The following is a 56,598-nucleotide window of genomic DNA, read 5'->3' on the forward strand; positions in this document are numbered from 1 at the left end:
TCTCAAAAGAAAATTCAAACCTGTACATAAAAATAACTTGTATGGACACAATAAGAATATCAATTAAAGATGAAGGTGTAGGTATCTCGAAAGAGGAATTACCTTATATCTTTGAGAAATTTTATAAATCTAAGTTAAGACAGAATGCCAATGGATCGGGTCTTGGATTAGCAATAGCAAAACAAATAGCAATAAAGCATAATGGTAAAATCGATGTAATAAGTGAACTTGGAAAAGGAACAGAATTTATATTTACATTCGACCATATGGAGAATTCATATGAGATAGAATTGGAAGATGAAGTTGCAGCTTCTTTATCGGATGATGACTGTTAATAGTACAAGCTGTTCATATAAATCAGATAATTAGTTAAAATATGAAATTAGTAATATAAATCAATAAATTAGTCTTTTATCTTGAAAAATCAATTCAGTAGAGGTATAATATAAGAAATTAAAGAACAAATACAGGTAACTATTCCTGGAATGTGCGACACTCTTGCTATTTTGAACCTACATTCATGAATAAGGGATACCAATATTTATGAGAATATGCCAGGCCATCGTTTGGAGTGGAAGGCAGACGCTTGTGTGAGGTAACCCACCTAGCTATAGCTAGGAGTCAAAATACAGGAAACGGCATTTTGGGGTAATTACACAAATGATTAAGGCAGCGTAGGCTGCCTTTTCTTGCTGTATAGGATTCTGTTATTAATTCGAATTAAAGATTAGGTTTCTTATAATAAGTAGATCTAATGTTACATAAAATAAATTTCTTGACAATAAATATCAATTGAAATACCATAATATAGCATAATATATGCTGATTATAAATTAATAGAAGGTGCACAAGGATAGTATGGATGAGAAAAGAATATTGTTATTTGATAATTTAAAGGGTTTCTTAATTTTTTTAGTTGTTATTGGTCATGTCATTGATTTAGCGGCATACCCATCAAATCTTACGCGGTTTATTTATTTCTGGATTTTTTATTTTCATATGCCCTTGTTTATATTTATTATGGGATATTTTTCTAAGAATACAATCAAATGCAGACAGCAAGTGTTTGAGCAGTTCTTTTTTCCGTATCTAGCATTAATTGCCTTGACCTTTATACAAGTAAGATTCTTACTTCCAATGGGTGAGAATACTGTTTTACGTGTATTAACACCAAAGGGAAGTAGTTGGTTCTTATTAGCAATGTTGATATGGAAGTTTTTACTTCATGATTTGATTAAGATACGACATGTCCTCATTTTTTCGCTAGCATTAGGGCTATTGGCTGGTTTTAGTCATGAGTTTGGAAATGTGCTGGCAATGGGAAGAATCTGTACCTTTACATTTTTTTATTTAGCTGGATATTATACGAAACAAGAACATATCATAAGAATTAGAAAAATACCTAAAATAGTAGTGTTAGTAGTTGGATTACTTGTAAGTGGAGTGATCTATTATCTTGCTTGCATAAGAGAGATACCTGTAAACAATATACTTTTACGTTATCACTATAATGATAATGATCAGATTCAAGACTTCCTTTATAGAGGAATCTACTATATAATTGCATGCATAATGATTGTAATATGTATCAATTTGATTTCAAATAAGAAATCGATATTAACAACAATTGGTCAAAGAACTTTAGTTATATATTTACTACACATGTTTATTGTGAGATGGATAGAAGCTTACTGTGGTGATATAATGATATTGAAACAGAACGCTTTATTGTATCTATTAGTTGTTATAGTAGCCTCCATAATTATTGTTGGAGTGTTATCTACGAAATGGGTACAAAACCTGTATAATCAATTCTTTGATTGGATAAATAGTGTATTCTTTCGATCAGTAGAATAAATTGGGCTATAATATTGGAGGCGTATTATGAGACATGGATTTGTAAAAGTAGCAGCAGCCACACCAACGGTTAAGGTAGCTGATACAACATTTAATACAGAACAAATTATTGAACTAATTCATAAAGCGGCAAAAGAGGAGGTTCGTGTTCTTGTACTTCCTGAATTATGTATCACAGGATATACATGTGGTGATCTATTCTTGCAGAATGCATTATTAACATCTGCCAAAGAATCACTAGTAAAGATTATACGAGCAACCAAGAATCTGAATATGGTTGTAGTAGTTGGATTACCAGTAATGAAACTTGGTAATTTATATAATGTTGCAGCTGTAATTTTTGAAGATAAACTATTAGGAATAGTTCCAAAGGTAAATGTTCCAAACTATTCAGAATTCTATGAAGCTAGATACTTTGGAGTTGGAAACCAGAAGGTAGAATATGTAGATATTCTTGATGAAAAGCATGTACCATTTGGATCCAATCTTTTGTTCCGCTGTATGGACATGCAAGATTTTGTGTTAGCTGCTGAGATTTGTGAAGATTTATGGGTGCCTATTCCACCTTCTTCAAGACATGCCCTAGCAGGTGCAACAATGATTGCGAATACCTCTGCAAGTAATGAAACAACAGGTAAAGATATGTATCGTAGGGATTTAGTGCGTGTACAATCGGCATCAACGATGAGTACGTATATCTATGCCAGTGCTGGTGAAGGCGAATCTACATCAGATGTGGTTTTCTCGGGCCATAATATTATTGCAGAGAATGGTACTATCTTAAAAGAAGCACCACGTTTTACCAATGATTTAACCATAACAGAAGTAGATATACAGAAGATAGTAAGTGAGAGAAGAAGAATGTCGACATTCTGTACAAGCAGTGATGAAAACTATACTTTTGTAGATTTCACATTCACAGATCATATAAACCAGGGTCCTTTAGAAACCTCTTTAACTCGTAAGTTTGATAAGACACCTTTTGTTCCAAGCAATAAGGATAGTTGTAATAAACGTTGTGAAGAAATCCTTAATATTCAAGCACTAGGTTTGAAGAAGCGCCTTATGCATATCGGTTGTAAGCATGCAGTTCTGGGAATATCGGGAGGACTTGATTCCACATTAGCATTGTTAGTTATAGCGAAAGCATATGATATGATGGGCTTAGAACGAAGTAATATTATAGCGGTAACCATGCCTTGTTTTGGAACCACTGACCGTACGTATAACAATGCAGTTTCATTAACGAATAAATTAGGTGCTACGTTAAAAGAAATACCGATTAAAGAAGCGGTTCTACTACATCTGCGTGATATAGGTCATGATGTGAATGTACATGATATTACGTATGAGAATGCGCAAGCAAGAGAACGTACACAGATATTAATGAATGTTGCTAACCAGGTTGGTGGTATTGTAATAGGAACCGGAGATATGTCAGAACTTGCACTTGGTTGGGCTACATTTAATGGTGATCATATGTCTATGTATGGTGTAAACAGTTCTGTACCTAAGACATTGGTTCGTTATCTTGTGGATTACTATGCAGAGACGTTAGATGATACTGATTTAAAAGACATCTTACTTGATGTACTAGACACTCCGGTAAGTCCAGAATTATTACCTCCTAAAGATGGTGAGATTTCACAAAAGACGGAAGATCTAGTTGGACCATATGAATTACATGATTTCTTCATGTATTATGTATTGAGATTTGGTTTTACACCAAGCAAAATCTTTCGTATCGCTCGCATCGCTTTTTCAGGTGAATATGATGATTCTGTTATCTATAAGTGGTTAAATACGTTCTATCGTAGATTCTTCTCACAACAGTTTAAGAGAAATTGTCTACCTGATGGACCGAAGGTTGGTAGTGTTGCAGTATCACCAAGAGGAGATCTTCGTATGCCAAGTGATGCAAGTAGCGTAGTATGGCTGAAAGACTTAGAACAGATTAAGAGGGATTATGGTATTGCAATCTAATTTGTTTTGGATTATGTTATAAATAGCAGTCTATGAACAATAGTGTATTAACAGAGGAGAATATAAGTATGGAATCATATGATATTGAAGATTTTATAGAAGAAGTGAAGTTTCAGATGACAGAGTACGATGTGCTTGAAGAGAAAACAATCCTTGATTGGGAAAAGAAAGCACGTGCGTATATTATGAGACATGGGAATAATAAAAACATTGCCATTAAGTCGAAAGATGAAATCTACATTAAAGTTTATGATGATGAGTTAATGGCACAAATTGCGCTTGCGTATTACCGCGCATTCCGCGATAATGATTTAGACGGATATTGGAAAACATTCAAGTTATAAAAGAAGGGATATTGTAGCCTAGTTAATTGGATTGAACTAGTTTACAATATCCCAAATCTTTTTATGTAGGTAATACTGTTTCGATACAGGTTATTTTTTTTCTGCCTTTTCTAGGGTTGCTTTTACTGCATCAAGTAAAAGGGTTTGCGTATATTTACTGTTTTCGGATAATTTAACGGAATCAATATCTCCTGTACTACATAGTTGGGATTCAATATCATCAAGAGATGGTTTGAGTAAAGGATACATTGTAGTTACCGTTTCATTAAGATTTGTTATACTAACTGAATTAATGTGGCTTTCATCGACAACAACTTCTATATTTAGCGAAGTCTCCCCTATCGTTAATTCAGATGTCCATACTCCTGCTGTATATTTCGCTGATTCTTGAACATCAGGATCCTTCTTCTTGTCTGGTAGAAACATAAAGATGAGAAGTAATATAAGAAGAATACCGAGGCCAGCAAATATTGCTGTGTAAATTATTTCTTTAAGTTGTATAATTACAATCTTAGTTTTTGACATCTTTTATCCTCCATAAGTTTCGTTATTATAGTATATTGTTTTACAGCTGTATTTATGATAAAAAATGGAACATTTCTTGAATCCTTTTTGATTAGCTTAAGGACAGGAAAAGACTGAGGGTAGACGTTTGATACTATTTGATGTACCATTGTTTGTAGGAAAGTATTTAAGGAGGAGGCTTATATGTCGTTACAACTTATATTAGGAAGTTCGGGAACGGGCAAATCTCATCGATTGTACGAAGAGATTATTAACGACTCAATTCATAATCCAGAGACGAATTATCTGGTCGTAGTTCCTGAGCAGTTTACGATGCAGACACAACGAGATCTGGTTGCAGCACATCCGAACCATGGGATTATGAATATAGATATTCTTAGTTTTATGCGTCTTGCTTACCGCGTGTTTGATGAATTAGGTGGACATGATAAGGTAGTCCTTGAAGACACTGGCAAGAGTATGATTCTAAGAAAAGTGGTAGAGAACAAGAGCGAAGAATTGAATATCTTCCAAAGTAATGTTAGAAAACAAGGCTTTATCGGTGAGTTAAAGTCCATGCTTTCTGAGATTTATCAGTATAGTATCAGTCCGGATCAATTAGAAAAGACAATAGAGCAAGTGGCAAAGCGTCCAATGCTTCAGAATAAATTACAAGATATCCTGACAGTATATCAAGGATTTCGTGAGTATATAGAAGAAAAATACATCACAACAGAAGAGATTCTTGATGTATTATATGAGAAGGTGGAGAACTCTCAGTTTGTACGTGATAGCGTAATCTGCCTAGATGGTTTTACGGGATTTACTCCTTCTCAGACGAAACTTCTTACTAAGCTTATAAGACTATGCAAGAAGGTCTATATTACTGTAACAATCGATGAGAGAGAGCAAACAGTAGCAGACGCGGAATATCAATTGTTTCATCTGAGTAAGAGGACAATTGCTTCTTTACAAGAGATTGCCATAAGTGAGCAGGTTCCTATCGATAAAGCAATTTGGTTGGAAGGCATTGGTGCGAATAAAGTGCCGTATCGTTTTCTAGAGAGTCCGGGATTGGCGGCTCTTGAGAAGAATCTGTTTCGATATCCTCGTGTTTCTTATAAGGAAGAGGTAAAGGATATTAGTATCCATGTTGCGAAGACTCCTGCGGAGGAAGTCGCATTTACAATCGTACAGATTAAGAAGCTTATTAGAGAAGGAGGATACCGTTATAAGGATATTGCGGTTGTTAGTGGTGATATCGGTACGTATGGAAGAATTATAGAGAATGATTACGAACAAGAAGGAATCCCATTCTTCATTGATAACAAGAAAGGGATTATTGGTAATCCTGCTGCCCAGTTGATTCGCAGTGTGCTAGATGTAATACAAAGAGACTTTAGTTATGAAACTATGTTTCGTTATCTTCGATGTGAATTGGTTGATATATCAAAGGAAGAAGTGGATAACTTAGAGAATTATGCGCTAGCAATGGGGATAAGAGGTTTCAATTTATGGAATAAGGATTGGGATCGTTCGTATAAATCTAGAAGTAAGATTGACTTTATTCGTTTGAATGAAGCGAGAAAAAAAGCTATTGCAGGTCTTGAGCAGTTGCGAACAGTTATTAAGAACAAAGAGTCAAATGTAAGAGAAATCAGTACAGCAATCTGTAGCTTCTTACTAGATAAGCAAGTTGCAGCTAAATTAATGGATTATACAGCTAGATTTGAAGCCATAGGTAAATTAAGCCTTGCCAAAGAATATAAGCAAGTATATCGTATGATTCTTGACTTGTTCGATAAGATGGTAGAACTTCTTGGGGATGAGATTGTGCCACTTGATGAATATAGTAAATTACTCGATACTGGTTTTGAGGAAATCAAGGTGGGAATTATTCCGCCGAGCATTGACCAAATTGTTGTGGGTGATATTGAGCGAACCAGATTAAAGGATATCAAAGCATTGTTTTTCTTAGGTGTTAACGATGGATTGATTCCTAAGTCTTCGGATAGCGGTGGACTGATCTCTGATATGGAAAGGGAAGTTCTATTGCAACATGAAGTGGAGTTAGCACCAACCAAACGTCAGAAGACCTTTACGGAACAGTTCTATCTCTATCTGAATCTGACAAAACCTAGGAAGCATCTATATGTAACCTACAGTAAAGTAGGTATGGATGGTAAGGCAAAGAAAGCTTCTTATCTGATTGGTAAGTTAAAGCAAATCTTTCCTAAGTTACAGGTTCAGGATTGTGATAATCAAAAGGACGACCTTGCGTATATCTTAGCTACAAGACAAGGAATTCAATATGTTACCGAACAGATTCGTGAGTTCTGTGATACAAATCAAGCATTACCAGACGGGGAAAGGGACGGTAATGGAGGGGTTTTGAACATTGTAACTGACACATTCAAAGAGCTCTATAGTTGGTATTATAGCGATGAAAAACGGCGCAAAGTATTAGATACAATCATTGAAGGAGCCTTCTATGAAGCAGAGGAGAATTCCTTACCAAAAGCAGTAGCCAGAGCACTATATGGCAATGAATTGTCAGGAAGTGTAACAAGGTTGGAGAAATATGCAGCCTGTGCTTTTGCTCATTTTGTTAGTTATGGACTTGGATTATTAGAACGTCAGGAATATCGTTTGGCGGTACCTGATATCGGAAATATATTTCATAAGGCAATTGACCTCTTCTCTAAGAAGGTGAAGAATAGCCAGTATGAATGGTACTCTATACCAGATGAAGTGAGGGAGCAATTTACCAAGGAGGCTGTTGAAGAAGCAGCGGTTGACTATGGAAATCAAGTTATCTTAAGTAGTAAGCGTAATTCTTATATGTTAGAGCGTGTGATGAGAATCACGAAACGTACCATATGGGCTTTGTGTACCCAAGTAAGAAAGGGGAGATTCGAACCAGAAGCTTTCGAATTACAATTCTCCTTCCTTGATAATCTAGATACGGTAAATGTAGAATTGGCACAAGATGCAAGAATGCAATTACAAGGACGGATTGACCGTGTAGATATATATGAAGAACCAGAGAAGAATCGGTTCTTAGTTAAGGTAATCGACTATAAATCAGGGCATAGCTCGCTTGATATGGGACAAATCTTCTATGGATTACAATTACAGTTGGTGGTTTATCTAAGCGCAAGTATGGAATTGCAACAGAAGAAGAATCCAGACCATAAAATCGAACCAGCTGGTGTATTTTATTACAACATCGATGATCCAATCGTTGATAAGACAAGTGATGTGGAGACTGCAATACTGAAAGAACTTAGAATGAATGGTCTTGTTAATGACGACATGCATGTAAGCAAATACCTAGACACTTCCTTCATGGACGCAGAGGGGAATATTAATGGTTCTGTAAAATCCGATGTTGTACCAATTGAGACAAACAAAGAAGGATATCCAACAAAACGTTCTTCAACCGCATCAAGTAGACAGTTCAAAGAGATGACGGAGTATGTGAATCATAAGATCGTTGAGATCGGAAGAGAAATCTTAGATGGACAGGCAGAGGTAAATCCTTATAAGTTAGGAGATCGTACAGCTTGTGATTACTGTGCTTTCCAAGGAATCTGTGGCTTTGATGTGAAGTTACCAGGCAATCGGTATCATCAATTGAAGAAGTTAGAGAAAGAAGATGTATTTGCTAAGATGGAATGTGTGTTTACAAAGGAGGTGGAATAGATGGCTGAAGTAGCATGGACGAGTGATCAGCAGAAGGTAATTGATCTTAGAGATCGGAATATCTTAGTTTCGGCAGCAGCGGGGTCCGGTAAGACAGCAGTACTTGTTGAGCGTATTATTAAGATGATATCAGAGGGAGAGAATCCTGTTGATGTAGACAAACTGTTAATCGTAACCTTTACCAATGCAGCGGCAGCAGAGATGCGAGAGAGAATCTTGCAGGCAATCGAGAAGAAGTTAGATAGTATGCCGGATAACAAGCATCTACAGAAGCAGATGATGCTAATTCACAGTGCGCAGATTACAACTATTCATAGTTTCTGTTTAAATGTTATCCGTAACCACTTCAATGTCATCGACTTAGACCCTTCCTTCCGTATAGCCGATGAAGCAGAGCTTACACTCCTTCGTGCAGATGTAATTGAAGAGTTATTAGAGGATCGGTATGAGAAAGCAGAAGAAGATTTTACTACGTTTGTAGAATGTTATGCCAGTGGAAAGACAGATACTGCTTTGGAAGAATTGATTCTACAGTTGTATCATTTTTCAATGAGTTATCCATGGCCTATGGATTGGTTAGAATCGCAAAAGAAGTCCTTTCGTTTGGAATCAGTGGATAGTTTACAAGAAACGGAGTGGATGAAGGGATTGCTTAATTATATCAAATCCATGACAGGTGATTTGATGTGTCGCAATGAACAAGCTAGAGAGCTTGCGAATGGTATAGGTGGTCCTTATATGTATGATGAGGCATTGCAGGAAGATCATTTAGTCATTCGTCAGCTTATGGAGGCAGAATCCTATCATCAGTATTCGGAAGTTCTAGAAAGCCTTAAGTGGAAGGCTTTGTCCCGTAAGAAAGATGAGGATGTAGATCCTACGAAGAGAGAACAAGTAAAAGCTATCCGTGATGAAGTGAAGAAAGCGGTTGTTGATATTAAGAAGAATTATTTTTATCAACCGGAAGAAGAAATGTTAACAGACTTACAAAAGGTAGCACCTGTTATGAAAGTACTAATCGATCTAACCGTTGAATTCGCAGAACGTTATGCTGGGGCTAAGGAAGAGAAGAACCTGGTTGATTTTAATGACTTGGAGCATTTCGCGCTTAATATACTTGTGAAGAAGGAAGAGGGAGTAGTTGTTCCATCGAATGTTGCAGATGATTTGAGTGAGTATTACGAGGAAATTTTAATTGATGAATATCAGGATAGTAACTTAGTTCAGGAGACGATTCTAACAAGTATCTCTAAGGAGAGGCTAGGAAGAAACAATCTGTTCATGGTTGGTGATGTTAAGCAGAGCATCTATAAGTTCCGTCTTGCTAGACCAGAGTTGTTCATGGAGAAATTTCATACCTATTCCCTTGAAGAAGGTGCAAAGCAAAGAATTGATTTACATGCAAACTTTAGAAGTAGAGCGGTAGTGCTTGCTTGCACCAATTATATCTTCGAACAGATTATGACGAAGCAATTAGGCAACATCGATTATGATGACGATGCGGCGCTAAATCCCGGAGCTGTGTTTGAACCATGCGATGATAGAATCTCTACTACTACGGAAGTCTTGCTTGTAACGGACGAAGAGTTCGATAAGCAGGAAGAACTTTTAGCTAGCGCGGATAAAAAACAAAGTAGTGAGAGTGAAAGTGGTATAGAGTATAATGATGGGAAAACAGAAGGTAAGAAAGAAACTAAGATAGAGAAGACAGAACTTGATAAAGAGCAAGAAGAATATACAGCTAGGGAGCTTGAGGCAAGGGCAATTGGACTTAGAATTAAAGAATTAATTCAACCAGAAACTGGCCTTAAGGTATGGAATAAAGAGAAGAAATGTTACGAGACTGCTAGATACCGTGACATTGTAATACTACTTAGAACGATGAGTGGTTGGTCTCAGACTTTCGCAGATACACTTATGTCAATGGGAATCCCAGCCTTCTCCGATACCCAATCGGGCTATTTCTCTACAATAGAGATTCGTACAATCCTTAATATGTTACGTGTTATTGATAATCCAAGACAAGATATTCCGTTAACAGCAGTATTGCATTCGAAGATGGTAGGTCTAACCTCAACGGACTTAGCAATTATTCGTGGTGTCAAAGATGATTGTGATATGTATGATGCAGTGAAGCATTATGCGCAGAGGTATCAAGCGGTCGTTGATAATAAGTCTGCTAAAGATTCCGGTAATGATCCTTATAAAGATGTAGATAAAGATGCTAATAAAGAGATAGAAACTGAGTTTATTAATGATAATGAATGTGGTACTACTGAAAAGAACCTGAAAGCAGCAAGTTATATCGTAGAAACGTCAGAGCTTGATAATCAAATCAATGAGGAAATCGGAAGTAAACTTATACTATTCTTTAAACGATTAGAGAATTATAGGGAGTGTCTGGCCTATACACCAATCCATGAATTAATCTGGTTAGTAATTAGGGATACTGGCTATTACAATTATGTATCAGCGATGCCAGCAGGGGATCGTCGTAAAGCGAATATTGATATGTTAATTGAGCGTGCAGTCCAATATGAAGCTACAAGTTATCATGGTCTTTTTCAGTTTGTACGTTATATCGAGAAGCTGCATAAGTATGATATTGACTTCGGAGAGGCTGTAACGGTAGGGGAAGGCGAGAATACAGTTCGTATCATGAGTATTCATAAGAGTAAAGGTCTTGAATTCCCAGTTGTATTCGTAGCGGGCATGAGCAAAGTATTCAACAACCAAGATGCAAGAAGCAAACTAGTTATTCATCCGGACCTGGGAATTGGTCCCGATTATGTGGACCCGGACCTTCGTATCAAGTCACCGACGCTTTTGAAGAAATTCATCCAAAAGAGAATTGTACTTGAAAACCTTGGTGAAGAGCTCCGTGTTCTATATGTTGCATTAACTCGTGCCAAAGAGAAATTAATTCTTACCGGATATGTACCGTCAGTTGGTGATAAACTGAAGAAATGGTCAGATACAAAAGATCAGACCAACCGTTCATTATTGTTTCAAAAATTAGCGGGAGCAGGGAATTATTTTGATTGGGTGATGCCTTCTTTGGTAAGACATAAGGACTGCAACTCCTTACTACAGCAGTATAATATTCTACCCGGAGTGAATCTTGAACCAAATAAGGAACGTGATGTAGAGGCTAATTTTGAAATAAAAACAATCGATGTACTTCGCACTGTTGAAGAGGAAGTGGCGAGACAACTTGTGAATACAGATAAGAAACAGCAGCTATTACAATGGGATGCAGAGCAGGTGTATGATGAGAGCATTAGAGAATCTATTCATGAACACTTAGGTTTTGAATATCCCTTTGCCAATGAAGTGAAATTACATGCCAAGATTACGGTATCTGAATTGAAAAAGTTAGGTCAGATGATTGATGATGAAGAAAGTATGCAACTATTCAATTCTAATGACAGTAAATTAGTTGGTGAACTATCACTGTTGCAAGAAACAAGCCAAATACATGATCGAATGGAAGAGCCAATTCCATTCGAGTACCAAGAAACAGACAAGGAGGAAGTAAATCAGTTAGAAAATCCATTAGAGAATCAAATAGAAGATATAGATAACGAGCTTCTTCCAAGGTTTATGCTTGAGTCAGTACCCGTACAAGGGGCAAGAAGGGGTACCGTATACCATAAAGTATTGGAATGTATCCCGATTCTTGATGAGCCAACGGTTACAAAGATACAGGAGGCTACTAGGCAGTTAGTGGAGAAGACAATACTTACAGAAGAAGAGGCAGAAGTAGTGAATCCGTATCAGATTGTAGCATTCATGAAATCAGATATTGCAAAACGTATGGAACGTGCCGGGAAACAAGGTAAGATACACCGTGAACAGCAATTTGTTTTCTCTATGAAGGCCAAGGAGATCCGTCCAGATTTCATGAGCGAAGAACCTATTCTTGTACAAGGTATCATTGACTGTTTCTTTGAGGAACATGGGCAGATTGTTATCGTCGATTATAAAACGGACCATATTCCGAAGGAGAGCGGAGAGGAGATTCTTCGTTCTAGATATAAAGTACAATTAGATTATTATCAAAGAGCCATAGAACAGACTACTGGGAAGAAAGTTAGTCAAAGAATTCTATATTCTTTTGCACTTCAAAGAGAAGTTGAAGTATAGAAAATATCTATTACTATGGTATTCAAAAGGATAGGTAAGTTATTAAGTCGGTAGTAATCAGGATGGATATATTTATGATTAAAAGGAGGGATTCTGTTAAAGAAGAATTCCCTTCTTTTTTGCTGTTTTGCATATTTTTGACATATAGGGCTATACTCTAGAAAATGTAATTATTAAAATATATTTAATTAAGGAGTATGAAGTATGTCAAAAAAAATAGTAACAATTGATTTAAATAACATAAAGCCAGAGGAGCAACTAAAGTACGAGGTAGCAGAAGAGTTAGGGCTACTTCCTAAAGTATTAGAAACTGGGTGGAAATCCTTATCTGCAAAAGAGTCAGGAAGAATCGGTGGAATCATAACAAGGAAGAAAAAGCAGATGAAAGAGGAAGCAATGAATATGTCTTCAGAACCACGGGAATAGAAAGGTAAAACTTCAAGGAGGTTTACTAACACTTGCGTTCGCTCGCTATTGTGAGTATAATGTCAATAGCAGAAAATCCATGTTTTCTATGATGATACATGGAGAGAAAGAAATGATGGTGACAATATGCAAGCATATACAGGGTTTGCCCAGGTCTATGATATGTTCATGGATAATATTCCATATGATGACTGGTGCGAATATTTAAAGGAATTATTAGGCGAACATGGTGTTAAAGATGGTATAGTATTAGACCTTGGTTGCGGAACTGGTAATATCACATCAAGACTATCGAAGTCTGGATATGATATGATAGGAATTGACAATGCTGAGGACATGCTATCAATCGCCATGGAAAAAGCCATGGATGAAGAGGATTCTATTCTATATCTGTTACAAGATATGAGAGAATTTGAGTTATATGGAACCGTGTCCGCAGTAGTTAGTATCTGTGATAGTATGAATTATATTATGGAAGAGGAAGATTTACTTAAAGTATTCCAGTTGGTTAACAACTATCTTGATTCCAATGGTGTTTTCATCTTTGATATGAACACGGAATATAAATATAAGACAATTCTTGCAAATAATACAATTGCAGAGAATCGTCCGAATGGAAGCTTTATCTGGGATAATTATTATTATCCAGAAGAGAGAATTAACGAGTATGATTTAACGATATATGTGAAAGAAGACTTTGGTGAAGAAGAGGACTTTGATTCGTCTGAGGAGGATTCAGAGTATGATGAATCCTATGAAGAAGAAGGACAAGTATTCTATCGTTTCGACGAGAAGCACTATCAGAAAGCATATTCACTAGAAACGGTGAAAGCATTATTAGAGAAAGCGGGACTAGAGTTTGTGTGCGCATATGATGCATTTACACATAATCCAGTAACAGAAACAAGTGAAAGAATCTATATTGTTGCGAGAGAGACGCATCAAGAGAATAAATTCTATACAAACGAATAAACAGGAGGACACAATGTCAGATTATATAGTTAGAGCAACGGCTGCAAATAGCCAGATTCGTGCATTTGCAGTAACTTCAAGAGATTTAGTAGAGGAAGCAAGATCACGCCATAATCTTAGCCCTGTTGCTACGGCAGCACTAGGAAGATTACTTACTGCTGGTAGTATGATGGGAAGTATGATGAAAAGTGAGAAAGACCTTCTTACATTACAAATCAAATGTAGCGGACCAATTGGTGGACTTACTGTTACAGCTGATGCAAAGGCTAATGTAAAGGGATATGTTGTTAATCCCGATGTTATGTTACCACCAAGTGAAAAAGGTAAATTAGATGTAGGGAAAGCACTTGATTTAGGTGTTATGAATGTAATTAAAGACATGGGATTAAAAGAGCCTTATGTTGGACAAACACACCTTGTATCTGGTGAAATTGCGGAGGACTTAACATATTACTACGCAACAAGTGAACAAGTACCATCTTCTGTTGCACTGGGCGTATTAATGAATAAAGATAATACAGTGAAACGTGCTGGTGGATTCATTATTCAATTAATGCCATTTGCTGATGAAGAAGTTATTGATAAGTTAGAGAAGAAAATCGGAGAGATTACTTCAATTACCTCATTACTTGATCAAGATATGACGCCAGAGATGATTCTAGACTATGTATTGGGAGATTTCGGTGTAGAGATTCTTGACAAGGTGCCTACAAAATTCGATTGTAACTGTTCAAAAGAACGTGTAGAGAAAGCCGTTGTTAGTATAGGAAAGAAAGAAATCCAAGAAATGATTAATGATGGAGAATCGATTGAAGTGAACTGCCATTTCTGTAATACACACTATAATTTCTCAATTGAAGAATTAAAGGATATCATTAAAAGAAGTAAGTAAGATTATATTAGTGATGCGCCTATCGACAAACGTTGATGGGCGTTGTTACTTTTATCTTTATAAAACTACCAATCAAATTAACTAGCATATTAGTTGTTCATAAAAGGTCATATTCTTAGTCTAGGGAAAACGAAGAATAGTAAAAGGAAAAAGGAATAAATTCAAATAAAGAGGAGAATTAATATGAGAGAAAAATATGTTTTTGGTAGAAATGCATTCCGTACCTTTGAAACTGGTATGGAGAAAGAATGGTTATTAACAAATGGAATTGGAGGGTTTGCAAATCAGTCGATTATCGGTGCAAACACCAGAATATATAGTGGATACCTTGTAGCGTCTTTGCATGCTCCTGTGGATAGAATGATGATATTTCCAGGAACTCACGAAGCTGTTACGATTTCAGGTAAAGAATACGATTTAACTGCCCAAGAATACATAAAGGAATGGAAGAGAGGGTATCAATATCTTAACCGATTTGAGTTAGATATCCTACCTACGTATACGTATCAAGTAGCAGATCTATGTATTAAGAAAACAGTTGCCTTAGAATATGGGAAGAACACGAGTGTTGTATGTTATGAGATTGAGAATGGTATGGACCAAGCAACATTTGCAGTTACACCAATGTTTACTTACCGTGGATTCGGCGAGACAAGAGAACAGGCAAGGCTTGTGTTTGAGAAAGAATTAAAAGTACAGGAGTTTATTAATCCAGATACGAAAGACGTTAGGGAGAAGGAACCAAACAGTAATACAATAGAGCTAGAGGCTAAGAATCATGTGCTTCAATTAATACCAGAAGAAAATAAAGAAGTAACAATCAAGTTCTATGCATCGGAAGGAACGTATTATGACCGTGCTTGTAAGTCAGTATCTATGGCAACTCCGAATTATCTTATTGAGGAGAATCAAGTATATCCTATCGATAATCGCACAGGATTTTTAGGGGTAGATAATCATATTACGCCTTATGATGTAATAGTGACCCTTGCACCATATGAGAAGAAACGATTCTATGTGAAATGTACGGTAGAAGAATTAGATGACAAAGATGGATTTGTTATTGCTAAGGAATACCATCAAAGAATGACTAGATTAATGGATTTACTACCTTATGACGATCGACTAGCAAGAAGGCTTGCATGGGGAGCGGATGCATTTATCGTAGATAGGGAGTCAACGGGACTTAAGACAATCCTTGCGGGATATCCTTGGTTTGCAGATTGGGGAAGAGATACGATGATTGCGCTACAGGGCTTAACATTAGCAACAAGAAGATTTGACGATGCACGTTCGATTCTGGAATCCTTCTCAAGATATGTGGATCAAGGAATGATACCGAATGTATTCCCTGGTAATGCAAAGGAAGAGCCAATGTACAATACCATAGATGCTTCCTTATGGTACTTCTATTCCGTAGATCGCTATCTAGAATATACAGGGGAAGAATCGGACTATACCTTTATTAAGGATAAGATTTATCCATATCTAAAGGAGATCATTAGTGCGTATAAGAATGGAACTCGCTTTGGAATTCGTATGGATAGTGATTATCTCATTGAAGGGGGAAGTGACCTTGACCAATTAACGTGGATGGACGTACGTGTTGGAGATCTAGTTGTTACACCAAGACATGGGAAAGCTGTTGAAATCAACGCTTTATGGTACAATGCACTTAAAGTAATGGAAAAACTATCTGTGTATTATGGGGAAGAAGGAGACGAATATTGTGGATTAGCAGCCCATGTTAAGGACTCCTTTGTGGATAAGTTCTGGAATTCAAGTGCAAACTGCTTATATGATGTCATTGAGGAGAAAAATGGTGAAGAAGTGGCAGATGGTAAGATAAGACCGAATCAGATTTGGGCAATTTCTCTACCATACACCATGTTAGATCGTGAGAAAGAGAAACTAGTAGTACAAAGAGTATATCATGACTTATATACCCCTTACGGAATTCGTTCCTTATCTAGTGAAGACGTGGATTACAAGAGTCACTACATTGGTAAACTAATAAATCGTGATCTTGCATATCATATGGGTACAAGCTGGGGATATATCTCAGGAGCCTTCATATCGGCATACTGTAAGGTGAACGATCATAGTAAGGAAGCTGTACGTAAGGCAAAAGAGATGTGTGAATATTTCGAAGACCATATGGAAGATGGCTGTCTTAGCGGTATTGCAGAAATCTTCGATGGTGATTTCACATGTACAAGTCGTGGTTGCTATACGCAAGCATGGAGTGTAGGTGAAGTACTACGTGCGTACACAGAAGATGTATTACCTTATCTATAAAAGAGAGAATTTAGGGATAACTATTTATTTATATTTTAGGTAAAACATGGTATGATTCAGATAGAGATTTTGTAAAGGAGAACAAGAAATGGAAACAGTAGAATACATTGTTGAGACAATAGGTAAATTAGTAAATATTCCAAGTCCATCTGGATTTGCACATAAAGCAATTGCATTTGTGAAAGGGGAAGCAGAGGGTTTTGGATACTCTTGTAGCTTAAACCAAAAGGGTGGATTAGTGATTCATGTTCCAGGAAAATGTGAAGAAACCATCGGCCTTTCGGCACACGTAGATACATTAGGTGCAATGGTTCGCTCCATTAAGAGTGATGGAACAATCCGTTTTACAAGCGTTGGTGGTTATACAATGCAAAGTATAGAAGGAAGTTATTGCACAATCCATACAAGAGACGGAAGAGAATATGAAGGAACAATATTAGCCAATAGTCCATCAGTACATACATTTGATGATGCTAGAACGCTTGAGAGAAAAGAAGCTAATATGCATATTCGTCTTGATGAGATTGTTAAGACAGAAGAAGATGTGAAGAACTTAGGAATCGATTCAGGTGATTATGTGAGCTTTGATCCTAAATTCAACTATACTAAATCAGGATTTGTTAAATCAAGACATCTTGATGATAAAGCAAGCGTAGCTGTGTTATTAGGATTATTAAAGGAAATGTCAGAAGGCGGATTACAACCACAGAAGACGATTGAGATTCTAATAAGTAACTACGAAGAAGTAGGTTTTGGTGCAAGTTATCTTCCTAAAGAAATTACAGAATTCGTCGCAGTTGATATGGGGGCACTTGGTGATGATCTAAACGGAACAGAATATGCAGTATCAATCTGTGCCAAAGATTCTTCAGGACCTTATGATTATGAACTTACAACTCGCTTAATTAATATTGCGAAAGAGAAGAAACTTGACTACGCTATTGATATCTTCCCACATTACGGTTCTGATGTATCAGCAGCTTTACATGGTGGCAACGACATTAAGGGTGCGTTAATTGGACAAGGAATCCACGCTTCTCATGGTATGGAAAGAACACATAAGAGTGCGCTTCATAATACCTTAGAATTATTAAAAGGATATGTTATGCAATAAGCAAAACTCGTTAAGTTATTGAGCATGTTTCTAACCATGAACACGATAACACAAAACACGCTACGTGCCTAAGTACTACTAATAGTGTGTGCATATAACTATAACAAGTTTACGGAAGCGCCTTCGACATGACATCCTGTCATGCTCAGGCTGGCTCGGCGTCCATGCCTCGCCTTCCTATTATTTAAGCACACACTAAGAAGTACTATAGGCCCTACGCTATCGTTTTTTAGTTATAGTGTTCAGCTTAGAAACATGGGTCAAGTGTATTGAGAGTTTGGCTGTATCTATTCGAGTTCTTTTTCAATAGATTGCTTTTATGAAATTCATGTGCATAATTTGCAACTATGAAGAGGTAGTCCTGAACAGTTAGAAATACTCAATAATATTTATTTTCTTATCAACCCATATGCACCTGTGTATCGATAACGTAGATAAGCAAAACTCTTAGTAAAATAGAATAGCTTCTAGGCCAGCGTACTATAACTAAGAAACGATAGCGAAGCATCTACAGTACTTCTTAGTGTGTACTAGATAACCAAGGAAGGCGAGGCAAGGATGCCGAATTGAAGGTGGTTCCGTAATGTTTTGATAACTTACCGTACACACTTAGAAGTACTTAGATGTGTAGCGTGTTTCGTGTTATAGTACGCCAGCATAGAAGCAGGGAAAGTGTATAAGAGTTTTGCGATAGTAAATATAAAGGAGGAATCAACATGAATGTAACAGAGCGCTTTTTAAAGTATGTTAGTTTTCACACAACTTCAGATCAGGCGAGCACGACTACACCAAGTACAGATAATCAAAAAGTACTTGCAGCTGAACTAGTGAAAGAGATGAAAGAGATGGGAATAGCTGATGCCCAGATGGATCAGTATGGTTATGTGTATGGAACAATCGAAGCAACCAAGGGTTGTGAAGATAAGCCTTATATCGGTTTGATTTCCCATATGGATACATCTGACGCAATCTCAGGAAAAGACGTGAAAGCAAGAATTGTTAAGAACTATGATGGTAAGGATATCGTTCTTAATGAAGAGAAGAATATCATAATGCGTACGAAAGAGTTCTCTCATATGGCAGATTATGTGGGACAAGATCTAATTGTAACCGATGGAACAACATTGCTTGGTGCAGATGATAAGGCAGGAATCGCAGAAATTCTTACTTTGGCAGAGCAATTGATGAATAATAAGGATATTCCACATGGAAGAATTCGCATTGGTTTTACACCAGATGAAGAGATTGGTGCTGGCGCAGATCATTTTGATGTGGAAAGATTCAATGCTGATTTCGCATATACCGTTGATGGTGGAAAACTTGGAGAATTAGAGTATGAAAACTTCAATGCAGCAGGAGCAAAAGTAATTGTTCATGGCGTGAATATTCATCCCGGTGAAGCGAAGAATAAGATGAGAAATGCAATCTTAATGGGGATAGAATTCAATAGCATGCTTCCTGCTAATGAGATTCCAAGTTGTACAGAAGGATATGAAGGATTCCAACATATTAGTTCCATTAGTGGCAATGAAGAAGAAACAATGTTAGAATACATTATTCGTGACCATGATAAAGAGAAATTCAATGAAAAGAAAGCAACGTTTGAAAAAGTTACTGCGTATTTAAATGACAAATACGGGGAAGGAACTTTTGAGTTATCTTTAAAAGATAATTATTTCAACATGAAAGAAAAGATTGTTAATCATATGGAAATCGTAGACCGTGCAGAAGCAGCAATGAAGACGGTTGGTGTTGAACCTATCATTGTACCGATTCGTGGAGGTACAGACGGAGCGAGATTATCGTTCATGGGCTTACCTTGTCCGAACTTATCAACTGGAGGACATAATTTCCATGGAAGATATGAGTACATTCCAGTGCAATCCATGGAGAAAATGGTACAGATTTTACAAGAAATAATAAAAGCATAGCAAAATATAGAATCTAGTGTTATAATAATTCTGAATTACAGAATTAAAGTTTTACAGTGATAAAACGTAAAATAAATATAAAATACATGGAGGTAAATATAATGTTTTCATTTGATGAAGTCCAAGCTTATGATCCTGAGTTAGCAGAAGCTATGAAAAAAGAGTTTGGTAGACAAGAAGACCATATTGAATTAATTGCTTCTGAGAATTTCGTAAGTAAAGCCGTTATGGCAGCGATGGGAAGTCCATTGACAAACAAATATGCTGAGGGTTATCCAGGAAAGAGATATTATGGCGGTTGTGAGTTTGTTGATATTGCAGAAGACTTAGCCATTGAAAGAGCGAAAGAATTATTTGGCTGCACATATGCCAATGTACAACCACACTCTGGAGCACAAGCAAATATGGCAGTATACTTTGCACTTGTTAAACCAGGTGAAACTGTAATGGGTATGAGCCTTGCCGATGGTGGTCATCTTACTCATGGTAGCCCAGTAAATATGTCTGGAACATATCACAATATTGTTTCATATGGCGTAGATGAAAAAGGTTTCATAGATTATGATGAAGTTCGTAAAATTGCTATGGAAAACAAGCCAAAACTAATCATTGCTGGTGCTAGTGCATATCCTAGAAAGATTGATTTTAAGAAATTTAGAGAAATCGCTGATGAAGTAGGCGCCTTCTTAATGGTTGATATGGCTCATATCGCTGGATTAGTTGCCGCAGGCCTTCATGAAAGCCCAATTCCATATGCACATGTAACTACAACGACTACGCATAAGACACTACGTGGACCAAGAGGTGGTATGATTCTTTCTAGTGAAGAATTTGCTACAGAATACAAATTAAACAAAGCAATCTTCCCTGGTATCCAAGGTGGACCATTAATGCACGTAATAGCTGCGAAAGCAGTATGTTTCAAAGAAGCATTAGATCCAAGTTTCAAAGAGTACGCAAAGAACATCGTAGACAATGCGAAAGCATTAGCAGACGGCTTAATGAAGAGAGGATTTAACTTAGTATCGAATGGTACTGACAATCACCTTATGTTAGTAGATCTTCAAAACATGGGTGTAACAGGTAAGGAAACAGAGAAATTATTAGATGCTGCTAAAATTACTTGTAACAAGAATGCAATCCCTAATGATCCAGCTTCTCCATTCATAACAAGTGGTATCCGTCTTGGAACAGCTGCAGTTACTACTAGAGGAATGCAACCAGAAGATATGGATCAAATAGCAGAAGCAATCTCTTTATTAGTGAAAGATGTAGATACAAACAAAGAAAAAGCATTAGCAATCGTAAAAGAATTAACAGACAAGTATCCGCTTTATAACTTGAACGTATAGAAACTTAGATCAATAACATAAATAGGCATAGTCGTTAAAAGGACTATGCCTATTTCATGTACCAATATTGTGCCCTATATTAGATCAATAAATATTGTGCTAATAAATTGACTATATATACTACAAATACTTTCTAATACGAATAACAAAATTTTCTTCTATTGAAATAAGCTCTTCACAAATTTTCTTAGATTTTTCATGTGCATTATAATACTGATTTAGATACCTACTTAGAGATTTTACCCCCATATTACATCCATCTGTTATTAGATCAGCTACTGTTTTGTCACTTTCATCCATCATCATTTTCATATTTGTTTTCATCCAGGACATACCTTTGGCAATTGGATTAGGTTCTTTATCCTGTTCGTTTTCATTGCTTAACAAACTATGAATTTCATTTCCTAGTTTGGTATGTTGATCTTTGAATGCTATGAGCATTTCTTTGAATTCTTGACATTGTACCTTATCTATTACTTCATCAATGGATGAGACAGCCATCTTTGTACCAGCGTCACATTCTTTTAATAATTTAATTGTATCAGTAGATTGCATAGTATTACCTCCAAAGTATTTTTGAATATATATAGTATTTTATATTTTAGAAAAACTATTCAAATAAAATATATTAGTAAGATATTCAAATAACTTCTTGTTATTAAGATATAAATAATTTCATTAATTTAATAGATAAATGGAAAGGTTTAAATATCCCGCAAATGTGACCCACAACAAATATGGAATGAGAAGATATGCTGCAGTTTTTGATATATTATAAAATAATATAATTGTTATTATGATAAGTACCCACAGGAAAAGTAACCAAAAAAATGCAAGCAAGTATTGTTCTAGGTTAAAAAAGATAAGGGACCAAAAAAAGTTGATAACAAGTTGAAATAAATATACTTTTAATGCTATGCTCTTAGATTCAATAGGAGCATTTGATACTAAAACAATATAGGAAGCAACTCCCATTAGTATATAAAGTGTCGTCCATACAATAGGAAATAACCAACCAGGTGGAGATAGTGGAGGTTTGTTAAGCAGTGCAAAGGTTTCCATACTATTTCGCGTAATAAAACCCGAAATTCCACCAATTAGAAGTGGAATTAGCAAGCTTATTATAAAGAGTCTACATTTAAAATTCATAAATAGTCCCCCAAATATAAAGATATAGTAACTTTTGTTGTTATATAATTATGACTACTTAAAGAAAATAGAATCTGAATTAATTAAATTCAAAATTATTTTAAATGCAATCTACAAAAATTCAAAATTATACTTTTCGAAAATTAGCGAAAATAAATCTTGACAGTATGGTGAAAATATGTAAGAATAATGGTGATGGGTGGGACATAACTATACAAATTATATAATAATACTAAGAACTAACAGGTAAAATAATACTATTTATAATTTATATCAGAGTTTTGTGCTATGAGCAAAGTTTTATGACTTAGAAAGGAGCATGTTGCAACAAATGAAGAAGATATCAACAGCTATAATAACAGCAATAACGGCATGTGTATTAATTGTATCTATTTTGGTAGGATGTATCAATGGAGTTCTAAGTTATAAGACATTAGGTGAAGAAGCAGAGGACAAGATGTCAGCAATGTCCATTCAATATGCGAATCAAATGAATTTGCACTATAGAGGAATACAAGAGATTGTTACCGGTATGAGTAGCTACTTTGAAGCAGGCTATGATTATTCACAATCTAAAGATAGTACATATAATAAAACATTTATGGATGGAATGTATAAGTACATAAGTGTAATCCAGTCAACCATAACAGATATGGATGTTTTACGTTTATATGCCTACGTAAACCCTAAGAATGTGGGTACGATGTGTTCTGCCATTAGTGAGAAGGGTGAAAGAGTTGTTAAAAACCAAGACGAAGAATATAAATCGTGGAGTTTAAGAAGTGGTACCAAGTGGAACTTCTATAATGAGACGTTAAAGAATAATAAAGCAACTTGGCTTGATCCCTATATGGATGAAGAACTTGGACAAGAAGTAATTAGTTATACACAACCCATATACGTGAATAAGCAAGTAGTTGGGGTAGTTGGACTTATTATATCATTTGAGGACTTTAAACAATTGGTTACATCAATTAAGCCGTATGAGAATGGATATGCTTTCTTAGTTGATTCTTATCAAAGGTATATTGTACATAATACTTATACGAGAGAAAATAAATTGAACGATACAGGATTTGAAAAGTTAACTGAACTTATGTCAACGCAAAGCCAAGGGTTGGAAAATATGAGCGTTGATGGCGAACAAGCTTATGTAGCGTATTCAAAACTTGCAAATGGTTATTGTTTGGTATTAGTGACACCAGAGAGCGATGTTATGAGTAACGTCATAGATATGATTATTAAGAGTATTATACTTGTAATAATCTGCGTAATAATCTGTATTATCATAGCTTTCATAGTAGGTAAGAAAATATCTACTCCAATATTCAAGGTAACAAAGGATATAGAGAAGGCTAAGGAAGGTGATTTTACTAGTAAGAATTATCTGCCTTATCTGAAGAAGAAGAATGAAACAGGTAAATTAGCAAGAGCATTAGATAAATTACAGGAATCTATGAGTAAAACGGTCACTCAAGTTAGTGATAACAGTACTGTTGTTACAGATTCCGCTGTCCATCTTAACAATGCAATTAATTCCTTAGTTGATGAAGTAAGTAATATTACAGCGACAGCACAACAGTTATCCGCTAGTATGCAGCAAACAGAAAGTACAGCGATAACACTTAGTGATACCTCAGAAAGAATGATTCATCATATAGAGACAATGGATGACAAGAATAAATCCGGTGTTGATACGGCTAATGATATTAGCAATAGAGCAGTTCAATTAAAAATTGAAGCGGCTGAAGCAGCTAGAAAAGCAGATGAAGTATGCAAGACAACAGGTGAGAATTTAAAAGCTGCAATTGATGAATCAAGACAAGTACAACAAATTAATGTGTTGACAAAAGCAATTCTAGACATAGCGGATCAAACAAGTTTACTATCTTTGAACGCTTCCATTGAAGCAGCGAGAGCAGGCGAATTTGGTCGTGGGTTCTCTGTAGTAGCAGATGAGATTAGAAGTTTGGCAGATAACTCCGAGACAACAGCATTACAGATTCAAGATATAACCAAGAATGTAATTGTTTCAGTTAGCAAATTATGTGATAGTTCCTATGAGGTTCTTAATTTTATGGATACTCATGTTAAGGATACCTATAAAAAACTTATTGATATGAGTGAACAGTATAACACGGATTCGACTGATATGAGAGAGTTGCTCGAAGATATTGCAAGTGTTTCTAAGAATATCTTTAGTGAAATTGAATCTTTGTTGAAGTCATTTGGAGAATTAACAGATGCAACTTCAGAAGGTGCTGATGGTATTCAATGTATATCAAAGAATGCAGAAGAAGTTGCAAATCATACCAGAGAGGTTGAGCTTGAAGCCAACCGATTGAATCAGATAGCAGGAGAATTAAGCGGAGCTATCGAAGTATTTACGGTTTAGATGCACAAGCATTTAAATAAATTCCTTTTATATTTCCTTTTATATGAACAACTTTTGTTGCCATGAATTATTTATGCGAAAAACGGGCTGTCACCCCTAGAGACAGCCCGTTTTTCAACGTTTAGGTGTATACCAAGTACAGCAAGAGCTTAATGTACAGAAAGTAGTGAATACACAGGGTATACTATTTATAATTTAGGTAAGATAACAAGAAAGGTAGCTCCACCACCAATTGTATCGCATACTTGGATCTTTCCTTTGTGAATATCAATGATTTCTTTAGCAATACATAGGCCTAATCCAAAATGTTCCTTTTTGGAACGAGAGGAATCTTCTCTATAGAAGCGATCAAAGATATGAGCTTTCGCTTGGTTTGAGATACCAATTCCGTCATCTGCAACAGTTACTACAAAAGTAGAATTCATATAATTAAGTGATAATTTGATTTTTCCGTTCGGTTTAGAATAACTAATCGCATTACTAATAAGGATAGCTAGTACTTGTGCAATACGCTCTTTATCGCAATAACAGGTAGGAATGGGATCTTCGGGTAATGTAATGGATAGAGATAAATTATGTTGGATAGCCAGCGGTTCAAAGGCTTCATAGTTCTCTAACAATATAGTATCTAGTTCTTCTTGTTTCATAGAAACAGACCAAGTTTGACTATCTGCACGAGCAAGAGTTAACATATCATTTACTAGATTGGACATACGCTTGCTTTCTGACTCTATGGTATTAAGAAATTGCGATTGCATAGCAAAGTCTGATGTTCGAAGAGCAGATAATGAAGAGAGTATTACCGCAAGAGGAGTACGAAGCTCATGGGAAGCTGACGCTATAAAGGCTGTCTGCTTATCTTGAGATTGCTTAATAGGTCGTAATAGCCTACGTGTGAAGAACAAGGAGACAAGGAACAAAAGTAAGATACCAGTTATGTTAAGTATGATAAAGCGCAAACGTTGACTTTGTAATCTCTGATATAGTGCATTCGTTGGATAGAGAATTATGGAAGTAAGCGTATTAGAACCTTTTTGTATCCTAGCAAGGGATACATAGTAAGGTGATTTATTAGCAGCTGTATATGCAAATTCATAGTGTGTAGAAGAAGTCCCCATTACATCTGTAGTATTATGGTAGGAGTCTTTACCATACGTAATAATTTCATTTATAATAGCAAGTTGTTCTTCGGTACGGGCCATTCGTGTATAAGAGAGAGGAGTACCATTATCATATATAGCGATAAGATATTTGCCGTTCTGTTCAATTTTCGATAACCATTCGTAAGTAAGCGTGTTCTGCTGTTCTAGATTAGCTATGAAGGTATTCATCTCAGCACTAAAAGATAGATAAGAAGTATTCTTTAGGTCTCTTTCAGATATGTAAAGGTAGCTGAAGGACATAGTTAATAAAATAATACTTGATATTGTAGTGAACAACAGTGTTAATCGAAGATTAAGTTTTCGAAACATCTTGATCTGTTTATTCATGAGGTCCCTCCAACCGATATCCAACACCTCGGTGTGTCTTAATGGTGGTTGTAGTGCTGACAGTTTTTAGACGTCGCCTGATAAAATGTATATAGTTGTCTAAGTTACCATCTTCAATCTCTGCATATGGACCCCAAACCTTTGTAAGTAAGGTCGTTCTAGGGAGAATCTGCGAGTAATTACGTAAGAAAAATTCCAGTAAGGAACCTTCCTTTTTAGATAAGGTACAAGTACCAATAGGACCAGATAGAGAATTGGTAGAAGGAGAGTATATAATATCGTTATATGTTAAAGTATCTGTATCGGTCCATTGTCTTGGTCGTCTATTAATACTTCGAATTCTAGCAAGCAATTCTTCCATTGCAAAAGGTTTAATCATATAGTCATCAGCACCAGCATCTAAGCCAATAATCTTATCGGAAAGTTCACCTAGAGCGGTTAGTATGATTACTGGTGTTGAGTTATTTTGAGCTCTCAATTTCTTAAGTAAAGCAATGCCATCTATATGTGGGAGCATACGGTCTAGTAAAATCAAATCATATATATTCTGATTCATGAACAAGAGAGCATCCTCACCATCCATGCAAGTATCAACATGAAATCCATGATTCTGTAATTGATATGCGGTTGAAAAACATAATTGCTCGTCATCTTCTATTAATAGTATTCGCATACAATAACATACCCCTTTCAAATGTTTTGAGACTTTGTGTCGGCAATTTCAAGCAATTTACGTTAGAATACATATTTGCTATACGATTACCTCTTTAAGTAACAGTATAACATACTAACCTCTAATTTAAATCTAATTTTGCAAGAAAGCATGCGCAAGTAGTATAAGAGTCTCATGCGCTACGGCTAAAGAATGCCTTGGCATTCTTTTCGTTTAGAGATAAAATAAAGGTAACTGTGGTAGGGTAAAGATGTCGACAAATAAAAGTAATATAGCAACAGACTTTTGGGAGGTTAATATGATTAATAAAAAAAGAAGAATATTCTATATCCTACTGGTATCATGCCTAGCATTCATAGTTGGTTGTAGTGAGAAAAAGGCAAATGATAAAAGTAACGGAAGTACTACAAACAGTACCAATGAAAATGCCACAAACGGTTCAGTTGAAGATAAGGATAAACTAAATCAGAATGCGCAAGCGATGGGAAGGTATATAGAGACACCATGTGGGACAATAGAAAATGGTGTAGATATGGGCAAATTAACGATTATGGAAGACAAAACAATCGTAATTCTAGATACACGAACGGGAGATTTACATACGTCTAAAGACGAAGGAGAAACTTGGGAAACAGAAGAGGTAAGAGGAATTAAATCTTTATTAGTAAAGCCCAATTGTGAGATAACAAGTGGAGCTGTTAATAGGAAGGGAGACATATTCTTTTCCTATATTCCCTGGGATGAAATTACCGATGCCAATGCTACGAACATGGAGAGGTATGTATATATAGCAAAGAACGGTGAAGAAAAAGAGTTTAAATTAACAATTAATAATAATGCACTAAGGCTTCAAAAAGCAGAGTTCGCTAACGATGGTGTATTATATGCTTTGACAATAGGAGATGAGATTATCAAGATTAATCCGGATGATGAAAGTGTGGAGACAGTATTTGAGGGAGAATCGTATCTTAATACATTTGCCATAGACGGATTATATCTTGTAGCAGAAGGAGAGGGAGTAGGATATATCTATAATACACAAACGAAAGAACTTATTATGAATGATAGTGTATTGAATGACTTTCTTAAAGCTAATGTTAAGGGAGACCAGTTATGTCAATTAGCTGCAAACGATAAAGAGAATGCAATCTATGTAGCCTGTTCAGAGGGAGTATACCGACATGTAATAAATGGAAATGTTATGGAGCAGTTGGTATCGGGAGAACTAACGAATCTTGGTAGTCCATCGAATCGTGCGACCAGCTTTAAAGTGAAAGAAGACGGTAGTTTTCTTATTGGGTATGATAGTGGAGAATTAGATTCTTACAGTTACAATGCTGAGGTACCTTCTGTACCAAGTAATCAGATCAGAATATATAGTCTACGTGAGAATAAAACAATTCAACAAGCGATTGTAAACTATAGAAAAAACAATCCAGATGTATTTATTAAATTAGAAATTGGAGTAACTGGTGATGATGCTGTGACAAGTACGGATGCAATCCAGAAATTAAATACCAGTATACTAGCAGGAGATGGGCCAGATTTAATCGTGTTAGACGGTTTACCGATGGACTCTTACATAGAGAAAGGAGTTCTCTATGATTTATCTGAAGCTATGAAAGAAGTTGAACAATCGGATACGTATTTTACGAATGTTACCCATGCATATCAAACAGAGAATGGCTTATATGGAGTTCCGATGAAGTTTCAGATTCCAATTATTATAGGAAATGAAAAAGAAATCACCAAAGCAGATTCTTTAGAAAAGTTAAGTCAGATGATACAGGATATGAGAGCAGGTGATAACAAAACAGCTACAATTATGGGAGGTTATACACCGAAAGAAGTTCTTGAACATCTAGAAATGGGCTGTAGTGCAGCTTGGTTAACAAAAGAGGGGAAGATAGATGAAGAAAAATTAAATGAGTATTTAAGATATGCCAAAGCAATCTATGAGTCTGAGTTAGAAGATTTAACAGAGGATATGATTTCAACTCAAATTGGTTATCGAAAAGAAATCAGTGATATGTTGAATGGCCAGATGAGTAAATTATTATCTATTACACCGCAATTATCTAGAATGATGTTTGGTGATCAACAGATAGTTGTTGGATATGTTGATGGAATTAATGATTATCAAATGTTACTCGCTACTTTGAAGCAAGATACTTCTATATCATATCAAAGATTTGATTTGCAATCTGGATATAATTTTATCCCAAAAGGAATTATGGGTGTGAATTCTGCATCAAAAGACATGGATACAACGCTTGATTTCTATAAGAGCTTGTATTCTGAAAAACTACAAGAAGCAGATGTCAGGGAGGGATTTCCAGTCAATAAAACGGTGTTTGCTAAGTTAGCAAAGGGTAAGGACATTACGGAATCATATATAGGGTCATCTGATCGTAATGGAAGAGAGGTTAGTTATCATTTAACCATTCCTACCGATGAGGAGATGAAGAGATTACTTGAATTGGCAGAAGGTCTAACGACGCCTTCTCTTATGGATAATACCATACAAGATACAGTAGAGACATTTGGTGAGAAAGTGTTATCAGGAGAAATTAGTTTGGATGATGGTGTGAAAGCTATTATTCAGAAGGTGGATTTGTATCTACAAGAGTAGAATAAACAATGAATAGTTATAAAATAAATCTAAAATGTTATAATATTTAGATAGTTCAGTTGTTATCTTTCGTTTAAAGTGTTACAGTATAGTTAAGACCTTGCAGTATTTGTTTTTTGTAAGATTACAGATTAATAATATGAAGGAGTGAGACTATGAGTGAAGAACGTGATATTGAAAAAATCCAAAAATTATTAGCGAAAGGTAAGACAGAAAAGATTGAGAAATATCTTAATGACAAGAATATCGTAGTAGTTAAAGCAGCGATAGCAGCTTTGGGTGAGAGTAAAGATGAAGCCTCAACTAATTTATTAAGCAAATTGATTGATCATCAGGATCCAGAAATTAGAAAAGCAGCAATTGTTGCTTTTGGAAAAGGTAAATCAGGATATGCAAGAACGTTCATTCAACATCTAGTAGCTACGGAAAAGGATGAGCAAGTTAAAGAAGTAGCGATGAAAGTATTGAATGAATTTAAGTAGAGTAACTACGCTTATGATTAATAGACAGATATAGAATTTAATAAGTAGGATAAAACGAGGTTGTTGCAAAATAATAATTTTGCAGCAACCTCGTTTTAATATGACGCAAATTATGTGTGTTATGTTAAGAAAGCTCTGATACGATTTAGTCAGGATATTAGTAGCCAAGCTCTTCGCCAACTAAGACAACAATTAATCGACCTGGTTTATTGGACTTTCTTGTAATTACAGTATTCGAACACATGCAATCTGGAACTAAGCAATCGGTACAACGTCCGAAATCATGGCATGGTGTTTTACGGTTGAGACGGACAGCGTTCGGTGGTGCGGCCATGTTATGTACACGCGCAATTCCAGCTTCCACATCCGGCACAACTTTATTCATACCTGCAACGATGATTACATTACCAGGACCTGTAACAAGACAGGCTACGCGGTTTCCACTACCATCGATGTTAACTAACTGTCCATCTAAGGTAATGGCATTTGTACTCATAAGGAAATAATCAGCAGTAACTGTTTTAGCGTACATTGCCTTTTGTTCCTCAGGAGTAGTTGCAGTTGCACGGTCATATAGTGTATATGGTGCTGTCTTTAGATAATCTAGTAAACCGATTTCTGTGAGGGTTTCGGAACCACCCCAAGAGATTGTAGCATCAGGCGTGAAGAGTGATTTGATACATTCTAAAGCTTCAGCCTTATCATTACAGTAATAACCTTGCATTCCTCGAAGTTTACATTTTTCTAAGATGGATTTTGCTTGGTTTTTATAGAATTCTTTTTTGATATCCAATGTAATGTCCTCCTTTGATGGATAAATTATTATTTATTATAAATTACAGTATACCACAGCCTCGTGATAATGAGGGAAAGATTTTATTTGAAGATAGGCTGTATTTTTATATGTACAATAAGGTATAATACGGTAAGAATATAAATAAGAGGGGATTATTATGGCGAATATATTAATCGTTGATGATGAGGAATCAATTAATGAGTTAGTTAAATTGAATTTGAAATTGGTGGGGCATACTTGTGATCAAGCTTATGACGGACGAGAAGCATTAGATATGGTAACGAAGGGACCCTATGACTTAATTCTTCTAGATGTTATGTTGCCATTCATATCTGGGTTCGATCTAATGAAGAAGATAAAGGAGACACCAGTTATATTCATGACGGCAAAAGATCGTATCGAAGATAAGATTCAAGGGTTGACTTCGGGAGCAGAAGATTACCTAGTGAAGCCATTCGAGATATTAGAATTAATTGCAAGAATCAACATTGTACTTAGACGGACGAAGACGGAGAACACTGTTTTTAAATTGGTTGATATGGAGATGGACAGAGAGGGAAAGGTAGTAAGATATAGGAATAAGGAAATTGATTTGACACCACAGGAGTATTGTCTTTTAGAAGTGTTTGTGATTAATCAAAACTTGGCCTTGTCGAGAGAGAAGTTATTAGAATTAGCATGGGGATATGAATACGAAGGGGATACAAGAACGGTTGATGTACATGTACAGAAGTTACGTAAGAAACTAGGATTAGAGGAGAGAATTAAAACTGTGTACAAGGTTGGGTACCGTCTGGAAGTGTAGGTGAGAGGATGAAGTTTTGGCAGAAAGTATTCCTAAGTGTACTAATATTGTTTGTTGTAGCACTCAATATAGGAATGTTTACGGTTATGCATTTTACATATAAAGAACAATTAAGTAGTGTTAAACAACGTGCTAAGGGAGAGGCATATTTTCTAAGAAACTCCATTAGTAAGGATTTTACGAATCTAGAAGAAACCTCTACCTTAACGAGAGATAAGAAGGAGACTATATATGATTCCTATAAGACATATTATATGGAGCAGAATGTATTCCTAGAGCTATGGAGTGGAAACAGTCTTATTGGAGGGACTTTTGATTTGAATATAGAGTCAAGAGACGAACTTGATACGGTAGACAATGTACAAAATCTTCTTATTCGAGAGGTGGACCAAGAGGAATACTTGTTTCTTGCATGTAACTTGGAGGAACCTTATGAAAACCATATACTGGTTATCGCCTACCCATTAACAGAGCTTACGAATACAAGAAAGCAATTAGTACAGATGGTAATAGCGACTGATATTGCTATAACCATACTATTGTCAGTAATTCTATATCTTATCATACGAAAATTGATGAAACCACTAAAACGTTTATCGGAGGCAACGGGGGAGATTACGCAGGGGAATTATAGTCAAGAGATACATATTCAAAGTCAAGATGAGTTTGGTAGTTTGGCTAAGAAATTTAATACTATGTCAGAGAGAATTAATGAAAATATAAACCTTTTGCAGGAAGAAAGTGATAGGAAGCAACAGCTAATCGATAATATGGCACATGAACTTCGGACGCCATTAACATCGATTTCAGGATATGCAGATTATATGCGTATGGCAGCTTTATCAGAAGAAGAGCGAATACATGCACTGGACTATATCATTGCTGAAACTAAGAGATTGGAGAAATTAAGCAGAACCTTGTTGATGATTGCTGATATCAGAGAAGGTGTATTAACTAAGACGGCTGTTTCCACAGAGCAAATAAAGATTTATATACAGAATCTTTTCCACAATCAATTAAAGGAGAAACAGATTCTGTTAGAGGTGAATTGTGAGATAGAAACCATAGAAGCAAGTGAGGTAATGCTACAGTGTATATTAGGAAACCTAATTGAGAATGCGATACGCGCTTGTGAGGTAGAGGGAAGAATAACAGTAACATTCTATAACCATGAAGGGACTTGTTTCACGGTAGAGGATAATGGAATTGGCATGGAAGCGGAGGAGATTGCTAAGATAATGGAACCTTTTTACCGTGTTGATAATGCCAGAAGCCGTAAGCATGGTGGAGTAGGCTTGGGGGTGACCTTGTGTCATCAAATTGTTAAAGTACATCAAGGAGAGCTTCGCTATGAATCAGAAGTGAATAAGGGGACTAAAGTAATTGTAACATTTACAACTTGATAACATCTTTATGACAGTTCTACAAAAAGTGGACGGTATACTAAGAATAGATTAATGGTGCTAACTTGAGCGGGTAAGATTGACGCCGGCAATCTATAATAAAGATGAGGAGTGAGTATATGAAGAGGAATATGATAGTGACGTTATGTGCCGCAGCTGGAATAGTAGTGATCGGGGTATGTGGACTTGTTATAAGTATGAATATTGATAAACAGGGTCAAAGCAGTAAGGTGGAACAAGTACCGATGAATGTTACTTCATCTAAGGATGAGAATGAAGAAGATACAAAAGTTGAGACTATAGATAAAAACACGAATGGAAATATAGAAGCTACAACATTTTTGTTTGATGCTACAGCAATTATAGTAGAACATGACAGAAACATCAAGGATGAGGGTTTTGAAATATCATTCGAATCTGCGGTTATGATAGGGCTTGAATATATTAGGGATACGTATGGGGGAACATTTGATACCATCGATGTCAAGATGGATACAACTTCAACAAGTGGAATTCTAAGTGGGAGCGTTGCTTGGTATGAAGTTGTAGAGATGGATAACAATAAGCGTTATGAGATTACAATTAACACGCAGACAGGGGAGGTTATGAATGTTCAGGCGTATTATAAGGAAAATGCTTCCGATAATAAATGGGTGAAAGCAGATACTTCGTCAAAGAATAACGAATATAAAGTTGAGAAACTTGATTTAGAAGCGTTTTCGAATATTGAAGTGAATATTGAATATAATGCAGATGTTGAAATTGTAACAGGGGATTCCTATGGAGTAATACTTCATTATTATGGACCTGACTATAGCATTGACTATAGCAACGAAAGTGGAGTACTTCGTATTGCAGATGATGTTACAGATAAGGCGTATGAGATGAGTAACCAGAGGGTGAATAATTATGTGACAATTATTGTTCCAGGAGATACCAACCTTTCTACTGTTGATATTATAGCAACATCAGGGGATATATCACTGAAATCGGTTCAGACAAATGACATAAAAACATTAACTTATAGTGGAGATAGTTCGTTCGTAGACATGATTATAGGTTCAGGAGATTTGCAAACGTATTCAGGAGATATTGATGTGAAAGATCTGCAAAGTAGTACAGTAAAGATGACTTCCATCAGTGGAGATATAACCGTTAAAGGAAAGGTATATGGAAGCAGTACATTTGAAGCAACTTCTGGAGATGTTGTAATAGCATGTAAAGAGCAAGAAAAGAGGTATTCTTACAATCTAAGTACGACCTCTGGCAGCATAGGGGTAAACGGGAAAGTAGTAGAAGACGAGATCGGCGCAGAGAAAAACGTACAGAATAGTAAAGAGAATATAATCAAAGCAACAAGTACGTCAGGGGATATAGATATTGCCTTTGAGAATTAAGTGGGGGTAGAGGATGAAGAAGAGAAGAAGGGGTCTCGTAGTGGCAGTAATTATTGCAATAGTGGGGGTGCTTTTTGGGACAATTATATATATTAGGAGTGACCGAGAAAAACGTAAGGATGGAATACAAACAAGCACAAACGAGATTCAGCTCAAAGGGGAAGCTTTTCCTTGGAATGGTTGTTATCGTATCATTAGAGCAGACAATTCGGATTTGCAACTAAGCTTTGAGAAAGACACACAAACGGTGAAAGCAAGTTCCATGTCAGGCGGATATGCCAATGATATATTATACGATTGGATCTATGACGGTGAAAAGATTACATTTGCAATATTACGTAACGCTTATAATGAAATTTATGTGTTGGAAGAAGTTGAAGAGGGAAATCTATCTGGAACTTGTCAGTACATGTCTAGGGAGACTGCAGTTATACTGGAAAAATACCGTGATACAGCAAATACGAAAGAGCAGAGTAATCAAGATATGAAACGTTCGGGAAAGGAACAAGTAGACTTACTAAATGCCTATTCAGAATATAAAACAGATGAACTCGTGTATGATTATACATATGATTTGAATCAAAAAGAATTATATAGGGATTTTATCAATACCTATGAGCTAGATCGTATAGCAGAAGGAAAATCAGACATCGAATTAATGATGGCACTTATGAATTGGTTATGCGATATTTGTAAGCATGGTTCAACAGCCTATTATGAGTCAAGTTCCATCGATGAAATTGTGACATATGGAAAGGAAAATGGCTTGAACTGTAGATGTCTATCCCTTGTTTTATCCGAGGTTATGCGAATGTATGGAATTAAAGCAAAGGTGATTTGGTGTTATCCTAAGGATGATTATTTTGATGATTGTCATGTAGTGGTGCAAGCATATTCAGAGAAAACGAAGCAGTGGATTATGTTTGATCCAACCTATCGGCTGACACTTCAAACAAAGACAGGAGAGTATATGGACATACAAGGGTTAAGAGAGTGGATTCGCACGTATGGTTACGACTTAGAAGGCATGACTCCAGAATCGTCGTACTATCTTGTTTCTAATGAAGATGCTGGATATACAGGGAATGCCGAGTATGGGTTCAATCTGAAGGACTATGCCAATTACATGGCTAAGAATCTCTTTCGATTAAAATGTTTAAGTAAAAATACTATATTAGGAACAAAATGCTTCCAGAATACCTATACCATTGAGCTTATTCCTACCAACTACAACATAGCGGGGATTGAATTGTTTAAGGCAAATGAGATTGATCTGTCAGGAAAATACGTCTATTCCACTGATGTAGATAAATTCTTTAAACTACCAGAGTAGTAAGAAAAACAGGTTGCGAACCTTGTAAAAAGAAGCTATAATCTATCTTATTGGAAGGAAATCAAAGAGGAGTTGCGAGAATTTGATTTCACCCCATAAGGTAGTGAAGAACGAAGTTCTAGTGTCATATAAGTGAACGAGAGATACTGGCGATATACCTTATGAGGAATCATAAGAAAGTTGGAATTATACATGTCTAAAAGTTTATATATTTCTGAAAAACCAAGCGTTGCGCAGGAGTTTGCGAAAGCACTTAAGTACAACTTTAAGAAACGCGATGGATATATAGAAGCGGATGAGGCCATTGTAACTTGGTGTGTAGGTCACTTGGTTACAATGAGCTATCCCGATGTCTATGATGAAAGTCTTAAGAAATGGTCATTGACTACGTTACCATTTCTTCCAAAAGAATTCTTATATGAAGTCATTCCAGATGTAAGTAAACAATTTAATACGGTGAAAGCTTTACTCAACCGCGAAGATGTTTCTGTAATCTATGTGTGCACTGACTCTGGACGTGAAGGAGAATATATCTACCGTTTAGTGGATCAGTTAGCAGGGGTACCAGAGACGAAAGATAAGCGAAGAGTTTGGATTGACTCACAGACAGAGGACGAAATCTTACGTGGAATACGAGAAGCGAAACCATTATCGGCATATGATCCTATATCAGATGCGGCTTACTTAAGAGCGAAGGAAGACTATTTGATGGGTATTAACTTCTCTCGTGTACTTACGCTTAAGTACGGACAAGCGGTTACAAACTATCTACAAAGCAAATGGACCTCTATCTCCGTAGGGCGCGTTATGACCTGTGTTCTTGGTATGGTTGTAAAGAGAGAACGTGAAATCCGAGCGTTCGTTAAGACACCATTCTACCGTGTGATAGCAGGAATCAATACCTTCGGTAAGGAATTCGATGGGGAATGGAGAGCAGTAGAAGGTTCAAAGTATTTTAACTCTCATCTGTTATATAAGGAAAATGGTTTCAAAGCGAGAGAAAGTGCAGACCAGTTAATAACGGAATTAACAACGGATTTTGACAAGCAAGGTGTAATTGAGAGGCTTGAAAAGAAGAAGGAGAATAAGAATGCTCCACTATTATTCAACTTAGCTGAATTACAAAATGAATGCTCAAAGCTATTCAAAATCAGTCCAGATGAAACGTTGAAGATTGTACAAGAGTTATATGAAAAAAAATTAGTAACTTATCCAAGAACCGATGCCAGAGTTTTGTCTACAGCTGTAGCAAAAGAAATCCATAAGAACATTGGAGGATTACGTAATTACGCTCATGTGGGTGAATTTGCGAATGAAATCCTAGAGAATGGCAGCTATAAGAACATTGCTAAAACAAGATATGTGAATGATAAACAGATTACAGACCATTATGCAATTATCCCAACTGGTCAGGGGTTAGCAGCCCTGAATGCTGTACCTCCAACTGCCAAGAAGGTATATGAAACAATCGCGAGAAGATTCTTAAGTATCTTCTATCCAGCAGCAGTTTATCAAAAAATCAGTCTTATAGTGAAAGTGAAAGAAGAAAGTTTCTTCTCTAATTTTAAGATTCTAGAATCACCAGGGTATCTTAAAGTAACCAATTTGTCTTTCATGACGAAAAAGTCAACACCACAGGCGACTGGATCACAAGCGACGTCTGTGCCAGTAGCAACAGATGAACAAGCAAATGGTGAGAATTGCGATTCTTCAGATAATCAAGAAGATATGTTCGATGCAGAATTCATTAATAATATGAAGACCCTTAAGAAAGGTATGTTACTTAGTATTACTGGATTCAGTGTGAAAGAAGGAGAAACTTCTCCACCGAAACGATATAATTCTGGTTCTATGATTCTTGCGATGGAGAATGCAGGACAGTTAATCGAAGATGAGGAATTACGCTCTCAGATAAAAGGTAGTGGTATTGGTACAAGTGCGACACGTGCAGAAATCTTGAATAAATTGATTAAGATTACATATCTGAGTCTGAATAAGAAAACACAGATTGTAACACCAACACTTCTTGGAGAGATGATTTATGACGTGGTAAATGCTTCGATTCGTTCTCTACTAAACCCAGAACTAACTGCAAGTTGGGAGAAGGGGTTAACGTATGTTGCAGATGGAGACATCACAAGTGAAGAATATATGGTTAAGTTAGAGAATTTCGTAGCGAAGATGACGAACGGAGTTAAGGGACTTAACAATCAATATGCGCTTCGCCAGTTTTTTGATGAGGCAGCGAAGAATTATAAAAGTAAGTAGGTACTAAGGCAAAACTCCAATTATATTTTCATGACTTCTTACCTAACGCACTATGACACAAAACACGTTACGCACTTAAGTACTTCTATGTGTGTACACTACATTCATCAATTGATACGGAATCGCCTTCAATTCGGCATCCTGCCTCAGTTCAGGCTGGTTCGGCCTCCGTGCCTCACCTTCCTTGTCTTCTGAGTACACACTAAGAAGTACTTTAAGTGCTACACTATCGTTTTTTAGTCATAGTGAGTTAGGCAAGAAGTATTATTTACATTTTGTGAGTTTTGCTTTGCTACTTTATTGAATTGAAACAAAGTTATTAAAATAATAAATAATAGTCATAATCTGCAAGCTTGTACTATATATTGATTAGAGTGAAAAGGAGTGTAGAAGTATATGGAAGAATTAATGATTAGTAATTTGTATGATATGAGTCAAACAATAGCCCTTAAAGTGTTCGAAGGCTGTACTTATCCATGGGAGGTACTTCCGAAGATTGGTGCATTTATATTAGAATTAGGTGAGTCTTTATCACAAGAGGAATACGAAAAAGTGGGTGAGAATGTTTGGATTGCAAAATCCGCAAAAGTAGCACCGACAGCATATATTAACGGCCCAGCAATTATCGGTAAGGATGCAGAAGTTCGACACTGTGCATTCATTCGTGGGAATGCAATTGTAGGGGAAGGAGCTGTTGTAGGGAACTCGACAGAACTTAAGAACGTAATCCTCTTTAATAAGGTACAAGTTCCACATTATAATTACGTAGGCGATTCCATTCTTGGTTACCGTGCACATATGGGGGCAGGTTCCATTACATCAAATGTAAAGTCTGATAAGACCTTAGTAGAGATTACAAGTAACGGTAAAAGAATGAAGACAAGTCTTAAGAAAATGGGCGCAATGTTAGGGGATAATGTTGAAGTTGGTTGCAACAGTGTCTTGAATCCTGGTACAGTAATTGGAAGAGAAGCTAATATTTATCCGTTGTCCATGGTGCGTGGTTATGTTGAAGCAAAATCTATTTACAAAAAAGCTGGGGAAATTGTGTCAAAAAATTAACAATAAAGTCATTGGTTTCTGTAGAAACTAATGAAATTTTAAGAAATTTTATCAAAAAGTATGGACTAATCGCGAGTTTTGTGCGAAAATGTGAGAAGGTGCGATGTGAGGTCAGGTAGGAAACAGCAATGTTTTTGATCCTGAGATTTGAGCTGTGCTCAATTTTCCTTATTGTTCAAAGAAGCCAATTTCTTTTAACAATGTAGGCCAATATAATCGCCATGAACATAGCCATATAGGTAATTGGTATTCTAAAATGGATATTGAAAGGAGTTTCAACATGATTTATTCACATGAAGTAGAACAAATGTGTCCAGTAGCACAAGGCGTTAACCACGGTGCTGCTCCAATCCCAGAAGAAGCAAAATGGGTAAAAGCTAAAGAAATCTCTGATATTTCTGGTTTAACTCACGGTATCGGTTGGTGTGCACCACAACAAGGTACTTGTAAATTAACTCTTAACGTAAAAGAAGGTATTATTCAAGAAGCTTTAGTAGAAACAATTGGATGTTCAGGTATGACTCATTCAGCTGCTATGGCATCTGAAATCTTACCAGGAAGAACTATTCTTGAAGCATTAAACACAGACTTAGTTTGTGATGCAATTAATACAGCAATGAGAGAATTATTCTTACAAATCGTTTACGGAAGAACTCAAAGTGCGTTCTCTGAAGACGGTCTTCCAATCGGTGCTGGTCTTGAAGACTTAGGAAAAGGTCTAAGATCAATGGTTGGTACTATGTATGGAACTCTTGCAAAAGGACCTCGTTACCTTGAAATGACTGAAGGATACGTAACTGGAATCGCTTTAGATGAAGAAAATCAAATTATCGGTTACCAATTCGTTAACTTTGGTAAGATGATGGATTTCATCAAAGCTGGTGATGACGCTAACACAGCATTCGAAAAATCTAAAGGCCAATATGGTAGAGTAGAAGATGCTGTTAAGATTATCGATCCAAGACACGAATAATAGAGGAGGTAACTAGAAATGGCTTTATTTGAATCATATGAAAGAAGAATAGATAAAATCAATGCAGTACTTAATTCATACGGTATTGCATCTATCGAAGAAGCAGAAAAGATTACGAAAGATGCTGGACTTGACGTATATAATCAAGTTAAAGCAATCCAACCAATCTGTTTCGAAAACGCTAGCTGGGCTTACATTGTAGGTGCTGCTATCGCAATTAAAAAAGGATGTAGAAGAGCTGCTGACGCTGCTGCAGCAATCGGTGAAGGTCTTCAAGCATTCTGTATTCCAGGTTCTGTTGCTGACCAACGTAAAGTAGGTTTAGGACATGGTAACTTAGGAAAGATGCTTCTTGAAGAAGAAACGGATTGTTTCGCTTTCTTAGCTGGTCATGAATCATTCGCAGCTGCTGAAGGTGCAATCGGAATCGCTGAAAAAGCAAACAAAGTTCGTAAAAAACCATTAAGAGTAATCTTAAACGGTCTTGGAAAAGATGCTGCTCAAATCATCGCAAGAATCAACGGGTTTACATACGTTGAAACTGAGATGGATTACTATACAGGCGAAGTTAAAGAAGTTTTCAGAAAAGCTTACTCAACTGGCCTTAGAGCAAAAGTTAACTGCTATGGTGCAAACGACGTAACTGAAGGTGTAGCTATCATGCACAAAGAAGGCGTTGATGTATCAATCACAGGTAACTCAACTAACCCAACTAGATTCCAACATCCAGTTGCTGGTACTTACAAAAAAGAATGTATCGAACAAGGTAAGAAATACTTCTCAGTAGCATCAGGTGGTGGTACTGGTAGAACTCTTCACCCAGATAACATGGGTGCTGGCCCAGCTTCATATGGTATGACTGATACTATGGGACGTATGCACTCTGACGCTCAATTCGCTGGTTCTTCTTCAGTTCCTGCTCACGTTGAGATGATGGGTCTTATCGGTGCTGGTAACAACCCAATGGTTGGTATGACAGTTGCTGTTGCTGTTTCTATTCAAGAAGCAGCTGACGCTGGTAAATTCTAAGGATTTTACATGATTTGTGATAAGATAAATTATCATGGAAAAGTATAAAAAAAAATGGTTTGTCACCCTGCTGTCACCCGCAATTTAAAGTGGGTGACAAACAATGGGTGACAAACCATTTTTAAAATATATTCTCTATAATATCTAAGGACTGTATTTGCATTTTTTCTGTAAGTTCAGCATAGATCTCTAAAGTCACTTTAATATCTTTATGACCCAAGCGAAATTGAATGTCTTTTGGATTAGCTCCAGCCTCAACTAATTTGGTAACATGAGTATGTCTCAAAGAGTGATAATCAAAATCTATAATGTTAAGATCATAATGTATAACACGACTACAGTGTTGCATTACTCTTGGCTGAATATAAGTCCCATCATCACGTCTGTTAACAAGTTCGATTTCTGTACAAGTATCATCAATTTTATCTGTAATAAGTTCTCTATTTGAATTTTCATAATAATGAGTATAATGTTCTTCGTAAAGATCCTTTGCCTTGCTTTGACGAAGCTTTGTTTTCTGTAATAACGCTAGTAGGGTTTTATCAATCTTAATTTTACGATATGAATCGTATTTTGGTGGAGTAAATCCCCATATTTTGTTATTGTTTTGAACTTGTTTATTAATAACTATAGTAGCATTATCAAAGTCTACATCATCCCAGGTTATAGCAAATGCTTCACCTAATCGCATACCGCATCTATAAGCTAATTGTAAAGGAATGTGACAAGTATGACCTTCAGGAAAACGATTAAAAATGATATCTAGTTCTTCTTTTGTGAATGATCTACGTTTTTTGGTCCGAGTAGCGGTAGAAGGTGTGGCACGTTTAAGTGGTAATTTTACATAGAGCATAGGATTAGCTTGAATAAATCGTAAGGGTTCAACAGCATAACCAATACTACCAGATAGGATACCTTTCAATGCTGATAATGTATTTCGACTGAAACCTTCATTAAATTTGAGATTGATAAATTCTTGCAACGTTGCAGCAGTTAATGATCTTAACTTGTATTTTCCTAATGCAGGCCTTATATAAAGACGAATTTTTTTTACATACCCTTCATAGGTAGTAGTCTTAAGATTAACTTTACAATAATTTTCTAACCAATAGTCGAGATAATCACTATATGACAATTCACTTGGTACAAAATGTAAACCTGAGTTATTATATTCATTAAGAGCTTTAACACCTGCTTCGAGAGCTGTCTTCTTAGTATCGAATCCACCTTTACTAATACGCTTACGTTTACCGTCCACTTTGGCACCTTCAAAATAGTACTCCCACTTAGCACCACGTTTACGACAATTAATATCAGCCATATGATCACTTCCTTAATATTTTATTTGACGAAGTTATATCAAAGGTGATACAATGACCTTGCAACGGACGTATCAGCAATGATATGTTATAAGCCTTGGTGTATTCCAGGGCTTTTATTCGTTAAGACAATATATAACATAATAAATAACAGTAAGTCAAGATAAGAAAGAATATAAAAATTAAAATCTTTATTAAAGTGTAGGTTTTTTATTGAACTTTATTACATTGTAGCATATAATGAATGTAAGATTATGTATGTAAAGTATATAAATGGTTATATTTTAAATATGTTATATCTATAAAATATCTGTTTATTACAAATTAGTAATTATTAAAAATATTATATTCACAAATGTGAAGAAAAAGAAAATTTATTAATAAGGGATAAGATACTGAATGAATAAAAATGAAGATAAACTTGTAAGATTATTCCCAAAATACTTTGAATTATTTCAATTGCCAGATGGTGCAAAAGATGAAGAAATAAAAGTATTTAGAGCGTGTAAAACATGGAAGTGTGATAGAGAATCATTTACTCCAAGTTTTGAAGAAATGGGTTGTGATATTAAATTATGTAAGGATCCTACGGATCCAGGAGAATATTCTTTATCTACATATGAAAAATCAAAAGATATTAAAAGATTTGTAAATCTAAATTCGAACTATGGAAAACCTTATAAAATAGCAGTTGGTATTACTAAAAAAGAATGTGGTAAAGTACAAAGAACAAAAGAACGAATTAAGAAAAAAAATTCTCATGTTGATTGGTGGCTTTATGAGGATGCAAAACCATGTGAGAATTTTAAAATGATTGAAGACTTTCAGGCTTTTTTAGAGGAAGAAAGGGCGAATAGGGGTGTATAATATGGAAAAATTTATGAAAATTAATGAGATAGGAGATTTATGGGTAGATAAAGTCTTTTTTGAATGTAATTATCCTATGCTGTTTACATGTTTGAATGAAGATAAGGAAATGTTTTTATGTACCTGTTGTCAAGCAAATAGAAATGGAAAGAAGTGGTTATTGACAAAAACCACACCACAAATAGTAATCGGAATATTAAAAGATATGATTACATTACGTGATGCATTTGTGAAAAATCTGGATAGTCAAATTAGTGTTCTTTTATATAATGGGGAATACATAGTCACTGAACATAATACTGAGGATTGGGATTATGAAACTAGCATATATCTTCCTGATAAAGATGAATATTTAGAAGCTGATGAAGGCGAATTTGATGAAGAAATAGCATATTATGAATCAATGAAGGATTATTCTTATAACGAAATTAAAACTAAAAAAGTATCAGTTCGCGATATTGAACCAAAATTACAAATAGGAGAAGAAATCAAAGAGCATTTTGATGAATTATGTGCGACTGAAGAGAGAAATTTTAAAGTCTCTACTTATGAGGTAGGAGAAATTACTTGTAAAAGCATAAAATTTAATGTTGATAAATTAGCAGAAGCATTAATTAATTCTTATTACAACTATTTGGAAAATACAGGAAATACAGTGGAGGATAAAAGTAAAAATTTAATTGAAGATTATTTTATAGAAATAACTACTAATGATGATTTACAAAATTGTGCTGCAGCATAAGGGAGGAATTTATGGATAATATTGAAAGTGTTTTAGTACTTAAAAAACTTGTATTTGATAATATATCTTTTAATAGAATTGATTTTAAAAGTGATAAAGATATAACATTTAATTTTGAAATACAGTATGGAAAGAATAAATCAGTAGAAAATGAAAATAGTGATGCTTATAGAGTTACTTTAAAATCAACAGGCTGTAAAGAAGGAGAGTATACGATTTCAATAAGTATTTCAGGCTTTTTTTCATTCAAAATCGATGAGGAAATACCTGAAGAAGTAAAAGAAGCATTAATATCTAAGAATGCGGTAACAATACTTATGCCATATTTAAGAAGTCAAATATCATTATTAACAGCACAACCTGGTGTAGATAGTGTTGTACTTCCACCATTGAACATCAATAAGTTATTAGAAGAACAATAAAGGAAATCTATAATAAAGGCTAGAACACAACTAAGTGCTCTAGCCTGTATTAATATTGTTTTAGTTTATGCACTTTCGGATTCAATAATAGAAAGTGTTTGGTGATATTCCTTTGCAACTGGTATTCTAGTAAATTCAACAGTATTATTATAATTTGCTTTAACTATATCTTCAATCTCATCAATAGAAACTTTAAAGAATTCTTTTCTAAGATTTACCCTATTAACACTTTGTTGCTCAAAATGTTTATGTAATGCATTTTCGAGTTCTGGAGCATTTTCCGAGAAGATCATTGCATGTACGTCAAATTCGAAAGGTACTGATGCGCTGCTCAATTCTTTTATTCTATCCATAGGTTCTAATCGACGTGTCATTCCAATCTTATAAACATCTTCACCAAATGAACCGATATTCGAGATTACATATACAAAGCCAGCACGCGCATTTGCCTCACGTTCTAATACCATTTCTTTTTCTTGCTCTAATTCTTTAAGCTTTTCTTCAAGATCCTTAATTTTATCAACATATAATTGCTTTTCAATATCATTCTGAGATTTTTGTAAGTATGTCATTAATTTTGTGATTTCATTAGAAAACTGAGTTTGATCCTTTTCTATTTTTGCCTTTTGCTTCTCGATCTCACGCCTTACCTTTTCTTCTTCCACCATTTGTTCCTTAATGGCTTTTTGTTGTTCTCTTTCCTGTTCTTTTTTCAATTCGTAAGTATACACTAAGTTCAACTCATCAAGTTTATATTCTAATACTTTTCTTGAAAGCTGGACACCATCGACCATGAAAATTTTATTTAGAGATTCATAACACTTACTGATTTTATTTCGCATTGCATCAATATTTTTAGTTGAGATATTGATAAGTATATTATCACATTCTGAATTTAAACATCTTATAATTTGTTTAATGTTGTTGTTTATCTCTTGCTTTGAACCTGATGAAGAGATCATTACATATTCATCTGATTTTAGCAGTTCTTGTTCTTCTGATTTTAATATAGATAATTTGTTTTTGCATTCTTCGGAAGTAATTCCATCATAATCAGAAATATTATAATGTTCAATTAAAAGAGATGTGTTAAGTGAATCCTTTTCTTCTTGCAACTTATTAAATTCTTGCATTAACTCACTTTTTTGTTTAGTTACTTCATCGGTATAAGATTTGAATTCTTTATTTATTTGTTCTTTTCTCTCGTATAATTCTTTTGATAATTTAGTGCAATTATCGTCATATTCTTTGGACTTTACGTTAATCATTGTTCCTAATTCTACAATTTTACTATCTAATGAATCTATGCGCCCATAACGTTCGTTCAGCTCCTTCTTCTCTAGATAGTGCATAACTAGTAATACCAGTGCTACAATTACAGGGATAACAAGAAAACTAAGAGTTGAAAGTAAGCATATAAACCAAGTTTCTAAATACCATTTTTGTTTCATAACAAAGCCTCCTAAAATGTGTAATAACAATATTTTACACATATTTAATACTAATAGCAATAAAATATCGTAAATAAAATAATTTTAACCAATTGTGTCGTTCTACATACCAAACGTGTAGAGTTTCCCATCGGAAACCCTTTTAATTATAAAATGAACTTGATATTTGAGAACTATCTACCCATAATACAAAAAAGTGTATGGAGGGGGATAGATTGCAAATATACTTAAGAGAAAAACGATTAGAAAGGGGAATGAGCATGAAGGAGTTAGCTAAGAGATCAGGGATATCAAAAGGGACAATAAGTAAAATAGAAAACAAAGAAATGACTCCAGGATTAAATATTGTAGCAAAATTGTGCTTGGCTATGAAACTAGAAATAAATGAATTAGTGGATATACATAAATAAGTGTATCGACATTAGTATTAACTAGGTCCCAACTAATATAAGAGGGTAATATTGAAATGGAGGCTTTTATGCTAGAGAAATACATGAACAAAATTGAAGACAAACTGAATAATACACTTGTACTCGAGGATAAGAGAAAAAAGATTATTAATTGTGTAGCGTTACTAGAGGATGAACGTAAATTAGATATAATACATAAATTCATAGCGAGGATATTATAAAAAATAGCGGTGCCTAGTCAGCATCGCTATTTTTCTGTGAAGGTATGTAAGTTTCACACTGCTTAAAATCTTCGTATAACTTAATAAAAAATTCATCTGGTAGATTAGCAAAGGCTTTGAAAAAAGCTTTTTTTGGTGTCATTTCTTCATCCTTTAGCATATCCCCGATGAAGCCTGCAAGGAACTCATCATCTGTGACTTGGTTAAATATAGGTTCATTACCATTGTATAACCAGTCAGGATTAACATTGAACTCCTTACAAATAAGTTTATATAGAGGTTCTTTTTGTTCGGGTTTTGCCAAGACATTGCGTTCTAGATTATTAATAACAGATCTACTAACTCCAAGAAGTTCACCAAATTTCTCTTGTGTTAATTTTAATTCGTTCTTTCTTAGATGTCGTATTCGCTCATGTAATTCCATAAATTCACCTCCTAAGATAGCATAAAACAAATTAATGAATTAGTCAAGTCAAAAATATTGAATAAAGACTTGACAAAGTCATTTTGTAATAGTAAAATGACACTATCAAGTCAATTAGAAAAGGGAAGTGATTATATGAGTACATTAATGCTAGAAGAAAAAATGAAGTTCTTAGAACACGCATCGCAAGTATGGGACATGCTTGGAGAACGTGAAAAAGGAAGACTTGAAGGAAAACTGGAAGCATATAGAGAAGCAGCTAATGAAAAAAAGTCTGCATAATAAGGGAGGTTGATATAAATGAGAGCATAGACCGATAGAGCAGCAGGGGAGGTGATGGATTTGAAGAAAGACTTCAACCAGGAATATAAATTAGTACTTGAAAATGGGACACAAGCAATAATGAAAGTTAATATAAGCGTTACTGATTATAGTAAAGCTGATTTTGGAAAACTCATGTCCCAGATAGCAAGTACAAGTAGACAAGCTTATCTTACAATAGCAAAAGAGCTAAAAGAATGCTCTGAGTAAATCGGGTACTCCATTATATGTATCATAAACAATTTTACTTATTGTATAGGTGCCATTAGATGAAACGAGAATGTCACCTTTTATAATATCATCTGTTACATGAAAAGATATGTAATGATATTGTTCGTCAATAAGCCCATTGTATGTTAATCCACTACGATTAACAGTGTATTGCAATAAATCAAAAGAAAAGTCAGAGAAAAATACTTTGGAAGATACGGGTAATTCGGACATAATTAGAACTCCTTTCAGATGTATTTCAGCTTGATGGAGCTGATACCATACATTATAGAAGGAAATACAAAATATTACAAGAAAGAGGTGATAAAGTTGGTATTACAAGAGAAAGATGTTATTAAAAAGGATAATACTGAGGTGAAATTAGAAAAACGCCATAAAGGAAGGTCCATATATACAATAGAAAGAAAAATGCATCTTAAAGGAGATTCAAAATTAAAGGTCTCAGTTTCTATTGAAAGAAACCGAGACAATCCACTACTAGTATTGCACTTGATTAAAAAGATGATGAATGAAATTTTAATGAATTAGTAATATGCATTTAGGGCATATGGTTCTTTACCAAAATATTCAACACTAGTATTAAGGACTGAATATTTTTTACCAGATGGGTGGATTAGAATATCACCAGTTTTAATATCTGATGTAGGTAAGAAACTTACGTAATGATCTTCATATTGATCAACACCAGTAACATCAAAAATTAAAGTGTTATTTCTTTCAATAGAGAAGGTTAATCCTTCCATTGGAAAAAAGTCGTTAATTGATGGCATAAACAAGCTCCTTTCATATGTATTTCAGCTTAGCAGAGTTGATACATATATTATAGGGGGGTATACAAAATATTACAAGAAAGAGGTGATAAAGTGGACGAGTTAGTTACTATACCGACAATATCGAAAATACTAGGTTGTAATCAACATATGGTAGGAAAACTTATGGATGCAGAATTGATACAACCACTTAAATTTGGAAACTGTCGTAAAGCTAGAAGAAGAGCAGTAGATGAATTTATGATAAATTACGAAGGCTTTGATTTATCAGATCCATTTAATGTAGTACCAATAACACAAGCAGCAATAGAAAAAGAATTAAGAAAAAAAATTAAGGAAGTAGCAGTGTAATAGAAGTTAATAAAATATTGCATCAGGACTGTAGAAAGTGAGAAGAAGTAAAAGTGGCACGAAGAACAATCTATAACGTATGTCCAAGATGTGGAGCGAATCTAGACCCTGGAGAAAGCTGTACATGTGAAGATCATAAGGAAAGAAGTGAAGAATTTAGTAGTCTATACTTTGAACAATGGGAGCAGATGAAATTAGACTTAAGGAGTAGAGAAGATGGCTAGAGCGGTTAAACCTACATATAAACAGAAAGTTATAATGAACAATCAGAATCTAAAAGTAAAGGATTGGCTAGTAAGTATAGAAACAGAAATAGAACTTAAACTAGTAAACAAAGCATCAGGAAAAACAAGAACATTAAAAAAGCTCGCTAAGGCGGGAACCAAAAGCGAGCAAATAAAAAAACTAAGATAGCTATAGTATAGCAGAAAGTATGAGGGATAGCAATATGAAATCAACAGGAATAGTTAGAAGACTTGATGAGTTAGGAAGAATAACACTTCCAATCGAACTTAGAAGAACTCTAGGAGTAAGCGAAAGAGATCCGCTAGAAATCTTCGTTGAAGAAGACAGAATCATTCTTCAAAAATATGAGCCAACTGATATCTTCACTGGAGATAAAAACGAGTTATTTGATTTTTACGGAAAAAAAGTTTCTAGAGAGTCAATTAGCCAGCTTGCGAAGATAGCAGGAATTATTGAATAACTTATTACATAAAAATTGCAGATTATAACGGGGCACGTAACTAACAATTACGTGGTCCGTAATATTTGAACTTTTTTTGAGGAAAATGGAGGTATGATCCATGAAATCAGTAATATTTTGCAGATTTAAGTTGGAAAAATACTTAAAATACATGGGTTGGAAAAAGGTTCCGTTAGCACACTGGGCAGCAGATAAAAATGAAAGAGAAGTGCATTGGGACGGAAGACATTGGATAATAGATGGTTACATAGTAGAAGACGATTGGATAGGAGAATAGCAAGATACATGATATTTACAAAGTAGAAGAAAGATGGTTATAAAAGATACAAATAAAATAGGACTAATTACTACTAATAATTAGTCCAGATGTCATATTTACGAGCATTAACTCACAAGAATAGTGTAACGTACATATGGCAAAAAGTCAAGAGAAATAGGGGGATTAGACCCCTTACAGACTTGATAAAAGTATTAACTATTCGATAACCAAGAGGGTAATGATATGCCATATGTATTTGAGATATATAGAGCAGGAAATACATTAGAGTTTAGTAAACACTATAGTAGCAGATGGAATAAAAAGGGGGTAAAAAGAAGTAAAAGAAAAATATCAACAAAAGAGGAACAAAGAGAAGTCAATAAAAGACAAGCAGAGAAAACATTACGTCTGTTACTCAATGAAAACTTTATGCCTTCGGATATACACCTTGTACTAGATTACAATTTAAGTAATAGACCAGAATCAAGGGAAGATATGAGAGCCGATGCAGATGATTTTTTAAAAGGTATGAGGAAACTATATAAAAGTAATAGAGAAGTATTTAAGTACATACATGTTATGGAAAAGGGAAAAAAGGGAGCATTACATCATCACTTGGTTATTAACATGCCTAAGAGTTTAGGGATGAGAGAAATAATAAACTGTTGGAAGGGAAAGGGGAGAACACATTTTAATCCTCTTGATGAGACTGGACAATATAAAAAGTTAGCCTCATATTTGATTAAATACAGTGATGGTATGTTAAGAGATCCAGAAGCATTACAAGGTAGAAGATGGAACAGTAGCCATAACCTTAGAAAACCAAAACTTGTGATGAAAAAAGTAATCAAGGATAAAGGTTGGTATCAGAAAGTAGCATATGTACCAAAGAAAATGGAAAGAGATTGGTACTTAGATAAAGAATCAGTTAGAGAAGGAATTCACGAAAAAACACAATATGCATTCTTTACATATACATTGATAAAGACAAATCAGACATGGAAAGAAACTGAACTTCAGTGGAGTGATGAAGAAATAGAAAGTATTTTTAACTAGTAGAGTTTGTGTACAAGATGTGGATAGATTGTGGATAAGTAGAAGGAAGTTGAATAAATGAAGAGTATAGATATTTATATTGACTTGGATTATAAGGGAAGATTCGATAGTGGAGAGGGAAGGTATTCTATTGTTTTGGAGATGGTTGTAGGAGATGAGCCAAAAACAAGAGAACACTTCGGAGGATTTAAAGAAACTACTAATAATAGAATAGCTTTACTAGCGTGTATAGATGCACTAAAGAGGGTGTTTGAGCCTTGCGATATAACACTACATATTAATTCGCCATATATGGCGAGGACAAATAGGCAATTAAAGACATGGCTACAACAGTCATTAGATAAAAGAAAAAACGGTGACTTACTTAGAAAGTATGCGGATTTGATAGAACAACATGAGATAGAAGTAGTACATGAGAAAATAAATGCTTATACAGGTGCAATGGTTATTCAAAGGCAACAGGCAAAGTATGAATTAGTAATGGATTTTAAAGCAGAAGATGAAATAAAGGAGAACGAAGATGGATAGCATCATGCAAACAAAGAAAGAGTGCTTTATTTGTGAGTATAAAAACAACCTAGAAAGCCATCACATATTCGGTGGTACAGCTAATCGAAAAAAGTCTGAAAAGCATGGTCTTAAGGTATGGTTATGTTATGAACATCATAGAGGTAATGACGGTGTACACCTAAATAGAATGGTTGATCTAACTTTAAAGGCAGCAGGACAGAAGAAATTTGAAGAAGAACATACCAGGGAAGAGTTTAGAGCAGAATTTGGTAAGTCATGGCTATAAAGCCTATAAAATCTAAGTGAGAGACGAAAAGGAGACGTTTATGAGAAATATCGCAATTATTAATTTAAAAGGTGGAGTAGCAAAGACTACGACAGCCATAAACATGAGCATAATTCTAAGTGATCTACATAATAAGAGAGTGTTATTAGTAGACAATGACATACAGGCAAATGCAAGCAAATTCTTCAATCTACATGATTATGATCAAGAGAGCATTGAGAATGTATTTCGAAATGATGAAATTAAAACTAAGGAGTTAATAAGAAAGACAAATCATAAGAATCTAGACATAATTACAGCAAACATGAATCTTGATAATGCAGTTACAGAACTTATGCGAGAAGAAGGTGACCAGATCGGTAAGCTTAAGAATGCATTAAAAGAGGTTGAGAATGATTATGACTATTGCTTAATTGACTGTCCACCTAGCATCGCTATGAATGTACTTAATGCGATTGTGGCAGCAGATGATATTATTATTCCGATTAAGTTAGATAAGCACGCATTAGACGGTATGGAAGAGTTAACAGATGTAATTAATGAATTAGTCACATACAACAGAAATTTAGAAAACATTATGTGTCTTCCAGTAATGACAATGAAGGAAGATTTCGTACTAGCAGGAGAAAGTTTACTAAGGCAAAGTGAATATAGAGTATTTGATACAAATATAAGGTATTCACTTAAAGCGACTGGAGGGACATATCAAACTGGAATTGGCATTACTGAATATAGTCCTAGATGTGGCACAGCAAAAGACTATAAGAAGTTGGTAAGGGAGTACTTGAAGCTTGTAAAGGACGGTGAATGATTATGCCAAGGATAGGAATAGGCAGTAAGCTGAATAATGCGAGCAAGATGGCAGCAGTAGATACTAGCGAATACATAAAAGTAAGACTAGATCCTAAGAAACTGGTACCAAGCGAAAAGAATTTTTATAGTATGCAGAATATAGAGGAACTAGCAGACAATATGCTAATAGTCGGTCAGCTACAAGAGATTGTTGTAGGTCGTGTAAATGGAGTAGATAAGATAATTGTAGGGCATAGGAGAACACTGGCAGCAGTTCTTAACCAAGATCGTGGACAAGCAGAATTTGATTTTGTTGATTGCAAGATGAAAGAGATGAATGAAACGATGTTTATGTTAACGCTTCTATCAGCAAATGCATTCAATCGCAAGTTAAGTGATTGGGAGCTGATAGAACAAGCTAGACTATTTAAGGATTATCTTATTCAAGCAAAAGAAGAAGGAATGACAATACCAGGCAAGATGCGAGATTACATAGCAAGTGCCATGGGAGTTAGTAATGGTAAGATGGGACAGATAGAAAAAATTAATAATAGTTTATGTGAAGAAGGTAAAGAAGCATTAAGAAAAGGGGACATGTCATTTGACAAGGCATATAACACAGCAAGACTACCTGAACAGGAACAGATGGCTGTAGTAGAAGATAAGAAACTTCTAAGTAAAGATGTTAAAGCAATTGTTGAATCTAAGTACAAGGAAAGCGAGCAAGAAAGGCAAGAACAACAAGAGGAAATAGATTCTACAAATATCAGTGAGGTAGAAGAAAAAGTATGTGAAGGAAATTGTTTCTTCTGTGAGATAGATCAATGTAATAGTAAGCAGGAAAAAAGATATTACTGTATGTTTGATTCGGAAAAGAGATGTTCAATTTATGGAGCTAGAAAGGTTGCAATAGAGACATTGAGAATCAAGTGTGAAAGCACATGTTGTATGAACTGTAAGCTTGAATGTGAAGCAAGATGTAATCATTCTCAACATAACATGGTGTCAGATTCTGACACCGAAGAAGTTAAGGAAGTAGTACATGAGATTAAGATAGCAAATTGTTATTTTGAAGATGTTAAGAACGAAATTAAGAGGTTTGAACTGAGAAAGAATGATCGTAATTACAAAGTAGGGGACAGGCTTAAAATGATGGAATTCAAAGACGGAGAGTACACAGGAAGAGTTATTAATGCTGTAGTAACATTCATTCTAAAGGATTATGAAGGAATTAAGGAAGGTTATTGTATTCTATCAGTCAAGTTACTTTAGGTATCCACCCTTTGGTCGGGGTTGATGATATATCACAATGGCATAATACAATCTACAATCCAGGGCAGCAGTTGCTGCTTCTGGAGAAAGGAGTGCAAATGAACAAGTACAGAGTATATTGCAATGATAAAGTGATAGGAGAAGATCTAAAAGCTATTGAAGTAGAAAAACTGACAGGAATTAAAAGCAAAAACGTAAGATTCTATGCAGAAATGGGACAACTTAAGAAAAATAAATACAGGGTAGAATGTGATGATATTACACAGAATCAAATAGATAGGTATGAGGAATGTTGTAGAGCAGCAGAACTATTGAAAACTGGTGATGCAGTTATTAAGACTGTTAGAATAAAAGGAAATTTACATAAAAGGACTGTGAGAGTATGAATATAAAGGATTACATGAATGGGCAGAATGCAGGTATGGACTATGCTTGCAAAATTGCAAAAGAAAAGGGAACAGATGCATTGGTAGAAGAGTGTAAGTTCAGAAAAAAGACAGGTATACCAATAACAGTAGAACGAAAGAAATGTGATGAGGCGATAGAAAGAATTAAGATGAATACGATTGATACAATTAGAATTCTTTCGTTGTGTGTGTTGAGAGATGAATTTGGATTTGGGAAGGATAGATTAAAAAGATTTGCGGAGAGATTTGAAAAGAAAACGGATTGCTTAGTTGATGAGTTTGTGAACTGGGAAGATATAATTGAGAACATTAAGGAGGAAACAGGATTAGAAGAATCAATAAGAAAGAATGAGGTGAAATAGATGGTAACACCAGAGGGAATAAAAGCAATGCGAAAGAGAAAGAAAATTATAAGCTTTATAATCGAGTACACACAACAACATGGTTATAGACCTAGTGAGAGAGAGATTGCAGAGAATATAGGATTGCAATCAATGAATAGTGTTAGAAAACATATTGAAGTATTAAAGAGACAGGGAGCGCTTAAGTATGACGATGCTTAGCCTGGAGTGATGAGTGATAAGCGAGCATGGCAGCAGAATAGGAGGAGAACCCGTATGAAGATAACATATGAAGTAGAGATAAATGAAGAAATAGTAGGTGGGTTAGACGTGATTAGAAAAAGTATTAATGAGATGATTGAACAACAATTTGGATTCGAGGTATCAGACAGTAAAATAGTAACACCATATGAAGAAGATGAGGAGTGATTGACAATGAAAAAAAGAACATGGGAACAGTTTAGAGAATCAGGAATGTTATGGTGGATTAATATGATCTTACATACATTTGGTTGGGCAATAGCAGTCGAGGTGGACGAAAATGGGAAAACAAAGGACTGTTATCCTGCAAGAGTTAAATTAAGAGGATTTACAGACAGAATTAATTCAGAGGGTTATGAAAAGGTAGCAAATTATATAAAAGACAATGCCGAAGACATATATCTCGAAGCAGCAGAGAAATAAAGGTTTAACGAACGAAAGGAAGGTATAGTATGAAAGTAATAAAAGCAATACTTAACACAAAAGGATTAGAGGAAAGCTTTGGAGATATTACACAAGAAGAAAAGCAACTGTATAAAGCTACCTTTGATTTTATTGACGGAAAAGAAGCTCTAGTAGGAGATTGGGAACAAGAAACTAATGAATACAGCATGATAGGACTAATCAATCAAATTGAGAATAAGGAATTTTGGTGGTTGGTAGAACAAGATCCTTTTGTCAGCACATACGAAAGCAGAGAAGAATTTGATAAAGATTGGGAGAAAGAAGAATATGAAGGACCAGGTTGCTCGATTATGCTACCAACTAATGCAGTTAAAATAATCGAAGAGTTAAAAGGAGCAAATAAGGTTTAGGGAAGGAAGGACAGAGAAAATGTTAAGACCAAAAGTAAGTATGAAAGAGTTTGAGAAGTTTGGTTTTAAAAAATGCAAGGGAGTGGCAAAAGATAGCGAGTGTTACTATTTATGTATTTCCAGAGGTTGCAAAATGCTTTTTGTTAGTCCAGTGATTTTTTGCGTAAACGATTGGAACAATGATGATATAAGAATACATAAAGATGCAAATTGCAGATACAGAGATCAAAGAACGTATTTAGATATAATATATGATTTGATTAAAGCTGATATGTTGGAAAGCAGTATATCATAGTTGCGGTAGGACTGGCTTGACCGCTACCGTAACGTTTTGCCAACGATGGCAAGATGTATCAGGAAGGAGTTAAGTATGAAAGAGCAAAAGTTGTACGTATGTGATTATTGTGGAACACAATATAAAGATAAAAATGATTGTAAAGGATGCGAAGATGGGCACAAAATACCTGTTGCAATAGATACTGCATCATGGGTATCTATAAAACAAAACGGAAGCGGCTATCCAACAAAAGTCCATGTAGCAATGAGTAACGGAGAAACAATAACTTATAACAGGTAATTGATAGTTTATACAACCAATGTACATGGACAATTAAATATTGAAAGTTGGTAATAAATGGAGTATATTCTATCTATGGAGGTGAAAAATAATGGATGTTGCAATAAATATTACTCTTGACTATATATATCAAGCATTAAGAAATGCAAACTATATTTTATTGGGAATATTAATAGTTTACATAATTAATACTATATTCAAAATATATACTTATTTCAAAAATAAATAGGATCCTTCAAAACTACCAACTATCAGTATTTAGTTGGTAGTTTTTTGTTACTGTAAATTGATATTTGATTTATAAATGCCGATATAAAGAGGTTCTATTTTCTATAAATAAATAAGGCTGTCCAATTTATAGACAGCCTAATATTAT

Annotated in this window: 61 protein-coding genes and 1 other RNA gene (1 of these 62 running past the window's edge); 51 read left to right on the forward strand and 11 right to left on the reverse strand. The window is 35.2% G+C overall.

Annotated elements, in window-relative coordinates:
* The 5 genes from BUB90_RS15835 to BUB90_RS15855 all read left to right on the forward strand — a co-directional run.
* Nucleotides 1–335, forward strand: the final stretch of a protein-coding gene (locus tag BUB90_RS15835; protein ID WP_073289412.1) for a sensor histidine kinase. Its footprint begins 1,198 nt before the window's first position; the window shows 335 of its 1,533 coding nt (coding positions 1,199–1,533); its start codon lies off the left edge, out of view; the stop codon is at nucleotides 333–335.
* Between the two features lie 139 nt (nucleotides 336–474).
* A non-coding RNA gene (ssrS, locus tag BUB90_RS15840) (6S RNA) lies at nucleotides 475–654 on the forward strand.
* A 204-nt stretch (nucleotides 655–858) separates the two neighbouring features.
* Nucleotides 859–1,857, forward strand: coding sequence for an acyltransferase family protein (locus BUB90_RS15845; protein WP_073289413.1), 999 nt, complete (start codon nucleotides 859–861; stop codon nucleotides 1,855–1,857).
* 27 nt (nucleotides 1,858–1,884) lie between these two features.
* Nucleotides 1,885–3,840, forward strand: coding sequence for an NAD(+) synthase (locus tag BUB90_RS15850; RefSeq protein WP_073289414.1), 1,956 nt, complete (start codon nucleotides 1,885–1,887; stop codon nucleotides 3,838–3,840).
* A 68-nt stretch (nucleotides 3,841–3,908) separates the two neighbouring features.
* On the forward strand, nucleotides 3,909–4,184 hold the full coding sequence (locus BUB90_RS15855) for a hypothetical protein (RefSeq protein WP_073289415.1): 276 nt from the start codon (nucleotides 3,909–3,911) through the stop codon (nucleotides 4,182–4,184).
* A 90-nt stretch (nucleotides 4,185–4,274) separates the two neighbouring features.
* On the opposite strand, the gene BUB90_RS15860 is transcribed toward BUB90_RS15855, so the two are convergent.
* Entirely contained in the window at nucleotides 4,275–4,709 is a 435-nt protein-coding gene (locus tag BUB90_RS15860) for a hypothetical protein (protein ID WP_073289416.1), read from the reverse strand.
* Nucleotides 4,710–4,892: 183 nt separating this feature from the next.
* On the opposite strand from BUB90_RS15860, the gene addB reads away from it, so the two are divergent.
* The 9 genes from addB (at nucleotide 4,893) to glyA (ending at nucleotide 21,524) form a co-directional block, all read left to right on the forward strand.
* Nucleotides 4,893–8,393 carry a helicase-exonuclease AddAB subunit AddB gene (addB, locus tag BUB90_RS15865; RefSeq protein ID WP_073289417.1) on the forward strand — a complete coding sequence of 1,167 codons (3,501 nt, stop codon included), beginning with the start codon at nucleotides 4,893–4,895 and terminating at the stop codon, nucleotides 8,391–8,393.
* Entirely contained in the window at nucleotides 8,394–12,539 is a 4,146-nt protein-coding gene (locus tag BUB90_RS15870; RefSeq protein WP_073289418.1) for a UvrD-helicase domain-containing protein, read from the forward strand.
* Between the two features lie 204 nt (nucleotides 12,540–12,743).
* Nucleotides 12,744–12,965: a small, acid-soluble spore protein, alpha/beta type gene (locus BUB90_RS15875; RefSeq protein ID WP_073289419.1), complete on the forward strand. Its 222-nt coding sequence runs from the start codon at nucleotides 12,744–12,746 to the stop codon at nucleotides 12,963–12,965.
* A gap of 126 nt (nucleotides 12,966–13,091) precedes the next feature.
* The gene (locus BUB90_RS15880; RefSeq protein ID WP_073289420.1) at nucleotides 13,092–13,937 is read left to right on the forward strand and encodes a class I SAM-dependent DNA methyltransferase; all 846 of its coding nucleotides are present in this window, start codon (nucleotides 13,092–13,094) and stop codon (nucleotides 13,935–13,937) included.
* A 13-nt stretch (nucleotides 13,938–13,950) separates the two neighbouring features.
* Nucleotides 13,951–14,829 (forward strand): Hsp33 family molecular chaperone HslO, encoded by an 879-nt coding sequence (gene hslO / locus BUB90_RS15885; protein ID WP_073289421.1) that lies wholly within the window; start codon nucleotides 13,951–13,953, stop codon nucleotides 14,827–14,829.
* A 183-nt stretch (nucleotides 14,830–15,012) separates the two neighbouring features.
* Nucleotides 15,013–17,127, forward strand: coding sequence for an amylo-alpha-1,6-glucosidase (locus tag BUB90_RS15890; protein ID WP_073289422.1), 2,115 nt, complete (start codon nucleotides 15,013–15,015; stop codon nucleotides 17,125–17,127).
* Between the two features lie 88 nt (nucleotides 17,128–17,215).
* Nucleotides 17,216–18,241 carry a M42 family metallopeptidase gene (locus BUB90_RS15895; protein WP_073289423.1) on the forward strand — a complete coding sequence of 342 codons (1,026 nt, stop codon included), beginning with the start codon at nucleotides 17,216–17,218 and terminating at the stop codon, nucleotides 18,239–18,241.
* A gap of 716 nt (nucleotides 18,242–18,957) precedes the next feature.
* A complete protein-coding gene (gene pepT, locus BUB90_RS15900) occupies nucleotides 18,958–20,172 on the forward strand; it encodes a peptidase T (RefSeq protein WP_073289424.1) in 1,215 nt (404 codons plus the stop codon).
* 101 nt (nucleotides 20,173–20,273) lie between these two features.
* Nucleotides 20,274–21,524: a serine hydroxymethyltransferase gene (glyA, locus tag BUB90_RS15905; RefSeq protein ID WP_073289425.1), complete on the forward strand. Its 1,251-nt coding sequence runs from the start codon at nucleotides 20,274–20,276 to the stop codon at nucleotides 21,522–21,524.
* A gap of 120 nt (nucleotides 21,525–21,644) precedes the next feature.
* Here glyA and BUB90_RS15910 read toward each other — a convergent pair whose 3' ends face one another.
* Complete coding sequence (locus BUB90_RS15910; RefSeq protein WP_073289426.1) at nucleotides 21,645–22,079, reverse strand: hypothetical protein; 435 nt, start codon at nucleotides 22,077–22,079, stop codon at nucleotides 21,645–21,647.
* Nucleotides 22,080–22,202: 123 nt separating this feature from the next.
* Nucleotides 22,203–22,673, reverse strand: a complete 471-nt coding sequence (locus tag BUB90_RS24320; RefSeq protein ID WP_073289427.1) for a TspO/MBR family protein — start codon at nucleotides 22,671–22,673, stop codon at nucleotides 22,203–22,205.
* A gap of 331 nt (nucleotides 22,674–23,004) precedes the next feature.
* Here BUB90_RS24320 and BUB90_RS15920 point away from each other — a divergent pair, with 331 nt between their 5' ends.
* Nucleotides 23,005–25,068, forward strand: a complete 2,064-nt coding sequence (locus BUB90_RS15920) for a methyl-accepting chemotaxis protein (protein WP_073289428.1) — start codon at nucleotides 23,005–23,007, stop codon at nucleotides 25,066–25,068.
* 188 nt (nucleotides 25,069–25,256) lie between these two features.
* On the opposite strand, the gene BUB90_RS15925 is transcribed toward BUB90_RS15920, so the two are convergent.
* Nucleotides 25,257–26,558 carry a sensor histidine kinase gene (locus BUB90_RS15925; RefSeq protein ID WP_073289429.1) on the reverse strand — a complete coding sequence of 434 codons (1,302 nt, stop codon included), beginning with the start codon at nucleotides 26,556–26,558 and terminating at the stop codon, nucleotides 25,257–25,259.
* Nucleotides 26,551–27,231 (reverse strand): response regulator transcription factor, encoded by a 681-nt coding sequence (locus BUB90_RS15930; RefSeq protein WP_073289430.1) that lies wholly within the window; start codon nucleotides 27,229–27,231, stop codon nucleotides 26,551–26,553. The genes BUB90_RS15925 and BUB90_RS15930 overlap by 8 nt, the downstream gene beginning before the upstream one ends.
* Before the next feature lie 298 nt (nucleotides 27,232–27,529).
* On the opposite strand from BUB90_RS15930, the gene BUB90_RS15935 reads away from it, so the two are divergent.
* Together BUB90_RS15935 and BUB90_RS15940 are read left to right on the forward strand one after the other, a co-directional pair.
* On the forward strand, nucleotides 27,530–29,863 hold the full coding sequence (locus BUB90_RS15935; protein ID WP_073289431.1) for an ABC transporter substrate-binding protein: 2,334 nt from the start codon (nucleotides 27,530–27,532) through the stop codon (nucleotides 29,861–29,863).
* A 155-nt stretch (nucleotides 29,864–30,018) separates the two neighbouring features.
* Nucleotides 30,019–30,345, forward strand: coding sequence for a HEAT repeat domain-containing protein (locus BUB90_RS15940; RefSeq protein ID WP_073289432.1), 327 nt, complete (start codon nucleotides 30,019–30,021; stop codon nucleotides 30,343–30,345).
* A 157-nt stretch (nucleotides 30,346–30,502) separates the two neighbouring features.
* Here the strand turns inward: BUB90_RS15940 and BUB90_RS15945 are convergent, their stop codons facing one another.
* Entirely contained in the window at nucleotides 30,503–31,138 is a 636-nt protein-coding gene (locus BUB90_RS15945; RefSeq protein WP_073289433.1) for a lactate utilization protein, read from the reverse strand.
* Nucleotides 31,139–31,298: 160 nt separating this feature from the next.
* Here BUB90_RS15945 and BUB90_RS15950 point away from each other — a divergent pair, with 160 nt between their 5' ends.
* From BUB90_RS15950 to BUB90_RS15985, 8 genes are all read left to right on the forward strand, one after another.
* On the forward strand, nucleotides 31,299–31,946 hold the full coding sequence (locus tag BUB90_RS15950; RefSeq protein ID WP_073289434.1) for a response regulator transcription factor: 648 nt from the start codon (nucleotides 31,299–31,301) through the stop codon (nucleotides 31,944–31,946).
* A gap of 8 nt (nucleotides 31,947–31,954) precedes the next feature.
* Nucleotides 31,955–33,349 carry a sensor histidine kinase gene (locus tag BUB90_RS15955; RefSeq protein WP_073289435.1) on the forward strand — a complete coding sequence of 465 codons (1,395 nt, stop codon included), beginning with the start codon at nucleotides 31,955–31,957 and terminating at the stop codon, nucleotides 33,347–33,349.
* Between the two features lie 119 nt (nucleotides 33,350–33,468).
* Nucleotides 33,469–34,746, forward strand: coding sequence for a DUF4097 family beta strand repeat-containing protein (locus tag BUB90_RS15960; RefSeq protein WP_073289436.1), 1,278 nt, complete (start codon nucleotides 33,469–33,471; stop codon nucleotides 34,744–34,746).
* Nucleotides 34,747–34,759: 13 nt separating this feature from the next.
* Complete coding sequence (locus BUB90_RS15965) at nucleotides 34,760–36,079, forward strand: transglutaminase-like domain-containing protein (RefSeq protein ID WP_073289437.1); 1,320 nt, start codon at nucleotides 34,760–34,762, stop codon at nucleotides 36,077–36,079.
* A 192-nt stretch (nucleotides 36,080–36,271) separates the two neighbouring features.
* Nucleotides 36,272–38,347: a DNA topoisomerase gene (locus tag BUB90_RS15970; RefSeq protein WP_073289438.1), complete on the forward strand. Its 2,076-nt coding sequence runs from the start codon at nucleotides 36,272–36,274 to the stop codon at nucleotides 38,345–38,347.
* A gap of 396 nt (nucleotides 38,348–38,743) precedes the next feature.
* Complete coding sequence (locus tag BUB90_RS15975; protein ID WP_073289439.1) at nucleotides 38,744–39,409, forward strand: acyltransferase; 666 nt, start codon at nucleotides 38,744–38,746, stop codon at nucleotides 39,407–39,409.
* Nucleotides 39,410–39,689: 280 nt separating this feature from the next.
* Complete coding sequence (locus BUB90_RS15980) at nucleotides 39,690–40,382, forward strand: iron-sulfur cluster assembly scaffold protein (RefSeq protein WP_073289440.1); 693 nt, start codon at nucleotides 39,690–39,692, stop codon at nucleotides 40,380–40,382.
* 18 nt (nucleotides 40,383–40,400) lie between these two features.
* A complete protein-coding gene (locus BUB90_RS15985; protein WP_073289441.1) occupies nucleotides 40,401–41,411 on the forward strand; it encodes a GGGtGRT protein in 1,011 nt (336 codons plus the stop codon).
* A 121-nt stretch (nucleotides 41,412–41,532) separates the two neighbouring features.
* Here the strand turns inward: BUB90_RS15985 and BUB90_RS15990 are convergent, their stop codons facing one another.
* Nucleotides 41,533–42,732 carry a site-specific integrase gene (locus tag BUB90_RS15990; RefSeq protein WP_073289442.1) on the reverse strand — a complete coding sequence of 400 codons (1,200 nt, stop codon included), beginning with the start codon at nucleotides 42,730–42,732 and terminating at the stop codon, nucleotides 41,533–41,535.
* Nucleotides 42,733–43,129: 397 nt separating this feature from the next.
* On the opposite strand from BUB90_RS15990, the gene BUB90_RS15995 reads away from it, so the two are divergent.
* Genes BUB90_RS15995 through BUB90_RS16005 form a run of 3 tightly spaced genes read left to right on the forward strand, consistent with a single transcriptional unit; the run spans nucleotide 43,130 to nucleotide 44,761 of the window.
* Nucleotides 43,130–43,597, forward strand: a complete 468-nt coding sequence (locus BUB90_RS15995; protein WP_073289443.1) for a hypothetical protein — start codon at nucleotides 43,130–43,132, stop codon at nucleotides 43,595–43,597.
* Between the two features lies 1 nt (nucleotide 43,598).
* Nucleotides 43,599–44,339 (forward strand): hypothetical protein, encoded by a 741-nt coding sequence (locus tag BUB90_RS16000; protein WP_073289444.1) that lies wholly within the window; start codon nucleotides 43,599–43,601, stop codon nucleotides 44,337–44,339.
* 11 nt (nucleotides 44,340–44,350) lie between these two features.
* Nucleotides 44,351–44,761 carry a protein-export chaperone SecB gene (locus BUB90_RS16005; RefSeq protein ID WP_073289445.1) on the forward strand — a complete coding sequence of 137 codons (411 nt, stop codon included), beginning with the start codon at nucleotides 44,351–44,353 and terminating at the stop codon, nucleotides 44,759–44,761.
* 65 nt (nucleotides 44,762–44,826) lie between these two features.
* On the opposite strand, the gene BUB90_RS16010 is transcribed toward BUB90_RS16005, so the two are convergent.
* Nucleotides 44,827–46,212, reverse strand: a complete 1,386-nt coding sequence (locus BUB90_RS16010) for a DUF4041 domain-containing protein (RefSeq protein ID WP_073289446.1) — start codon at nucleotides 46,210–46,212, stop codon at nucleotides 44,827–44,829.
* Nucleotides 46,213–46,427: 215 nt separating this feature from the next.
* Here BUB90_RS16010 and BUB90_RS16015 point away from each other — a divergent pair, with 215 nt between their 5' ends.
* Together BUB90_RS16015 and BUB90_RS23575 are read left to right on the forward strand one after the other, a co-directional pair.
* Nucleotides 46,428–46,622, forward strand: a complete 195-nt coding sequence (locus tag BUB90_RS16015) for a helix-turn-helix domain-containing protein (RefSeq protein ID WP_073289447.1) — start codon at nucleotides 46,428–46,430, stop codon at nucleotides 46,620–46,622.
* 68 nt (nucleotides 46,623–46,690) lie between these two features.
* On the forward strand, nucleotides 46,691–46,843 hold the full coding sequence (locus BUB90_RS23575) for a hypothetical protein (RefSeq protein ID WP_170865513.1): 153 nt from the start codon (nucleotides 46,691–46,693) through the stop codon (nucleotides 46,841–46,843).
* 13 nt (nucleotides 46,844–46,856) lie between these two features.
* Here BUB90_RS23575 and BUB90_RS16020 read toward each other — a convergent pair whose 3' ends face one another.
* Entirely contained in the window at nucleotides 46,857–47,267 is a 411-nt protein-coding gene (locus tag BUB90_RS16020; RefSeq protein ID WP_073289448.1) for a helix-turn-helix domain-containing protein, read from the reverse strand.
* A gap of 135 nt (nucleotides 47,268–47,402) precedes the next feature.
* Here BUB90_RS16020 and BUB90_RS23580 point away from each other — a divergent pair, with 135 nt between their 5' ends.
* Together BUB90_RS23580 and BUB90_RS16025 are read left to right on the forward strand one after the other, a co-directional pair.
* On the forward strand, nucleotides 47,403–47,549 hold the full coding sequence (locus tag BUB90_RS23580; protein ID WP_170865514.1) for a hypothetical protein: 147 nt from the start codon (nucleotides 47,403–47,405) through the stop codon (nucleotides 47,547–47,549).
* 60 nt (nucleotides 47,550–47,609) lie between these two features.
* Nucleotides 47,610–47,798: a hypothetical protein gene (locus tag BUB90_RS16025; protein ID WP_139241786.1), complete on the forward strand. Its 189-nt coding sequence runs from the start codon at nucleotides 47,610–47,612 to the stop codon at nucleotides 47,796–47,798.
* Here the strand turns inward: BUB90_RS16025 and BUB90_RS16030 are convergent.
* A complete protein-coding gene (locus BUB90_RS16030) occupies nucleotides 47,778–48,032 on the reverse strand; it encodes a hypothetical protein (RefSeq protein ID WP_073289450.1) in 255 nt (84 codons plus the stop codon). The two genes, BUB90_RS16025 and BUB90_RS16030, sit on opposite strands and share 21 nt — an antisense overlap.
* 96 nt (nucleotides 48,033–48,128) lie before the next feature.
* Here BUB90_RS16030 and BUB90_RS16035 point away from each other — a divergent pair, with 96 nt between their 5' ends.
* Nucleotides 48,129–48,347, forward strand: a complete 219-nt coding sequence (locus tag BUB90_RS16035; RefSeq protein WP_073289451.1) for a hypothetical protein — start codon at nucleotides 48,129–48,131, stop codon at nucleotides 48,345–48,347.
* On the opposite strand, the gene BUB90_RS16040 is transcribed toward BUB90_RS16035, so the two are convergent.
* Entirely contained in the window at nucleotides 48,344–48,589 is a 246-nt protein-coding gene (locus BUB90_RS16040; protein ID WP_073289452.1) for a hypothetical protein, read from the reverse strand. The two genes, BUB90_RS16035 and BUB90_RS16040, sit on opposite strands and share 4 nt — an antisense overlap.
* 93 nt (nucleotides 48,590–48,682) lie before the next feature.
* On the opposite strand from BUB90_RS16040, the gene BUB90_RS16045 reads away from it, so the two are divergent.
* The 18 genes from BUB90_RS16045 to BUB90_RS16115 all read left to right on the forward strand — a co-directional run bounded on the left by BUB90_RS16045 (nucleotide 48,683) and on the right by BUB90_RS16115 (nucleotide 56,222).
* The gene (locus tag BUB90_RS16045) at nucleotides 48,683–48,940 is read left to right on the forward strand and encodes a hypothetical protein (RefSeq protein WP_084139316.1); all 258 of its coding nucleotides are present in this window, start codon (nucleotides 48,683–48,685) and stop codon (nucleotides 48,938–48,940) included.
* Nucleotides 48,941–48,993: 53 nt separating this feature from the next.
* Nucleotides 48,994–49,164: a hypothetical protein gene (locus BUB90_RS23585; RefSeq protein ID WP_170865515.1), complete on the forward strand. Its 171-nt coding sequence runs from the start codon at nucleotides 48,994–48,996 to the stop codon at nucleotides 49,162–49,164.
* A complete protein-coding gene (locus BUB90_RS16050) occupies nucleotides 49,157–49,354 on the forward strand; it encodes a DUF6906 family protein (protein ID WP_073289454.1) in 198 nt (65 codons plus the stop codon). The genes BUB90_RS23585 and BUB90_RS16050 overlap by 8 nt, the downstream gene beginning before the upstream one ends.
* 34 nt (nucleotides 49,355–49,388) lie before the next feature.
* Entirely contained in the window at nucleotides 49,389–49,646 is a 258-nt protein-coding gene (locus BUB90_RS16055) for an AbrB/MazE/SpoVT family DNA-binding domain-containing protein (protein ID WP_073289455.1), read from the forward strand.
* 100 nt (nucleotides 49,647–49,746) lie between these two features.
* On the forward strand, nucleotides 49,747–49,923 hold the full coding sequence (locus BUB90_RS23590; RefSeq protein WP_170865516.1) for a hypothetical protein: 177 nt from the start codon (nucleotides 49,747–49,749) through the stop codon (nucleotides 49,921–49,923).
* Between the two features lie 225 nt (nucleotides 49,924–50,148).
* Nucleotides 50,149–50,961, forward strand: coding sequence for a rolling circle replication-associated protein (locus BUB90_RS16060; protein WP_073289456.1), 813 nt, complete (start codon nucleotides 50,149–50,151; stop codon nucleotides 50,959–50,961).
* A 57-nt stretch (nucleotides 50,962–51,018) separates the two neighbouring features.
* The gene (locus BUB90_RS16065) at nucleotides 51,019–51,489 is read left to right on the forward strand and encodes an RNase H family protein (protein WP_073289457.1); all 471 of its coding nucleotides are present in this window, start codon (nucleotides 51,019–51,021) and stop codon (nucleotides 51,487–51,489) included.
* Nucleotides 51,482–51,757, forward strand: coding sequence for a hypothetical protein (locus tag BUB90_RS16070; RefSeq protein WP_073289458.1), 276 nt, complete (start codon nucleotides 51,482–51,484; stop codon nucleotides 51,755–51,757). The genes BUB90_RS16065 and BUB90_RS16070 overlap by 8 nt, the downstream gene beginning before the upstream one ends.
* A gap of 40 nt (nucleotides 51,758–51,797) precedes the next feature.
* Nucleotides 51,798–52,568 (forward strand): ParA family protein, encoded by a 771-nt coding sequence (locus tag BUB90_RS16075; protein WP_073289459.1) that lies wholly within the window; start codon nucleotides 51,798–51,800, stop codon nucleotides 52,566–52,568.
* A 2-nt stretch (nucleotides 52,569–52,570) separates the two neighbouring features.
* Nucleotides 52,571–53,821 carry a ParB/RepB/Spo0J family partition protein gene (locus BUB90_RS16080; protein WP_170865517.1) on the forward strand — a complete coding sequence of 417 codons (1,251 nt, stop codon included), beginning with the start codon at nucleotides 52,571–52,573 and terminating at the stop codon, nucleotides 53,819–53,821.
* Between the two features lie 98 nt (nucleotides 53,822–53,919).
* Nucleotides 53,920–54,207 (forward strand): hypothetical protein, encoded by a 288-nt coding sequence (locus BUB90_RS16085; protein WP_139241787.1) that lies wholly within the window; start codon nucleotides 53,920–53,922, stop codon nucleotides 54,205–54,207.
* Complete coding sequence (locus tag BUB90_RS16090) at nucleotides 54,204–54,590, forward strand: hypothetical protein (protein WP_073289462.1); 387 nt, start codon at nucleotides 54,204–54,206, stop codon at nucleotides 54,588–54,590. Before BUB90_RS16085 ends, BUB90_RS16090 begins: the two co-directional genes overlap by 4 nt.
* The gene (locus BUB90_RS16095; RefSeq protein ID WP_073289463.1) at nucleotides 54,591–54,791 is read left to right on the forward strand and encodes a LexA family protein; all 201 of its coding nucleotides are present in this window, start codon (nucleotides 54,591–54,593) and stop codon (nucleotides 54,789–54,791) included. It begins immediately after the preceding gene.
* A 54-nt stretch (nucleotides 54,792–54,845) separates the two neighbouring features.
* Nucleotides 54,846–54,998 carry a hypothetical protein gene (locus BUB90_RS23595; RefSeq protein ID WP_170865518.1) on the forward strand — a complete coding sequence of 51 codons (153 nt, stop codon included), beginning with the start codon at nucleotides 54,846–54,848 and terminating at the stop codon, nucleotides 54,996–54,998.
* Nucleotides 54,999–55,004: 6 nt separating this feature from the next.
* Nucleotides 55,005–55,253 carry a hypothetical protein gene (locus tag BUB90_RS16100; RefSeq protein WP_073289464.1) on the forward strand — a complete coding sequence of 83 codons (249 nt, stop codon included), beginning with the start codon at nucleotides 55,005–55,007 and terminating at the stop codon, nucleotides 55,251–55,253.
* A gap of 29 nt (nucleotides 55,254–55,282) precedes the next feature.
* A complete protein-coding gene (locus BUB90_RS16105) occupies nucleotides 55,283–55,645 on the forward strand; it encodes a hypothetical protein (RefSeq protein ID WP_073289465.1) in 363 nt (120 codons plus the stop codon).
* A 19-nt stretch (nucleotides 55,646–55,664) separates the two neighbouring features.
* Nucleotides 55,665–55,940, forward strand: a complete 276-nt coding sequence (locus BUB90_RS16110) for a hypothetical protein (RefSeq protein WP_073289466.1) — start codon at nucleotides 55,665–55,667, stop codon at nucleotides 55,938–55,940.
* A 75-nt stretch (nucleotides 55,941–56,015) separates the two neighbouring features.
* Complete coding sequence (locus BUB90_RS16115; RefSeq protein WP_073289467.1) at nucleotides 56,016–56,222, forward strand: hypothetical protein; 207 nt, start codon at nucleotides 56,016–56,018, stop codon at nucleotides 56,220–56,222.
* Nucleotides 56,223–56,598 lie beyond the last annotated feature (376 nt).

The organism is Anaerosporobacter mobilis DSM 15930 (assembly GCF_900142955.1).
In the GTDB taxonomy this organism is placed as follows: domain Bacteria; phylum Bacillota; class Clostridia; order Lachnospirales; family Lachnospiraceae; genus Anaerosporobacter; species Anaerosporobacter mobilis.

Coding starts and splice junctions, on each gene's coding strand:
- BUB90_RS15845 (WP_073289413.1), top strand. CDS start 859: ATGGATGAGAAAAGAATATTGTTATTTGATAATTTAAAGGGTTTCTTA.
- BUB90_RS15850 (WP_073289414.1), top strand. CDS start 1,885: ATGAGACATGGATTTGTAAAAGTAGCAGCAGCCACACCAACGGTTAAG.
- BUB90_RS15855 (WP_073289415.1), top strand. CDS start 3,909: ATGGAATCATATGATATTGAAGATTTTATAGAAGAAGTGAAGTTTCAG.
- BUB90_RS15860 (WP_073289416.1), bottom strand. CDS start 4,709: ATGTCAAAAACTAAGATTGTAATTATACAACTTAAAGAAATAATTTAC.
- addB (WP_073289417.1), top strand. CDS start 4,893: ATGTCGTTACAACTTATATTAGGAAGTTCGGGAACGGGCAAATCTCAT.
- BUB90_RS15870 (WP_073289418.1), top strand. CDS start 8,394: ATGGCTGAAGTAGCATGGACGAGTGATCAGCAGAAGGTAATTGATCTT.
- BUB90_RS15875 (WP_073289419.1), top strand. CDS start 12,744: ATGTCAAAAAAAATAGTAACAATTGATTTAAATAACATAAAGCCAGAG.
- BUB90_RS15880 (WP_073289420.1), top strand. CDS start 13,092: ATGCAAGCATATACAGGGTTTGCCCAGGTCTATGATATGTTCATGGAT.
- hslO (WP_073289421.1), top strand. CDS start 13,951: ATGTCAGATTATATAGTTAGAGCAACGGCTGCAAATAGCCAGATTCGT.
- BUB90_RS15890 (WP_073289422.1), top strand. CDS start 15,013: ATGAGAGAAAAATATGTTTTTGGTAGAAATGCATTCCGTACCTTTGAA.
- BUB90_RS15895 (WP_073289423.1), top strand. CDS start 17,216: ATGGAAACAGTAGAATACATTGTTGAGACAATAGGTAAATTAGTAAAT.
- pepT (WP_073289424.1), top strand. CDS start 18,958: ATGAATGTAACAGAGCGCTTTTTAAAGTATGTTAGTTTTCACACAACT.
- glyA (WP_073289425.1), top strand. CDS start 20,274: ATGTTTTCATTTGATGAAGTCCAAGCTTATGATCCTGAGTTAGCAGAA.
- BUB90_RS15910 (WP_073289426.1), bottom strand. CDS start 22,079: ATGCAATCTACTGATACAATTAAATTATTAAAAGAATGTGACGCTGGT.
- BUB90_RS24320 (WP_073289427.1), bottom strand. CDS start 22,673: ATGAATTTTAAATGTAGACTCTTTATAATAAGCTTGCTAATTCCACTT.
- BUB90_RS15920 (WP_073289428.1), top strand. CDS start 23,005: ATGAAGAAGATATCAACAGCTATAATAACAGCAATAACGGCATGTGTA.
- BUB90_RS15925 (WP_073289429.1), bottom strand. CDS start 26,558: ATGAATAAACAGATCAAGATGTTTCGAAAACTTAATCTTCGATTAACA.
- BUB90_RS15930 (WP_073289430.1), bottom strand. CDS start 27,231: ATGCGAATACTATTAATAGAAGATGACGAGCAATTATGTTTTTCAACC.
- BUB90_RS15935 (WP_073289431.1), top strand. CDS start 27,530: ATGATTAATAAAAAAAGAAGAATATTCTATATCCTACTGGTATCATGC.
- BUB90_RS15940 (WP_073289432.1), top strand. CDS start 30,019: ATGAGTGAAGAACGTGATATTGAAAAAATCCAAAAATTATTAGCGAAA.
- BUB90_RS15950 (WP_073289434.1), top strand. CDS start 31,299: ATGGCGAATATATTAATCGTTGATGATGAGGAATCAATTAATGAGTTA.
- BUB90_RS15955 (WP_073289435.1), top strand. CDS start 31,955: ATGAAGTTTTGGCAGAAAGTATTCCTAAGTGTACTAATATTGTTTGTT.
- BUB90_RS15960 (WP_073289436.1), top strand. CDS start 33,469: ATGAAGAGGAATATGATAGTGACGTTATGTGCCGCAGCTGGAATAGTA.
- BUB90_RS15965 (WP_073289437.1), top strand. CDS start 34,760: ATGAAGAAGAGAAGAAGGGGTCTCGTAGTGGCAGTAATTATTGCAATA.
- BUB90_RS15970 (WP_073289438.1), top strand. CDS start 36,272: ATGTCTAAAAGTTTATATATTTCTGAAAAACCAAGCGTTGCGCAGGAG.
- BUB90_RS15975 (WP_073289439.1), top strand. CDS start 38,744: ATGGAAGAATTAATGATTAGTAATTTGTATGATATGAGTCAAACAATA.
- BUB90_RS15980 (WP_073289440.1), top strand. CDS start 39,690: ATGATTTATTCACATGAAGTAGAACAAATGTGTCCAGTAGCACAAGGC.
- BUB90_RS15985 (WP_073289441.1), top strand. CDS start 40,401: ATGGCTTTATTTGAATCATATGAAAGAAGAATAGATAAAATCAATGCA.
- BUB90_RS15990 (WP_073289442.1), bottom strand. CDS start 42,732: ATGGCTGATATTAATTGTCGTAAACGTGGTGCTAAGTGGGAGTACTAT.
- BUB90_RS15995 (WP_073289443.1), top strand. CDS start 43,130: ATGAATAAAAATGAAGATAAACTTGTAAGATTATTCCCAAAATACTTT.
- BUB90_RS16000 (WP_073289444.1), top strand. CDS start 43,599: ATGGAAAAATTTATGAAAATTAATGAGATAGGAGATTTATGGGTAGAT.
- BUB90_RS16005 (WP_073289445.1), top strand. CDS start 44,351: ATGGATAATATTGAAAGTGTTTTAGTACTTAAAAAACTTGTATTTGAT.
- BUB90_RS16010 (WP_073289446.1), bottom strand. CDS start 46,212: ATGAAACAAAAATGGTATTTAGAAACTTGGTTTATATGCTTACTTTCA.
- BUB90_RS23575 (WP_170865513.1), top strand. CDS start 46,691: ATGCTAGAGAAATACATGAACAAAATTGAAGACAAACTGAATAATACA.
- BUB90_RS16020 (WP_073289448.1), bottom strand. CDS start 47,267: ATGGAATTACATGAGCGAATACGACATCTAAGAAAGAACGAATTAAAA.
- BUB90_RS23580 (WP_170865514.1), top strand. CDS start 47,403: ATGAGTACATTAATGCTAGAAGAAAAAATGAAGTTCTTAGAACACGCA.
- BUB90_RS16030 (WP_073289450.1), bottom strand. CDS start 48,032: ATGTCCGAATTACCCGTATCTTCCAAAGTATTTTTCTCTGACTTTTCT.
- BUB90_RS16040 (WP_073289452.1), bottom strand. CDS start 48,589: ATGCCATCAATTAACGACTTTTTTCCAATGGAAGGATTAACCTTCTCT.
- BUB90_RS16050 (WP_073289454.1), top strand. CDS start 49,157: ATGGCTAGAGCGGTTAAACCTACATATAAACAGAAAGTTATAATGAAC.
- BUB90_RS16055 (WP_073289455.1), top strand. CDS start 49,389: ATGAAATCAACAGGAATAGTTAGAAGACTTGATGAGTTAGGAAGAATA.
- BUB90_RS23590 (WP_170865516.1), top strand. CDS start 49,747: ATGAAATCAGTAATATTTTGCAGATTTAAGTTGGAAAAATACTTAAAA.
- BUB90_RS16060 (WP_073289456.1), top strand. CDS start 50,149: ATGCCATATGTATTTGAGATATATAGAGCAGGAAATACATTAGAGTTT.
- BUB90_RS16065 (WP_073289457.1), top strand. CDS start 51,019: ATGAAGAGTATAGATATTTATATTGACTTGGATTATAAGGGAAGATTC.
- BUB90_RS16070 (WP_073289458.1), top strand. CDS start 51,482: ATGGATAGCATCATGCAAACAAAGAAAGAGTGCTTTATTTGTGAGTAT.
- BUB90_RS16075 (WP_073289459.1), top strand. CDS start 51,798: ATGAGAAATATCGCAATTATTAATTTAAAAGGTGGAGTAGCAAAGACT.
- BUB90_RS16080 (WP_170865517.1), top strand. CDS start 52,571: ATGCCAAGGATAGGAATAGGCAGTAAGCTGAATAATGCGAGCAAGATG.
- BUB90_RS16085 (WP_139241787.1), top strand. CDS start 53,920: ATGAACAAGTACAGAGTATATTGCAATGATAAAGTGATAGGAGAAGAT.
- BUB90_RS16090 (WP_073289462.1), top strand. CDS start 54,204: ATGAATATAAAGGATTACATGAATGGGCAGAATGCAGGTATGGACTAT.
- BUB90_RS16095 (WP_073289463.1), top strand. CDS start 54,591: ATGGTAACACCAGAGGGAATAAAAGCAATGCGAAAGAGAAAGAAAATT.
- BUB90_RS23595 (WP_170865518.1), top strand. CDS start 54,846: ATGAAGATAACATATGAAGTAGAGATAAATGAAGAAATAGTAGGTGGG.
- BUB90_RS16100 (WP_073289464.1), top strand. CDS start 55,005: ATGAAAAAAAGAACATGGGAACAGTTTAGAGAATCAGGAATGTTATGG.
- BUB90_RS16105 (WP_073289465.1), top strand. CDS start 55,283: ATGAAAGTAATAAAAGCAATACTTAACACAAAAGGATTAGAGGAAAGC.
- BUB90_RS16110 (WP_073289466.1), top strand. CDS start 55,665: ATGTTAAGACCAAAAGTAAGTATGAAAGAGTTTGAGAAGTTTGGTTTT.
- BUB90_RS16115 (WP_073289467.1), top strand. CDS start 56,016: ATGAAAGAGCAAAAGTTGTACGTATGTGATTATTGTGGAACACAATAT.